At 49.3% G+C, this 57,671-nt stretch carries 56 protein-coding genes and 1 riboswitch (2 of these 57 cut by a window edge); of the genes, 14 read left to right on the top strand and 42 right to left on the bottom strand.

Annotated features, from left to right (window positions below; translation table 11 throughout):
- From L6J37_RS05865 to L6J37_RS05825, 9 genes are all read right to left on the bottom strand, one after another.
- Positions 1-90, bottom strand: the beginning of a protein-coding gene (locus L6J37_RS05865) for a flagellar motor protein MotB (protein ID WP_192016543.1). 876 nt of this gene lie to the left of the window's left edge; 90 of the gene's 966 nt are visible here — the first part of the coding sequence; the start codon lies at positions 88-90; its stop codon lies beyond the left edge, outside the window.
- On the bottom strand, positions 90-947 hold the full coding sequence (motA, locus tag L6J37_RS05860; RefSeq protein WP_027252369.1) for a flagellar motor stator protein MotA: 858 nt from the start codon (positions 945-947) through the stop codon (positions 90-92). The genes L6J37_RS05865 and motA overlap by 1 nt, the downstream gene beginning before the upstream one ends.
- A gap of 15 nt (positions 948-962) precedes the next feature.
- On the bottom strand, positions 963-1,691 hold the full coding sequence (locus L6J37_RS05855; protein ID WP_192016544.1) for a FliA/WhiG family RNA polymerase sigma factor: 729 nt from the start codon (positions 1,689-1,691) through the stop codon (positions 963-965).
- Between the two features lie 7 nt (positions 1,692-1,698).
- A complete protein-coding gene (locus L6J37_RS05850) occupies positions 1,699-2,172 on the bottom strand; it encodes a flagellar basal body-associated FliL family protein (RefSeq protein ID WP_192016545.1) in 474 nt (157 codons plus the stop codon).
- Positions 2,173-2,187: 15 nt separating this feature from the next.
- Positions 2,188-3,294: a flagellar hook-length control protein FliK gene (locus tag L6J37_RS05845; protein WP_237794477.1), complete on the bottom strand. Its 1,107-nt coding sequence runs from the start codon at positions 3,292-3,294 to the stop codon at positions 2,188-2,190.
- Positions 3,294-3,599 (bottom strand): hypothetical protein, encoded by a 306-nt coding sequence (locus L6J37_RS05840; RefSeq protein WP_237794474.1) that lies wholly within the window; start codon positions 3,597-3,599, stop codon positions 3,294-3,296. Before L6J37_RS05840 ends, L6J37_RS05845 begins: the two co-directional genes overlap by 1 nt.
- Positions 3,592-3,981: a flagellar export chaperone FliS gene (gene fliS / locus L6J37_RS05835; RefSeq protein WP_192016547.1), complete on the bottom strand. Its 390-nt coding sequence runs from the start codon at positions 3,979-3,981 to the stop codon at positions 3,592-3,594. The genes L6J37_RS05840 and fliS overlap by 8 nt, the downstream gene beginning before the upstream one ends.
- A gap of 12 nt (positions 3,982-3,993) precedes the next feature.
- On the bottom strand, positions 3,994-5,334 hold the full coding sequence (gene fliD, locus L6J37_RS05830) for a flagellar filament capping protein FliD (RefSeq protein ID WP_218384762.1): 1,341 nt from the start codon (positions 5,332-5,334) through the stop codon (positions 3,994-3,996).
- Positions 5,335-5,749: 415 nt separating this feature from the next.
- Positions 5,750-7,279, bottom strand: a complete 1,530-nt coding sequence (locus tag L6J37_RS05825; protein WP_192016549.1) for a M28 family metallopeptidase — start codon at positions 7,277-7,279, stop codon at positions 5,750-5,752.
- An 861-nt stretch (positions 7,280-8,140) separates the two neighbouring features.
- Between L6J37_RS05825 and L6J37_RS05820 the strand changes: the two genes are divergently transcribed.
- On the top strand, positions 8,141-9,211 hold the full coding sequence (locus L6J37_RS05820; RefSeq protein WP_237794473.1) for a hypothetical protein: 1,071 nt from the start codon (positions 8,141-8,143) through the stop codon (positions 9,209-9,211).
- A gap of 332 nt (positions 9,212-9,543) precedes the next feature.
- Here L6J37_RS05820 and L6J37_RS05815 read toward each other — a convergent pair whose 3' ends face one another.
- The 10 genes from L6J37_RS05815 to L6J37_RS05770 form a co-directional block, all read right to left on the bottom strand.
- The gene (locus L6J37_RS05815; RefSeq protein ID WP_237794471.1) at positions 9,544-10,500 is read right to left on the bottom strand and encodes a transposase; all 957 of its coding nucleotides are present in this window, start codon (positions 10,498-10,500) and stop codon (positions 9,544-9,546) included.
- A gap of 399 nt (positions 10,501-10,899) precedes the next feature.
- The gene (gene lafA / locus L6J37_RS05810; protein ID WP_192016552.1) at positions 10,900-11,781 is read right to left on the bottom strand and encodes a lateral flagellin LafA; all 882 of its coding nucleotides are present in this window, start codon (positions 11,779-11,781) and stop codon (positions 10,900-10,902) included.
- A gap of 545 nt (positions 11,782-12,326) precedes the next feature.
- Positions 12,327-13,133, bottom strand: a complete 807-nt coding sequence (locus tag L6J37_RS05805; RefSeq protein ID WP_237794468.1) for a hypothetical protein — start codon at positions 13,131-13,133, stop codon at positions 12,327-12,329.
- Positions 13,126-15,219, bottom strand: coding sequence for a flagellar biosynthesis protein FlhA (gene flhA, locus L6J37_RS05800; protein WP_218384754.1), 2,094 nt, complete (start codon positions 15,217-15,219; stop codon positions 13,126-13,128). Before flhA ends, L6J37_RS05805 begins: the two co-directional genes overlap by 8 nt.
- 21 nt (positions 15,220-15,240) lie before the next feature.
- The gene (gene flhB / locus L6J37_RS05795) at positions 15,241-16,368 is read right to left on the bottom strand and encodes a flagellar biosynthesis protein FlhB (RefSeq protein WP_027252356.1); all 1,128 of its coding nucleotides are present in this window, start codon (positions 16,366-16,368) and stop codon (positions 15,241-15,243) included.
- Entirely contained in the window at positions 16,365-17,144 is a 780-nt protein-coding gene (gene fliR / locus L6J37_RS05790) for a flagellar biosynthetic protein FliR (RefSeq protein ID WP_192016556.1), read from the bottom strand. The genes flhB and fliR overlap by 4 nt, the downstream gene beginning before the upstream one ends.
- Positions 17,144-17,413 carry a flagellar biosynthesis protein FliQ gene (gene fliQ, locus L6J37_RS05785; RefSeq protein WP_027252354.1) on the bottom strand — a complete coding sequence of 90 codons (270 nt, stop codon included), beginning with the start codon at positions 17,411-17,413 and terminating at the stop codon, positions 17,144-17,146. The genes fliR and fliQ overlap by 1 nt, the downstream gene beginning before the upstream one ends.
- A gap of 9 nt (positions 17,414-17,422) precedes the next feature.
- Complete coding sequence (gene fliP, locus L6J37_RS05780; protein WP_036759474.1) at positions 17,423-18,202, bottom strand: flagellar type III secretion system pore protein FliP; 780 nt, start codon at positions 18,200-18,202, stop codon at positions 17,423-17,425.
- A complete protein-coding gene (gene fliN, locus L6J37_RS05775; RefSeq protein ID WP_027252352.1) occupies positions 18,202-18,600 on the bottom strand; it encodes a flagellar motor switch protein FliN in 399 nt (132 codons plus the stop codon). The genes fliP and fliN overlap by 1 nt, the downstream gene beginning before the upstream one ends.
- Positions 18,601-18,629: 29 nt before the next feature.
- Positions 18,630-19,445 (bottom strand): FliM/FliN family flagellar motor switch protein, encoded by an 816-nt coding sequence (locus L6J37_RS05770; RefSeq protein ID WP_237794466.1) that lies wholly within the window; start codon positions 19,443-19,445, stop codon positions 18,630-18,632.
- 517 nt (positions 19,446-19,962) lie between these two features.
- Here L6J37_RS05770 and L6J37_RS05765 point away from each other — a divergent pair.
- From L6J37_RS05765 to fliJ, 8 genes are read left to right on the top strand one after another with little or no spacing between them, the layout of a single operon-like run.
- Positions 19,963-20,847, top strand: coding sequence for an OmpA family protein (locus L6J37_RS05765; protein ID WP_192016558.1), 885 nt, complete (start codon positions 19,963-19,965; stop codon positions 20,845-20,847).
- Positions 20,847-22,211: a sigma-54-dependent transcriptional regulator gene (locus L6J37_RS05760; protein ID WP_237794464.1), complete on the top strand. Its 1,365-nt coding sequence runs from the start codon at positions 20,847-20,849 to the stop codon at positions 22,209-22,211. The genes L6J37_RS05765 and L6J37_RS05760 overlap by 1 nt, the downstream gene beginning before the upstream one ends.
- An 18-nt stretch (positions 22,212-22,229) precedes the next feature.
- Positions 22,230-22,580, top strand: a complete 351-nt coding sequence (gene fliE, locus L6J37_RS05755) for a flagellar hook-basal body complex protein FliE (protein WP_192016560.1) — start codon at positions 22,230-22,232, stop codon at positions 22,578-22,580.
- Between the two features lie 3 nt (positions 22,581-22,583).
- On the top strand, positions 22,584-24,293 hold the full coding sequence (gene fliF, locus L6J37_RS05750) for a flagellar basal-body MS-ring/collar protein FliF (RefSeq protein ID WP_192016561.1): 1,710 nt from the start codon (positions 22,584-22,586) through the stop codon (positions 24,291-24,293).
- Entirely contained in the window at positions 24,271-25,299 is a 1,029-nt protein-coding gene (locus L6J37_RS05745; protein ID WP_192016562.1) for a flagellar motor switch protein FliG, read from the top strand. The genes fliF and L6J37_RS05745 overlap by 23 nt, the downstream gene beginning before the upstream one ends.
- Before the next feature lie 3 nt (positions 25,300-25,302).
- Complete coding sequence (gene fliH / locus L6J37_RS05740) at positions 25,303-26,100, top strand: flagellar assembly protein FliH (protein ID WP_237794462.1); 798 nt, start codon at positions 25,303-25,305, stop codon at positions 26,098-26,100.
- Positions 26,093-27,430, top strand: coding sequence for a flagellar protein export ATPase FliI (fliI, locus tag L6J37_RS05735; RefSeq protein WP_303460018.1), 1,338 nt, complete (start codon positions 26,093-26,095; stop codon positions 27,428-27,430). Before fliH ends, fliI begins: the two co-directional genes overlap by 8 nt.
- Positions 27,431-27,447: 17 nt before the next feature.
- On the top strand, positions 27,448-27,882 hold the full coding sequence (fliJ, locus tag L6J37_RS05730; RefSeq protein WP_218384747.1) for a flagellar export protein FliJ: 435 nt from the start codon (positions 27,448-27,450) through the stop codon (positions 27,880-27,882).
- Positions 27,883-27,963: 81 nt separating this feature from the next.
- Here the strand turns inward: fliJ and L6J37_RS05725 are convergent, their stop codons facing one another.
- The 6 genes from L6J37_RS05725 to punC all read right to left on the bottom strand — a co-directional run bounded on the left by L6J37_RS05725 (position 27,964) and on the right by punC (position 35,596).
- Positions 27,964-28,596: a LysE family translocator gene (locus L6J37_RS05725; protein ID WP_192016641.1), complete on the bottom strand. Its 633-nt coding sequence runs from the start codon at positions 28,594-28,596 to the stop codon at positions 27,964-27,966.
- Between the two features lie 729 nt (positions 28,597-29,325).
- Positions 29,326-30,558, bottom strand: a complete 1,233-nt coding sequence (locus L6J37_RS05720) for an L-lactate MFS transporter (RefSeq protein ID WP_237794460.1) — start codon at positions 30,556-30,558, stop codon at positions 29,326-29,328.
- 236 nt (positions 30,559-30,794) lie between these two features.
- Entirely contained in the window at positions 30,795-31,031 is a 237-nt protein-coding gene (locus L6J37_RS05715; RefSeq protein WP_192016565.1) for a YdcH family protein, read from the bottom strand.
- A gap of 256 nt (positions 31,032-31,287) precedes the next feature.
- Complete coding sequence (locus tag L6J37_RS05710; protein ID WP_027252341.1) at positions 31,288-31,632, bottom strand: hypothetical protein; 345 nt, start codon at positions 31,630-31,632, stop codon at positions 31,288-31,290.
- Between the two features lie 80 nt (positions 31,633-31,712).
- A complete protein-coding gene (locus tag L6J37_RS05705) occupies positions 31,713-34,178 on the bottom strand; it encodes a bifunctional diguanylate cyclase/phosphodiesterase (protein WP_237794458.1) in 2,466 nt (821 codons plus the stop codon).
- Positions 34,179-34,381: 203 nt separating this feature from the next.
- On the bottom strand, positions 34,382-35,596 hold the full coding sequence (gene punC / locus L6J37_RS05700) for a purine nucleoside transporter PunC (RefSeq protein WP_192016567.1): 1,215 nt from the start codon (positions 35,594-35,596) through the stop codon (positions 34,382-34,384).
- Between the two features lie 131 nt (positions 35,597-35,727).
- On the opposite strand from punC, the gene punR reads away from it, so the two are divergent.
- Positions 35,728-36,630, top strand: coding sequence for a DNA-binding transcriptional activator PunR (punR, locus tag L6J37_RS05695; RefSeq protein WP_218384744.1), 903 nt, complete (start codon positions 35,728-35,730; stop codon positions 36,628-36,630).
- Between the two features lie 212 nt (positions 36,631-36,842).
- Entirely contained in the window at positions 36,843-37,103 is a 261-nt protein-coding gene (locus tag L6J37_RS05690) for a hypothetical protein (protein WP_237794457.1), read from the top strand.
- A 77-nt stretch (positions 37,104-37,180) separates the two neighbouring features.
- Here the strand turns inward: L6J37_RS05690 and L6J37_RS05685 are convergent, their stop codons facing one another.
- From L6J37_RS05685 to L6J37_RS05630, 12 genes are all read right to left on the bottom strand, one after another.
- Complete coding sequence (locus L6J37_RS05685) at positions 37,181-37,798, bottom strand: CDP-alcohol phosphatidyltransferase family protein (protein ID WP_218384743.1); 618 nt, start codon at positions 37,796-37,798, stop codon at positions 37,181-37,183.
- Entirely contained in the window at positions 37,791-38,447 is a 657-nt protein-coding gene (locus L6J37_RS05680; protein WP_218384742.1) for an ATP-binding cassette domain-containing protein, read from the bottom strand. The genes L6J37_RS05685 and L6J37_RS05680 overlap by 8 nt, the downstream gene beginning before the upstream one ends.
- Positions 38,413-40,107, bottom strand: coding sequence for an ABC transporter permease (locus L6J37_RS05675; protein WP_237794456.1), 1,695 nt, complete (start codon positions 40,105-40,107; stop codon positions 38,413-38,415). The genes L6J37_RS05680 and L6J37_RS05675 overlap by 35 nt, the downstream gene beginning before the upstream one ends.
- Positions 40,108-40,164: 57 nt before the next feature.
- Positions 40,165-41,313, bottom strand: a complete 1,149-nt coding sequence (locus L6J37_RS05670) for an ABC transporter substrate-binding protein (RefSeq protein ID WP_237794565.1) — start codon at positions 41,311-41,313, stop codon at positions 40,165-40,167.
- Between the two features lie 41 nt (positions 41,314-41,354).
- The gene (lpdA, locus tag L6J37_RS05665; RefSeq protein ID WP_237794455.1) at positions 41,355-43,577 is read right to left on the bottom strand and encodes a dihydrolipoyl dehydrogenase; all 2,223 of its coding nucleotides are present in this window, start codon (positions 43,575-43,577) and stop codon (positions 41,355-41,357) included.
- A gap of 15 nt (positions 43,578-43,592) precedes the next feature.
- A complete protein-coding gene (locus L6J37_RS05660; RefSeq protein ID WP_218384739.1) occupies positions 43,593-44,204 on the bottom strand; it encodes a carboxymuconolactone decarboxylase family protein in 612 nt (203 codons plus the stop codon).
- Between the two features lie 90 nt (positions 44,205-44,294).
- Positions 44,295-44,687 (bottom strand): hypothetical protein, encoded by a 393-nt coding sequence (locus tag L6J37_RS05655; protein WP_237794454.1) that lies wholly within the window; start codon positions 44,685-44,687, stop codon positions 44,295-44,297.
- Positions 44,688-44,884: 197 nt separating this feature from the next.
- Positions 44,885-45,499 (bottom strand): TfoX/Sxy family DNA transformation protein, encoded by a 615-nt coding sequence (locus L6J37_RS05650; RefSeq protein WP_192016576.1) that lies wholly within the window; start codon positions 45,497-45,499, stop codon positions 44,885-44,887.
- 131 nt (positions 45,500-45,630) lie between these two features.
- A riboswitch (cyclic di-GMP riboswitch) is annotated at positions 45,631-45,730 on the bottom strand.
- Between the two features lie 213 nt (positions 45,731-45,943).
- A complete protein-coding gene (locus tag L6J37_RS05645; RefSeq protein WP_237794453.1) occupies positions 45,944-46,948 on the bottom strand; it encodes a substrate-binding domain-containing protein in 1,005 nt (334 codons plus the stop codon).
- A gap of 436 nt (positions 46,949-47,384) precedes the next feature.
- Positions 47,385-48,206, bottom strand: a complete 822-nt coding sequence (locus L6J37_RS05640) for a heme ABC transporter ATP-binding protein (RefSeq protein ID WP_192016578.1) — start codon at positions 48,204-48,206, stop codon at positions 47,385-47,387.
- Entirely contained in the window at positions 48,203-49,258 is a 1,056-nt protein-coding gene (locus tag L6J37_RS05635) for a FecCD family ABC transporter permease (RefSeq protein ID WP_419555448.1), read from the bottom strand. The genes L6J37_RS05640 and L6J37_RS05635 overlap by 4 nt, the downstream gene beginning before the upstream one ends.
- 34 nt (positions 49,259-49,292) lie before the next feature.
- Positions 49,293-50,129: a heme/hemin ABC transporter substrate-binding protein gene (locus L6J37_RS05630; protein ID WP_192016579.1), complete on the bottom strand. Its 837-nt coding sequence runs from the start codon at positions 50,127-50,129 to the stop codon at positions 49,293-49,295.
- A 388-nt stretch (positions 50,130-50,517) separates the two neighbouring features.
- Between L6J37_RS05630 and hutX the strand changes: the two genes are divergently transcribed.
- Both hutX and hutZ read left to right on the top strand, forming a co-directional pair.
- Positions 50,518-51,000, top strand: a complete 483-nt coding sequence (hutX, locus tag L6J37_RS05625) for a heme utilization cystosolic carrier protein HutX (protein ID WP_192016644.1) — start codon at positions 50,518-50,520, stop codon at positions 50,998-51,000.
- The gene (gene hutZ / locus L6J37_RS05620; RefSeq protein WP_192016580.1) at positions 51,000-51,545 is read left to right on the top strand and encodes a heme utilization protein HutZ; all 546 of its coding nucleotides are present in this window, start codon (positions 51,000-51,002) and stop codon (positions 51,543-51,545) included. Before hutX ends, hutZ begins: the two co-directional genes overlap by 1 nt.
- Positions 51,546-51,600: 55 nt before the next feature.
- On the opposite strand, the gene panP is transcribed toward hutZ, so the two are convergent.
- The 5 genes from panP to L6J37_RS05595 form a co-directional block, all read right to left on the bottom strand.
- Positions 51,601-53,262 carry a pyridoxal-dependent aspartate 1-decarboxylase PanP gene (panP, locus tag L6J37_RS05615; protein WP_192016581.1) on the bottom strand — a complete coding sequence of 554 codons (1,662 nt, stop codon included), beginning with the start codon at positions 53,260-53,262 and terminating at the stop codon, positions 51,601-51,603.
- Between the two features lie 125 nt (positions 53,263-53,387).
- Positions 53,388-53,900, bottom strand: coding sequence for a hypothetical protein (locus L6J37_RS05610; protein ID WP_192016582.1), 513 nt, complete (start codon positions 53,898-53,900; stop codon positions 53,388-53,390).
- A 239-nt stretch (positions 53,901-54,139) separates the two neighbouring features.
- On the bottom strand, positions 54,140-54,238 hold the full coding sequence (locus tag L6J37_RS05605; RefSeq protein WP_120510723.1) for a MetS family NSS transporter small subunit: 99 nt from the start codon (positions 54,236-54,238) through the stop codon (positions 54,140-54,142).
- A gap of 2 nt (positions 54,239-54,240) precedes the next feature.
- Positions 54,241-55,722, bottom strand: a complete 1,482-nt coding sequence (locus L6J37_RS05600; RefSeq protein ID WP_192016583.1) for a sodium-dependent transporter — start codon at positions 55,720-55,722, stop codon at positions 54,241-54,243.
- 386 nt (positions 55,723-56,108) lie between these two features.
- Positions 56,109-56,735 carry a hypothetical protein gene (locus tag L6J37_RS05595; RefSeq protein WP_192016584.1) on the bottom strand — a complete coding sequence of 209 codons (627 nt, stop codon included), beginning with the start codon at positions 56,733-56,735 and terminating at the stop codon, positions 56,109-56,111.
- A gap of 365 nt (positions 56,736-57,100) precedes the next feature.
- Here L6J37_RS05595 and L6J37_RS05590 point away from each other — a divergent pair, with 365 nt between their 5' ends.
- Positions 57,101-57,671, top strand: the 5' portion of a protein-coding gene (locus tag L6J37_RS05590) for a patatin-like phospholipase family protein (RefSeq protein WP_192016585.1). The gene runs 635 nt beyond the window's last position; 571 of the gene's 1,206 nt are visible here — the first part of the coding sequence; the start codon lies at positions 57,101-57,103; the stop codon falls past the right edge of the window.

Raw genomic sequence — 57,671 nt, 5'->3', positions numbered from 1 at the left:
GGCAAATGCGACTTTCCATGCCCCTCCATGCCCTGCTTCATGCGAATTGCGGCGTGCTCGTTTGATGATGATCTGATCGTGCCGTTGCATTATGCCTCCTGCTCAGACAGCCATTTTTCCATGTCATTGAAGCTTGGCTTCACATCAAGCTGAATGTGTTTACGACCAGCATCTATGGCCAGCAGAGTAGGCTTCTTGGCCACATAAGCGACCAGTGTGGCCCGGACACATTCAAAGGCGGTCATGTCACGTTTAACACGTTGCGACATGGCATTACTGGCCGGGTCAAGTACACAGTAACAACCGAAAATACCGAGGAATGTCCCCACCAGTGCGGCGGCAACTTTGTAGCCAATTTGCGCGATAGAGCCGTCGATGAACTGCATAGTGATAATGATGCCCATCACTGCCGCCAGAATCCCGAAGCCTGGCAGGGCCTCAGCTGTACGGTGCAGTGAACGAGAAGGCAGCAGAAGGTCATCTTCAATGGCCATGATTTCCTGCTCCAGCAGAGCTTCAAGCTCATGGGGTGACATCTGGCCCATGGCCATTAGTCGCAGGTTATCGGTAATGAAAGCCACCAGGTGGCTGTCGTCTTTGACCAGCGGATAACGTTCGAAAATCTCGCTGTTTTGAGAATCTTCTATGTGGCTGTCCAGTGATTTGAAACCACCGTTACGTATGGTTTCCAGCAACAGTTGCATCAGACCCATCAGCTGCATGTAGTATTCTTGTTCGTTTTTGCGGGGCTTCATTATCTGGCGAAACTGAATACGCATTTCACGAATAACATGTGGTGGGTTGCCTATGATGATAGAGCCCAGTGCAGCACCGGTAATAATAAGAATTTCAGCAGGCTGCCAGATGGCCATCAAAGTACCGCCGGCCCATAGGTAACCGCCGAAAACACACAACAGAATGACGATTGCGCCGGTAAATTTTTGCATGTCAATTTGCTCCTATCAGCAAAGATATTGATTCAGTTGTTTCAGTGCCTGCTTATGAAGCTGGCATACACGAGGCGGTGTCAGGTTCAGCACCAGTGCAATTTCGTGCAGGTTCATATCATGTTGATAGAACAGGGTCAGCAGAAGCTGTTCACGCGGTTTGAGCTTGCCAAGCGCCGCCGATAGCGTACGGCGAATATGTTCATGACGAACCGATTCACCGCCGTCATGGTTCATCGAAAAATCGGAACCGCTTTCAAGCAATTGATCCAGGCTTTGCATTTCGCTGGCCATAGAGGCATTCAGGCGCTGCAGATAATCTGCCTGGTCCGTGCCTAACGCTGCGATGATTTCGGCCTCCGATGGCTGGCGGCCGAGTTTTTTCATTAAGTCGCGGGTAACGTCATTCAGTTCATGCGCCTGCTGACGGGTTTGGCGCGAGCGCCAGTCAAGACGGCGCAGTTCGTCGAGAATGGAACCACGGATCCGGCATACGGCAAAAGACGGGAAATTGGGGTCTTCCACGTTACCGTAGCGACGACCTGCTTCCAGCAGTCCCATCAGACCGATTTGCTGCATATCTTCCAGACTGCAGTGGGTGCTGACATGACTGCGTAGCTGATTGACAACACGTTTGACTAAGATCAGGTGATCACGGATCAGCTTATCTTCGTTCACTACCGGGTTGTTACGCCCGGTGTCGTGTTTTTTCTCGTACTCTTCAGTCGGGTTGATATCTAGCATAGGCGCCTCACTGAATCACATATTTGGTCAGCAATACATTGTCGATGGCGCGGGCATAACGTGTCTGACTGAAAGCGTTCAGTAATGTACCTTTGACTTCATCCTGAAGCTCTTCAATCGTCCGTTGGTTCTGCAGTTGCTCATAGGTTTTATTGCTGAAGAGTTTGAGCAGGGCATTGCGTACAACCGGCATATAGTTATCGATACCTTCAATCGCTTCTGCGTTACGTGTTTCCAGCGCCAGTTCCATCATGATGAAGTGCGTTTGACGCTCGCCTTTCACCGACAGAACCAGCTTTTCCAGCGGATGGAAAATAGGATCGGTATTCTCTGGTTGGCTAAAGGGGAGACTGAAACTGGCACCGCCTTCGCCCTGATGACTTTTGACGTACCAAAGGGTACCGCCAACACTGGCAGCTGCGACCAGTACGCTGGTGATCAGCATGATGATAATGATCAAGACGAGATTACGCTGGGTCATGTAAATGGCTCCTCATCAGGCTCTGGTTGATAACCAATGGCCTGAATCTGTTGTTGTTATCTGGCTGTCATCAGCCTGATTGTTGGCAAAAATAACGGGTTGTGAGTCTTCTTGTGTATGTTCTTGCTGCTGACCCTGACGGCCATCACCGACATTGACATCAACATGAACAAAATTCTGTTCCTGTAACTCGGCTCTCAGCCGCTCAGACACCTGAACCAGCGCATCACGGACGGCCGACTGGCTGGCATGGATTTGAACACTGAGACGATCGCCATCCATACGAACAGTTAAATCCAGTTTGCCCAGGTCAGGCGGATCCAGACGAATGCGTGCTTCCTGCAAATTCTGGCTGGCCTGCAATTGCACTCTGTCCTGCAGTACCTGGATCATCTGCTCTCCCCATTTACCTTGCTGGCTCTGAGGGAGTTTGACACTGGCCCATTCTACGGGAGCCGCGGCGTTTTGAGCCTGTTGGGATGAACCGGATTGCAAGGCTGCAGAGTTAGCGGCACCGTCTGCAGACAGTCCTGCAATCAGGGTTTGCAGAGAAGGGGCTGTGCCGGCGCTGCGGGATTCAACTAATCCTGTTAACGCGAGATCCTGCTGAGCCGGTGACTGGCTGCGTTGCTGCAGCAGGGCAGTAAAGCGAGCGTTGTCGGCTGACTGTGTACTGACAGCCTGGCTGTCTGTCGGTGCTGCGGGTGTTGCGGTAGCGCCGGATTGCATCAAGTGCGTTTCTCGCATGCCGGTATTCGCGGACGCTGAAATGGCGTTTTCTGCAGTACTGACCGCCGCTCCGGGCGCCCCGGTATTGGTTGCCGAGCTTGCTCCCAGCTGCTTTTCGGCCTGCGCCAGCAGATTGGCAATGATGTCCGCTGCCGCGGCGGGAGACAGTACCGGATTGCTGTCCGGCTGCTGGTCTGACAGTTCGGCAGCATCGGCCGTGTAAGAGGTCTCAGTAATGGCTGCTTCCTGTTTGTCAGTGGCGGCATTGGATTGCAGCGTGTCACTGAAGTTAGAAGCAGTGCCATCATTGGACGGTTTGACTTTGCCGGAAAGCATGTCCGCCGACTCGTTGTCACTGTTAGCCAGTTTGGAATGTGAGACGATAGTGTTCATTAAAGCTCCATATTCATGGCCATTTGATATGCCAGAAGTCCTTCTTTTCCTTCACCGACGGCATTCATGTCTTGCTGTAACTTTTCTTTCGCTGCATTGACCGCAGCGATGGCTGCCTGATGACTGCTTTTCAAATGGGCAAGCGCCTGAAGATAATCTTCAGTCAGATGAGTCCCTTTCAGATTCCGCAGTACTTTTTGTAACGTCTGATCAAGCTGCTGAAGGCGAACCCAGTCGCTATCAGTCACGGTGCGGTCAAGATGCTGTCTGAGAGCCATGAGCTGGCTCACTGTGATGTTAGACATGCTGACCAAAACCTTCCCATCCCTCACGGACGTTAGTCATGACATTTTCCACCGTTGCCAGGTGTTCGACTTTGTTCTGGGAACTGGCCTTAAAGAGCTCGCTGATGCAAAACTCGTAAAGGTCGTGAAGATTGGCAGCCAGCTCGCCACCTGCTTCAACATCCAGCGCACTGTCGAGACCAATCAGGATGTTCATGCACTTACTGATGCCTTTCCCTTTGGCTTCCAGACGGTTGGATTCGATGTGACCTTTGACCCGGACGACTTCATCCAGCAGGCCGTCAATCAGCATGATCACCAGTTGGTGAGGGTTTGCTGATGCGGCCTGGGCATCCAGATCGACGCTTTGATACGAATCAAAGCCCGAGTTTTGCATTAGCATGGGTTAACTCCTTTAAATCGCGAATAATCCGCTTGTTTGCTGCATTTGTGTCATCAACTGGTTCATCTGAGTGAACTGGGCGAGATAACGGTCGTAAGACATCTGGTACTTGCGCTCCAGATTGGACATTTTGTCGTCAATACGGCTGATATTTTGCTGAAGGCTGTCTTTGCGGTTTTTGAAGACGCCATCAGAGAACGACAGGTAAGGTTTAATTGTTGCTTCCAGCGAGTCGAACAATTTATCGGTGCCGTTGAACATTTCGTTCAGTGCTGCCGGATCAGCGGCCTGGGCGGCTTCGAACTTGTCATTGTCGATTGCCAGTTTGCCGTTTCGGTCAATACTGACACCTACTGAATACAAGCTCTGGCCGTTGTAAGACTGACGGAAAATACTGCTGATCTGGTTTTCCAGAGAACGGATGGTGCCGTCGCCGGCCAATGGGCCACGTTTTTCATCTTTTGAACCGACCTTGGTGTATTTGTCGATTTCAGACATCAGCGCGTTATAGGCATCCACCATTTTGTTCAGTTGTTCTTTGGTGGCTTCTTTATCAGAACCCACAGTGATACCGATTGGCTGGTCACCACTGGTTTGCGCTTTAGAAACGGTCAGATCAACGCCGTCAATCACACCTTCAAAGGTATTGGAGCTGTTGGTCAGTTTCAGGCCAGTGCCTTCAGCACCCAGCCAGATCACCGCATCTTTAGGTGTGCTGATATCCGTGCTGTTGGCAAAAGCGTTTTCGAAGTTGGCATCACCTGTACCTGTCACGTTGACAGACACTGTATTGGCGACACCGGTTTCCTTGCCGGACAGCATGAAGTGGGTTTCGCCGTTGGCGCGAACCAGTGAGGCGTTCACACCCGGGTTGTTTTCATCAGTATTGATAGCGGCGACCAGTTCCTGAAGGGTGGCAGTGCCATCGCTGTCAGTGTCCACGGTCGCCAGATCAAGCGTCATGGTATTGCCATCCATGGAGATAACCATACTACCTGCAGCAGGAATGGCTGTGTCGGCTGTGGTACCTGCGCCCAAATCAACACCCATCTGATGAGAGGTCGCGATTTGCTCGACAAATACCTGATACTCACCCGCCAGCGCGCTGGCATTGACACTGGCACTGATGTTGCCTTCCTGCGAGAAAGTGGCACCATTTTTTACCACGCTGTCATTCAGGCCATTCATGTCTTCTACTGCAGTTCGGAATGTCCGTAACGCAGTTTCAACTTTGCCGTAAGCAGAAATCTGGCTTTGGTATTTATCAGCCTGAGTCTGAAAACGTTGCTGAAACGGCTGAATCTCATAGGTGGCCAGCTGTGTTGCCATACTGATCGGATCGATGGAACTCATGGAAAAACTCCTATATTTATGACTACTAAAGCAATTAGTGTGCCACTGCGTTAATTGGTTGAAATTATTGGAATTGTCATGGTTTTTCCACGTAAAGCGGAAGCTGGATTTCCGATTGGGTTTCCGCTTTGTCTTCCGTCTGGCAGTGATTGCTTCCAGATGGAAACTGCTCCGCTTCAGCAGGAAACAGACAGGTGAAGCCAACTCGCTTTGCAGGATCACCTTGTCGCCTATGCAACAATCCCTATGAAGTAGGGCGGCGAATTGGTTGGGGTCATTAAGAAGTGCAACGGGAAATCAGGGACAGGGGGGAGAGCTAACGATAAAGAACCGGAAACCCGGGGGTTTCCGGTAACCTTGGTGTGGAAAAATATCAGGGGGAAACATCCCCCTGTTGTTGGTGAGTCAGCGCAGACTACTGCGTTGACGCCTTAAGTGTCACCCCAGAAAACTGGCGATAGCCATCCAGCATGATGGAGTAAGTGCCCGGTGTGGCCCCGGCAAAGGTACAGACTTCGTTATTTCCGTTCCGGTATGGACGGCAATCCCAGTTTTGCTTGCTGGCCTCCGAGCCAAATGACACATAGAGATCAACATCCCCCGAACCACCGGATGTGCTGATCTGCAGTGTTTTCTGAGCGGGCAGCTCGAAGCTATACCGAATCTGACTGCCGGTTGCACCGGACAATCCGTTAACCGGTACGCCATCTTTGAGCTCGTTACCTGTCGGCGGCGGTGGGGTTCCGCCTGTAGCATTGGCCATTTCAATGGCGTAGGCGAGACCCAGCTTAGTGAACTTCACCGCATGTGAACCTGTGGGATCTGAGTTCTGCAGCGTGTCGTTCGGTGTGTGGATCATAGGGTTGTAGTCGTTGAATTTTGCTTCAAAGGGCATAGCTGCAGAATAACCGGCTTTATGCCATGAAGCGTGATCTGAACAGGCATAGCCGCAGGTGTCGAACCCGTAGGTTAAGCTTGGCAGATATTCATCAACCAATTGGCTCAGGAAAGTGGTCAGATTACTGTCTGTGTAATCAGTAATAAACACAATATCTTCAACCGAGCCTTTGTAGTTGGTCATGTCCAGCTGCAGAGCAGAGATAACCTTTTTGCCTTCCGCTTTATATTGGTTGGCCAGATCCTGTGAGCCACGTAATCCCACTTCTTCCGCAGCATAAGCCATAACGGCAATACTACGTTTAGGCTGGAAATTGTTTTCCGACAGCACGCGAATAATTTCCGTTACGCTGGCGATGCCGGATGCATCGTCATCGGCGCCGGGTGCAATACTCTGCTCATTGGTGTGCGAGCCGATCGTGGAGTCCAGGTGACCGCCCAGTACGATCCATTCATCCGGCTTTTCTGATCCTGTTATTGTGAATACGACAGATTTCTGGTTGTAACCAAAGTGCGAAACTTGCTTAACGCTGGCATTGGGCAACGAAGCACTCAGCGAACGCCATTCACTGGCCAGCCAGTCAGATGCTTGCGCACCTGAAGTGGTGGTATAAAAACGGTTGATGAAGCTGGTCAGTGAACTGATTGTGCCGGTAATGGCTTGTGAACTTACCTGAGGCAACCAGGCATTGACTGTGTCTTGCTGGCTGATGTCAGGAATCTGAAACACCGCGAGTGACTGCGGTATATTGCTGGCGGCAATGGCACTTTCTGCCGAGGAATGGACCATGTATCCGCCGCAGCGCTGATGGTCCTCATGCATGTGGTGCGATAACTCAGCCAACTGGCTGTAATCCACTTGTCCTACCCACACCGGCCCGCTGCTGGCCAATGACTCTGGCAATATAGCTTGCGCTTTGTGCTGCATGACAGATTTCACTGTCTGGCTGGCATCCGACCCGATGGATATCCAGACTTTGTCCTCAGCATATGCCTGACTGCAGACAGCTGAAATGAGTAAAGCCAATAACGTTGTTGTGTTTTTCATATTCTCCTCCCTGGAGATTTTTGTTAAACCAACAAAACTTAGGCCAGTTTGGATGGAAAGCGAAAGTATCCTTTTTCATCAATGCGTAACGCAGGGTTGTCACAAAACTATCAATAAAGTGTTTGGCGCCGGGGGAGAATGAATTATTCATGATGAACTGCTTAGTTACGGCGTTTCATTAACGTTATGCGCAGAAATTTCGGGTAGATATGGAGAAAAATATTGTTGAGATTGATTGATATTAGATTTCAATTTTGCGAGCTATGCGGAAAAGCACAATGCTGTTGAGTGCAACCTCCTCTCGGACAGTTGTGACTGAAAAGGGACTTAAATGGACTTAAATGGACTTAAAAGGACAGTCACCTTTAGAACCATATCAAGGTAATTTTTTGTTTTTAAACACCTATCAACATGTCTGAGGTGATGTAATAAATTTGAGTCCGATTGTTTTGAACTGTTAGTTTTTGCGGGAATGTAGGAGATGTCTGCACATTGCACCTGATGCAACCTGCACATGAACCGTCGTTCTGGTATCACTGAAATTGAACTGATGCCGAGTTGAGTTTACGCGTTTGCGGCGAAATGCGATCTGCCATAGAGTTTGTGAAGTAGATTGAATTGCAATTATACGCATACTGCGTTTAGGCTTTATTGTAATTTTTTGTTTGTCAGGCATACCAGGCATGCAAAAAAGCACTTGTTTTATTCCTCTATGGTATTCACTCGGAAGATTTAACCCTGCTATATAGCTTTCAACTCAAAGTACGTATCGCGGGTGTTCTTTGTCTTTCAGGTAAATGCTCAGGCATCGTTTCGGTGAAACGGAGGCTGGGCATGACAATCACGTTTAAGGAGAGTTACGTGGAGCAATACGCTTACTCAGTTCAATTTAATAAGATCGAATGTATTTCAAAGACCAACGAAGGTTCAGCACACGATGAAGTGTACTTTGAAGTACGGACCTATTCGAATCCGTCAAATCCTGATGAGTTCGAGCGAAAATACTATTACCACGACAGCCCACTGGAAATGAATCCATCCAATGAGGACGGTCATCGGAATGTTGATATTGTGGTTCCGGCCAGTGGCTTGCACAAGATTGAATTCCAGCTCTGGGAGCGGGATAAATCAGATATGAGCAAAGGAAAGGACGATGACCTCGGCACGATGACGATTACGCGTGACACAGCGAAAGTCACGACGTCCGACATTTGCAATGAAATTGATCAGCCCTCACATGATAAATACGGCAAGTACAATATCTATTGGCGGGTGATGAACAAACCTCTGCCAAGTCTGCGCGTGCTTGGGATTTACTGTGAAAAACAATCCTGTGGCTGTAATAAAGAAGTGATTGATACCGTTGCTGATTATACCTCTCAGGCGGAAGCTGCGGCAGCTGAAGTGTTAGGTGAAATCAAAACGCCAAAGGCACAGCTGATGTCTGATGCCTTTAATGCTGCATCTTACGTGATCAAGTTTGAGGCGGCGTTGATCGAATGGCTTGCGAAAATCATTGAAGGCGATGATGACGTGTATATCCAGCATCTTGACGATGCGCAAAGCGATCCAACGGGTGGTGCCTTCTGGCCGGAGTCGGGGTCGAATATCAAAATGACGGACGAAGACCAGTTCGCTTTTGTTGAAAGCGAATCCTATTACTATCGATTCCCGCTGGACCGTGGGCCAGTCACAATCAAAATCCGTGACAGAGACCCAATCAAGAAAGACATCGATCTGGGAGCACTGACGATCGACGAGAGTCAGTATAATACGTTGAAGGATTTGGGGGCTCAGGTGGTTGTCCTTTCCGGGATGGGAGATACGAAGGCAGGAGAGCAGGGCGCGATTTACTATCTTTGTTACAGTGTGGGTGAAGAAGATTACGCGAAAGCGCCGACACCTGAAGCACAGGGATACGCGACGGCCTAATTCCTCAATCACCCGAAAAGAAATGAAAAGAGCGCTTCAAGCGCTCTTTTTTTTCATGAAAATCGGGCGGGCTTAAAGGGGCTTAAAGGGACAGTCACTTTCGGGGTTACAAGGACAGTCACTATGGGCCTTTTGGGTCATCGGCCTGAAAAAGGTAGTGTGCTTTGTGTTGATATCACCGAATTGCTGTTAAAAGCATCTTAATAATATTGATTTACAGTTGTTGATATCAACAGCGGCTCTTTTGTCTCTGGTCTGATTTTCAGGAGAGTGTAGCGTACATATGACATTCAATGTGTTGTGTGCAGAGAGTTCAGTGTAGCGGGTCAGGATTATGGAATTTGTAAAGCGGTTCGCCGTTGCCTGTTAAACTTGGGTAATGCTGTTTGAATTGCAGCTGCAGAACCAATGAGTGTGCATTTTTTTATATTTGTACAAACATCCAGCCACGAATCAGCCTTGATGCCAAGTCGCTCAAGGATAGGAAGCTGAGCTGATTGTATATGTCCGGACTTATCTCCTCTGACTTGTTGTCCTGTCCAATCAACCAGTTCAAGATAATCTGCCAGGCTAAATGGCAGTCCTTCCGGCATATCGTTTCGCGGATTACCGGCGAAGGGAAAAAGAGATGGGGCCGTTATCTGATCTTTCCGATGCGATTCTATGCGTGCTTTCACTGAAGTGAAGCTGGAGGCTTCTGGTGTGTCTGCGATTCCGGCTCGTATGGGGTTTAGATCAACGTATGCCATAGCAGCAGCCAGGGCTTTTTCATCCAGTAATGCCTGGCTTTTGAAACGTCCTTCCCAAAAGTGGCCGGTGCAGTTATCTTCACGATTAGCTTCGCTTGCTATGTATTGATTCAGCAGGCGCATGAACCAGCTGATGGAACAGAGCCTTTCCCGCCAGGTCTGGATGATGGCTAAGCAAGCATTTTGCTCGATCTCAGATAAGTTTTCGCTTTTTAAGAACTGTTGAATCAGCATGGGAGCACGATGTAAGGTGAGCCAGCGATCAATGACTTCGTGATTTGATAAGCGATAGGCCTGATCTTTGTTGATATGCAGAACGACATGGTAATGATTGCTCATGATGGCGTAAGCACAAACATCAACACAGAATACACTGGCAATCCGTTTCAACCGTTTTTCAACCCAGCCCCGCCGGTGTTCATAGCTGGTTTGGGTAAGTTCGTCATATCCGCACAGAAATGAACGCCGAACACAGCGGGAAACACAATGGTAATAGGGCGTTGCTTCTACACTAACGAGTTGGCTACGTGCTGTTGTCATTGGTAATGATTGATTGATACTGGATGAATTTACAGTATATGTATTTGAGCGCAGACGAAAGGGATAAGTTCAGAATTTCGGGCCAGGTATGAAAATCATGAAATTGATGAAGTTGTATTTTTCTTAATGTGTCTGTCCTTGTAGGAATGATGTGTAGGAGAATGACTGATAGGCTGGCTGCGTGCTGCTGTTTCGTAATATGTCTGTCCTGATAAGAATGGAGTTACTGGTTAACATGCCTGTCCTGATAGGAGGCTCACGTGTCTGTCCATATAGGAGGGGAAAGCGTCAGCATCATTCAAGGTGGGACATTCAGGGGGGAGACGAAAAAAAGCCCCGAAAATCGGGGCTTTGAACATTGGAGTGACTTTGACTAGGTATCTGAGACTAATCAGTTGATTAGCGCAGCAGAGACATTGCCATGCCAGACAGCTGGTTAGTTTGAGACAGTACAGAAGTACCGGCTTGCATCAGCATCTGGTTCTTAGTCATGTTAGAGGTTTCAACAGCGAAATCAGCATCCATGATACGGCCTTTCGCAGCAGAGGTGTTCTCAACCATGTTGCCCAGGTTAGTGATGGTGTGTTCCAGGCGGTTGATGTTCGCACCCAGAGCAGCACGTGCGCCACCGATGGTGTCCAGAGAAGTCTGGATAGTGTCCATTGCAGTCTGTGCAGCAGTTTGGTTAGCCGCTACAGTTGCGCCTGTGTCACCGAAGGTACCCAGAGAAGCGATAGTACCACCTGCTTCCAGCATAGTTACTGCTGCGCCAACTTTACCATCGATAGAAGTAGCGAAGTCCAGAGTTTCAGCAGAAGAACCACCGATTTGCAGTACGATACCGCCGCCTTTCACGCCCGCTGCGTCAAACACAGTTTCGCCAGCGTACTTAGTGTTGGCCATTACGCTGCCCAGCTCGCTGGTCAGCTCAGTGAATTCTGCGTACAGAGCTTCCTGATCGTTGACTGAGTTAGTACCGTTCGCTGCCTGAGTAGCCAGGTCGTTCATGCGGTACAGGATGTTGCTTGCTTCGTCCAGTGCACCTTCAGTCGTTTGCATCATAGAGATGCCGTCCTGAGAGTTGCGCATTGCAACAGACATGCCGCGAGTTTGAGATTCCAGGCGGCTTGCGATTTGCAGACCAGCCGCATCGTCAGCAGCAGAGTTGATACGGTAGCCAGTCGCCAGACGCTCCATGGCCGTGTTCAGCATGTTGCCTGTGCCGTTCAGGGTGTTTTGCGTAACCAGAGATGCGTAGTTGGTGTGCATTGATAGAGCCATGAAAATTCTCCTAAGTATTGCTTCTTTATATTGGTTTATATCGGCACACAAATCAGTTTGTTGTTCTGTGTGGCCGTTATTCCTACTCGCTAATATGAGGCGGAAGAGGCTCTGAGAACATTAATCAGAAAAGTGAAAAAAAATGATTTCATCTTGATGTTTAGCGGTTTTTTACCTGGATTTTATGAGATAAATTGATTAAAAATCAGTAACTTGATTTTTATATGGAATGCTAAAATAAATTTTGAAAAATTTGCTAAATTCACAGTTTCCAGCTGTAAAAGCCATGGTATGAGGTTTCAATTTTATTAAACCGGGCAATGAAATAATCAGCCAAGGTGCTGGTTAGAGTAAATGGTCTATACCTGAATGAGTGAAGGATTAGGTAAAGACAGAAAAGAGCCAGGTAAATAGGTAACAAAGAGTTGTGATCGAGATTCAATATTTGGCGGGCAACAACAAAAAGCAAGACGCCAGCTGAAGTGCTGGCGTTGTAAATTCTGGCGTTATAAATACTAGCGTTATAAATAACAGTGTTGAGGGGGCTATTTAACGAGTTTAAATTTTCTCGGTGCGGAGAAGGAGGTGGGTATATCGCTGATGTACCCAAAATAATAACCCGCACCCAGACGGCGGAAGCGGATCAGATCGTATTGAGTGGCCACGCGTCCGGCGACAAACTCGACATGGCACTGTTTCAAAAAGCGGATGACCGGCAGTAAGCCTTGCTTGAAACTGGTGTCTTCATTGAATTGGGCAATCTTGATGGCTGCGGGTGGATGCGTTTCCAGCAGAGGGAGATAGGCGGTTGGCAGCCTGATATCCACCCAAAACGCCGGGCAGGTGTCATGTAACCAACCCAGCAGTTTACCTAACTGCCCGGTATCTGAATTGGACTGAAAAAGCTGGAGGCAGGGCACGACATCCTGCATCGCCTGGCTATGGTGTTCAAACAGGGAAGATAAAAAATGCTGGCCGGGTTCCCATTTCAGCAAGGTTTCCACCTGCAGGGGCACAACTAACGGATTAATCAGGCTGGCATGAATGGTTTCTTGCTGAAATTTAATGTGCCTGACAGCCAGCAGCAGCCCGAACAAATCCAGCGCATAACGCATCTCTTCAGACAGGTCGAAACGGTAGACACTCTGCTCGTTATTGCTGCCGAACCGTAAAGTGAGGTGCTGGAATGTGACCTCGTTGGTTTCTGTGTGTCTTATCGGCTGACAGACATGACGTATATCATTGTGCTGCATGGCCTCAAGCAGAATGTGATCATCCGGAGTCTGGGCTGCCTGAATCAGCAGCCCGCGTGCATGCTCGCCTAACGCGGCATCGGTAAACAACTTAGCCAAGGTTTCCTACCACATTGATTTGCTTGTGTTCTGGAATCTCATTATATGACAAGACAGCCAGACCTTGTGCAAAAGTACGCGCATAACGTGACAGAAGTGGCCGAAGTTGTGGCATCACCAGCAGAACCGGAGGCAGGTTTTGCTGCTTAAGCTGCTGTTTGACTAATGGCAGGTTTTGCTGGAATTGCTGAAGGATATTGGGCTCAACCGGAAAACTGTCCAGCATGGCCTGGCCGTTTGACTGTGCCTGCTGCAAAGATGTCAGCAAAATTTGCTCCAGATCATCAGACAAGGTGTACACGTTCAGATCTTTGCGGTCACCGTTGATCAGGTTGACTAAAGTGCGGCGTAAACTACAACGCACATCGGCGGCCAGCAAAATAGGATCTTTGGTATTTTCTGCACTGTCGAGCATGGTGTTGGCTATGGTGCGTATGTCTTTGACCGGCACCTGATCCTGCAGTAAGTGACGGAACACCTTGAGTTGCTGAGCCGGTGTCATGACATTGCCCAGTGCCTCGGCCAGTTTCGGTGCCTGCAGCGACAAGCGGTGGATCATGTTGTCGACATCATCATGGGTGAACAAATCGGCCAGGTTGTTTTTCATTACCTTACTCAGGTGCGTAGCGATGACGGTAGCGTCATCAATGACCTGATAACCCATATTCAGTGCTTTGGCTTTGTCGCCGGGCTCAATCCAGACGGCCGGTAACTGATAGGCCGGGTCAGTACCCAGTATGCCGTCAATGTCACCGTAAGTTTCACCCACCGCAATGGCCATCAGGCGATCTGGTTCAATTTCACCTTGTTCAACTATCTCACCCTGTACGGCGATGGTGTATTGGTTTGGCCGCAGGCTGAGGTTGTCCTGAATACTGACTTCAGGCAGCAGATAACCCACTTGCTCGGACAGTGTTTTACGAATCCCCCGGATCCGCTGCGACAGCGGCGCGCCCTGATCTTTATTGACCAGATGGACCAGGCGGAAACCCAGGTGCAGCGAGAGGCTCTGAACATGCGGAATATCATCCCAGGCCAGCACTTGATCGCTTTCACGGCGCATGGCGTAGCCAAGTTGTTCAACCTGTTCCAGTTGATCGTCATGGGTGGGTGATTTGAGTTGTCGCCAGCCCGAATAGGCCAGTACGGCAGCGAATGCGTAAAATGCCAGATGCGGCATACCCGGCACACTGCCGACAATCGCCATAATCGCGGCGGCAGTGAACAAAGTGGTTGGGGAAGCGAGCAGCTGATTGCGCATCGACTCAGCCATGTCGTCATCGCTGTCATTGATACGCGTTACGATAATCGCCGCTGAGGTGGCCAGCAGCAGGGACGGGATCTGTGCAACCAGACCGTCACCGATAGTCAGTAAGGCAAAGGTTTTGAACGCTTCTGCGCCGGTCATATCGTATTCGAACACGCCAATGCTGATACCACCAATAATATTGATGAACAGAATCAGCAGGCCGGCGATGGCATCACCACGGACGAATTTTGACGCACCGTCCATCGAGCCGTAGAAATCGGCTTCATTGGCGACTTCTTTCCGGCGCAGCTTGGCACGTTCCTGATCGATCAAACCGGCATTCAAATCGGCATCAATGGCCATTTGTTTACCCGGCAAGGCGTCGAGGGTAAATCGGGCAGCGACTTCTGAAATCCGCTCGCCACCTTTGGTGATGACCACGAAGTTGATGATCATCAGAATGACAAAGACCACCATACCGACGACATAGTTACCGCCGATCACCACTTCACCAAATGCCTGGATCACTTTACCGGCCGCATCGCCGCCATTGTGACCTTCAAGTAACACTACCCGTGTGGACGCTACGTTCAGCGTCAGACGCAGCAGCGTAGCCACCAGCAAGATGGTTGGGAAGATAGAAAAATCCAGTGGTCGTTTTGCCGTGGTACTGACCAGCAGTACCATGATTGCCAGCACTATGTTGAAGGTGAACATGGCGTCCAGCAGCATAGGGGGCAGGGGCAGCATGACCATGGCCAGTATCATGAGCAGAGCAGCAGGAATACTGATATAGCTGCGCTTTAAATGGTTAAATTTAGGTAGCCTGTTTAACATGGGTTTGATCTCTCTCCTGCCTTAATACTGTAAGTGGCGTGGAATCGCAAAAGTCGGTAATGCCTGTGGTTTGCCGCCTTTCCCGGTACGAAAAGCTTTGAGCTGCATGACATAAGTCAGAATGTGCGCCACGGCGATATACAGCTGGTTCGGCACGGCCTGTTCCAACTGAGTGGTATGATAAATAGCACGCGTAAGTGGCGGGGAATTCAGTATTTCCACATTGTTTTCGCGGGCGATACGCTGAATATGCAGGGCCATTTCATCCACCCCTTTGGCAACCACGAAAGGGGCGTCGTACATAGTCGGATCGTATTTGATGGCGACCGCATAGTGGGTTGGGTTAGTGATCACTACATCTGCCTGAGGCACGGTTTTTTCCACTTTACGCCGCGCAAACTGTTGCTGAATCTGGCGGATACGCTGTTTCACTTCCGGCCGGCCTTCGTTGTTTTTGTATTCTTCCTTGGTTTCCTGCTTGGTCATTTTCAGCTGCTTTAAGTGCTCCCAGCGCTGGTAGGGGACATCAAGCAAGCCAAATATGATCAGCGCAACGCCCATCAGCAGCACACCGTGGAAAAGGATACTCATGACGGCGACAACGCCCTGGCGCAAGGGCAGGTTCTGCATCGCCATCAGCTCAGCCAAATGAGAATCCAGATAGGTATATAGCAGCAAGAAGATAACGGTCACTTTGAGGGTCGATTTCAGCAGCTCAACCAGTGAGCGTATCGAGAACATACGTTTAATGCCGGCAATCGGGCTGATCTTCGACAGTTTTGGCAGCACACCGGCAGGGTAGAACAGCCAGCCGCCCAGCATCAGACTTCCCGCGATAGCCGCTAACAGTATGACCGCAAACAGTGGCAGCAGCAGTTCTATCAAAATAGCCAGGCTTTGCCCCATATGCTCAATGCCTTGCCAGGGTGACTGCAGATCTTCGCGGGTCAGTTGCATGTTGAACCGGAACACACCGCTGAGCGCATCCCAGATGGCCTCAAGCTGGACCGAGAAGAAATACACCACAACGATAAAAATCACTGCGGCGGTGAGATCTTTGGCCCGTGGGATTTGCCCCTGCTCTCTGGCTTTACGGATTTTCTGGGGCGTAGCTTTTTCTGTTTTGTCCTGCGTACTCTGGTCACTCATAGGCCGTTTCCTGCGACATAATAGGTCAGCTCCTGCAAGGTGGTATGCACGAACTGGGTATAGCGGCTGGGTACACCGCTGATAGCAATGAGAATACTGAACAGGCCTAAAAGCATGGTCATTGGAAAGCCTAATGCGTACACGTTCAGGCTGGGCGCGGCCCGGTTCATGACACCGAAGCTGATGTTGGCGAGCAGCATGGAAACGATGGCGGGTAAGGCCAGCGCCAGTGCTGAGGCGAACATCCAGCCAACCATGGACAGAATCTGGTGCAGCGTTGCTTCACTGATACCAGCGCCGACTGGCCAGATATGGAAGCTCTGGACCAGAATATCAATCACGATCAGATGGCCGTCCAGTGCCAGAAAAAGCAAGGTGCTGAACATCAGGAACAGGCGGCCGAGCAGGGCGACAGACATGCCGTTCACCGGGTCATTCATGATCGCCATACTCAGGCCCATCTGCATAGAGACAATCTGCCCGAGCATGGTCATGGTGTTGAATAAAAGGTGAATGATAAATCCGAAGAACACTCCCCAGATCGCTTGCTCGAAGGCGAGCACCAGTGCTTTAAGGGAAAGGGGATCCACAGCTGGCATCGCTGGCATCAGTGGCGCAATCAGAATGCTGATCGACAAGGCGAAAAGCAGCCTTATCCAAATCGGAATGGCGCCGTCGCCAAAAAAGGGCATAGCCACGAGCGCCGCCCCGAGGCGGAAAAAGGGCCACCAGACTTGCCCCAGCCAGGCTGTGATTTGCGCAAAGGTCAGATCCATCAGCCAATCATTCCCGGAATGTTATGGAACAGATAGGTGAACAGGTCGACGAGCTTTCGGATCATCCAGTGGCCGGCGAAAATCACCATCAGCAGGGTTACCAATAAGCGCGGAAGAAAGCTCAGGGTCTGTTCATTAATCTGCGTTGCCGCCTGAAACACGGCAATAAGCAGCCCGACAAGCAGCCCAGGAATGACCAGTACCGTCACAATGGTAATGATCATCCACACGGCATCTGAAAACAGGGTAACAGCGAGTTCCGGTGTCATGTTGTTCTCCTACCCGAAACTGGCTGCGAGTGTGCCAACCGTCATTGCCCAACCATCCGCCAGCACGAATATAACCAGCTTGAACGGCAAAGAAATGATCAGAGGTGACAGCATCATCATACCCATCGCCATCAAGACGCTGGCAACCACCAGGTCGATAATCAGGAAGGGAATAAACAACATGAAACCAATCTGGAATGCCGTTTTCAGTTCACTGATCACGAAAGCGGGTAACACGACGGCAAACGACAGATCTTCAGCGTTCTGATTGATGGGCTCGTTGGCAATGTGCAGCATTTGTTCCAGAGAACTTTGCTGGGTTTGCTTGAGCATGAAATCTTTGACGGGTTTTTCTGCCACTGCAAAGGCATCCATCAAGGTCATCTGGCCTGCGTCATACGGCTTGAAAGCGTGCTCGTAGACGTCTGTCCACACAGGGCGCATGATGAGCAAGGTTAACGCCAGCGCTATGCCGACCAGAACCCGGTTAGGCGGACTCTGCTGCAGGCCGAGCGCCTGACGCAAAATGGCCAGCACTATGATAATCCGGGTAAAGCTGGTGGCCATCAGCAGGAAGGCGGGCAAAAAGCTCAGCGCCGTCATTAAGAGCAGCACCTGCAGCTTAACGCTGTATTCCTGATTGGCGGCACCATCAGACACTGTCATCAGTGTCAGGCCGCCACTTTCAGCCGCAAATACCGGGTGTGAAGACAGAAGAAATACGAGAAAACCGGTGATACATAGCCCGCCTGTGCGGGCTATTCGGTGACAGGTACTGCGGAGCATCATCAGGATTCCACGGAGTTAAGCGGCGAATCCACGATGTCGATCAGGCGCAGACCATATTTATCATTGACCACAACAACCTCGGCATGGCCCATCAGCGATCCATTGACTTTGACATCCAGTGGTTCGCCGTTGAGCTTATCCAGCTCAATCACGCTGCCTTCACCGGCTTTCATCAGTTCACCCAGCGAGACTTCGGTACTGGACACTTCCAGCGTGACAGTGACGGGGATTTTTTTGAAGAAATTGATATCGCGTGAAGGCACGTCGTCATAGGGAATAAAGGGCGAAGCAGCTGAATCCTGCTCGGTTTCAATATCATCATCCAGCTGGTCCAAATTCAGATCGTCAAAGTTCAGATCGTCTTCGCTGAATGCGTTTACGTCTGTCATCTCATTCAAATCAGTCATGTTTCAATCCTGTAATAGTATTATTTATCTTTAAGAATCAGGACGAGCTGGCCGTCTTTGTCGGCCACGCATCCGTTAAATAAATGTTCCTGTCCGATACGCACCGGCACATTGGTGAGGAGATCAATGTTCAGTACATCGTCAGGACGCAGCTTGAGCACATCATCCAGCGGCATTTTTTTCTGGCAAAGCGTGGCATGAAGCTGAACCGGCGTATTCTCCAGCGCGAGCCTGAAATCATCGCTCAGGTGATGGTTGGTCTGGAACGCCATATCATCCATCAGCACCTGAAGCATGTTTTCATCGAAGTACAGGCGGAACGCCGCCACTTTTTTACGGTAGCTCACAGTGAAAGTGGCGAGTAAGCCGACACCGTAAGTCATGCCATCATCGGTCAGTTGCCACGCCTTCTCATCGGCAACCAGTGAACAAATACGCTGCAGTAATCGCTGTTGAAGACGCAGGTCACTGGCTGTCAGCGTCGAATTCGCGTAACCGGCATCGCTGCGATCGATATCGGCGTTGTAAAATTTATCCGACAGCGCCAGTAACAACTGGGTATCCAGTTGCGCTTCAATCAGCCCTCCGGCTTGATGCCGAATGATAGAGGCATTGTTGCTTTGATCCGTGGCATCCCGGTTGGAGAGTTGAATGTCAGCCAGCTTAATGGTCAGATTTTTGTCTTTCACCCAGCGTTGTAAATCCTGGGTAATTGACGAATCTGCCTGCGAAAAGATTTTCTGCAACTCTTCCCGGATGACATGGATTGGGCGCCCTAAATGTTCAACGTTCAGTGTGGGGAAATGTTGAGCATTGTTTAACTCAATTTTTTTCATATTGGCATATCCGTCAGAACTCATATGCAACTTATTAACTGTTGCGGATTTAATTTACTTCTATTTTGGTAAAACCACTATTAGTTTCGCTAAGTCTAGCCTGAGCTATTTCCTGTGTTTTAGTTATTGATTTTGAATTTGTGATGTTAGTCCACATGTTGATTATATCTTCATTTATAGGGTTTTCTTATATATGAATTGATGAGACTTTTATGGCCGCCTTTGAAATACCCTGTGTTTTGTTAGGTTTTGCTTGCCACAAGTAGCTGTTTTTGAAGCCATATCAAAAAAATCATTCTGACGGATAGAATGTCGGTACGGTGTCAAATTAGTGTCAGAGTGGCGTCAAATATAAATTGAATCAAGATCACCTTTATTTTATTAAAGTGATTTTGAGCAAGAAACAAATATATAGAAACAACAAACCAATTTGGCTGTTTAATATTTTGTGGCTAAGTTGGATATTATGATTAAAAAATGAATTTTGGTTTTTTTCCAAAATCTGAGAAGGGTAAAAATGTTAATTTCATTTCTCAAGAAATACACATTCTTATTTATTGCTCTTGCGGCAGGTTCGGTTGAAGCAAAGCTTGTTTCAACACCGATGGATCTTGTCGAGTGGAAATACCAAGGCGACAAATTTCACTGTTCATTAAATCAGCAGGTGGATAATTTCGGTCAGGTGAGCTTTATCGCGAATGCCGGGGAAAATCTGACGCTGAAAGTGAAGCCTATGCGACCTGTGGTTCAGTTTCAATCTGCAGGTCTGTATCTGCAGGATGGTCCTTGGGTGGCGACACCTAAGCAGACATCTCTGAGCCCGGGTAAGCAAGTCAGTCCGACTGAAGTGTCGTTCACTCATGCAGTTGATGCATTGCTTGACGGTATGACAGCTGGCCAGTGGGCGCGGGTTGGGATGCTCTATCAGAACAACAATACCCCGGTCGATTTGCTGCTATCGAGCGTTAATATGGCACCGGCACTGGCTGATTTTACTCTCTGTCGTTCCCGCCTGCCGGCCATGTCGTACAAACAGGCTCGTGACCTGGTGTTTCAGTTTGATTTGGGACAACGCACAGTTTCCACTGAGCAAAAAGCAACGCTGTCAAATCTGGCTGAATACATTCGTCTTGATACGTCAGTCAATCAGGTGTTGATTGATGGTCACTCAGATAATGTGGGCTCAAGGCTGGGCAATGTGCAGGTGTCTAAAGTCCGTGCCGATGATGTGGCCAGTTTTCTCCGGGAAGCCGGCGTAAAAGACAGCTTGATTCAAATCAGGGCACATGGTTCCCGCTATCCGATCGCCCATAACGAAACGGCGAAAGGGAAAGCGTTAAATCGTCGGGTAACAGTGCGTGTTATGCGTGCTGGCAACAATGATGAAAGCAGGGTTCAGTAATGATTACGAAGACAATTCAGTTCATTGAACCGGACAGGCAGCAGGCTCAGCAAGTGATTCAGGTGCTGGAGCAGGCGGGCTATCAGGTGGATTATCTGACATCCGGCAAAGCCGGCTTGCAGTCACGCCAGGCGGCGATCACTCTGGTCAGCTCCTCGCTGCCGGATATGTCACTGACCGAATGGGTTCGCTACAGCCAGACAGTGGCGGACACACAGCAGCGCCGGATTGCCATTGCGATTGTCGATCAGCACGAAGGCTTGCTGGCGGCGGAAGCGATGAAAGCCGGTGCGACGGATTATTTGTTAAAACCGTTCGAACCCAGCCAGCTGTTAAGCCTGATTGCCCGGGTTGAAGCGCTGCAAAAGCCCATGTCTGACATAGTGGCGCAATCCTGGCGCAGTAAGCAGATTTTGCAATTGGCCCACCGTGCGGCCTGTACGCATGCCAGTGTGCTGATCACCGGCGAATCAGGAACAGGCAAAGAAGTGCTGGCGCGCTATGTTCATCAGCAGTCACCACGCAGCAAGATGCCGTTTGTCGCGGTGAACTGTGCTGCTATCCCGGAATCCATGCTTGAAGCTGTCTTATTCGGCCATGTAAAAGGGGCCTTTACCGGGGCAACCGGCAGCCAGAGCGGCAAGTTCGAAGAAGCAAACGGCGGCACCATTTTGCTGGATGAAATTGCCGAAATGTCGCCGGCGCTGCAAGCCAAGTTATTACGTGTGCTGCAAGAGCGCGAAGTCGAGCGTGTGGGCAGCCATAAAACCATCAAGCTCGATATCCGGGTGATAGCCGCCACCAATAAAGATCTTCGTGTCGCGGTACAGGAAGGGGTGTTCCGGGAAGATCTTTATTACCGCCTGGATGTGTTACCTCTGCACTGGCCACCGCTTCGCGAGCGTCCTGAGGATATTCTTCCGCTGGCCGATTATTTCATCGGTAAGTATCAGCAAGGCAGTGCCTGCCAGCTATCCGCGGATGCCCAGCAGATGATGATGCAGTACCACTGGCCGGGCAACATCCGCGAGCTGGAAAACATTATCCAGCGCGCATTGGTAATGAGGCACGGCGATTTCGTGACCTCCCAGGATCTCATGCTGCCGGTAGACAGCAGCAAAATTCAGGCGATTAAACCTGAATATATGCCTGCAGCGACGGGCAGCGCAGGAACAGAACAGGGCTATATTGGTGCGAAGAAACAGGCCGAATATCAGTATGTGCTGGACGTGCTTAAACAGCATGAGGGTAACAGAACACTCACGGCAAAAGCACTGGGTGTGACGACAAGAGCTTTACGTTACAAATTGGCGGCAATGCGTGAGCAAGGCATTGATATTTCACAAATTGGCTCAGCAGCCTAACGATCAGGAGACACAAGTATGCTTGCGACGAATTTGACGCAGACGACCACCGCCCAGCAATTAATGCTGGATAAAATGCAGCTCATGCAAGCTCAGGCTGAGCAGAACATTGCTGTGAAAGCCAATCCATTAGACCAACAGGTTAAACCACTTGCTTTTTCTTCTGCCATGACACAAGTGCTTGACCTGGTAAACGGCCATCAGGCCGCTGCAAGTGCGAAGATGACGGCGGTTGAAACCGGGAAAAGTGATGATCTGGTTGGCGCGATGATTGCCAGCCAGAAGGCCAGTTTGTCTTTTTCTGCCTTGATGCAGGTAAGAAACAAAGTGGTCGGTGCGTTTGAAGATGTAATGAAGATGCCGGTGTAAATTATGACCATGATTACTCAAGCAGCGGCAGCGGAACTGACTGCTGCCAACCGTTCTGATCATTCTCTGCTGGATCGGGCTAAACGCGCCTGGTACAGCAGCCAGCGTAATCTTGTTTTGTCTGCTGCGCTGGCGGCTGTGGTTGCCGCTATCATAGTGGTTGCACTCTGGACGTCGACACAAAGCTATCGCCCGCTTTACAGCCAGCAGGAGCGCTTTGATACCAGCGAGATTATCTCTGTACTGGAAGCGGAAGGCATTCCATACCGCTTACAGGAAACCAATGGTCAGGTGCTGGTAGAAGATGGCCGAGTTGCTGAGGTCCGTATGTTACTGGCCGCCAAAGGGGTGAAAGCCAAACTGCCGACCGGTCTGGAAACACTTCAGACTGATTCTGCTTTGGGTACCAGCCAGTTTATGGAAACGGCACGTTACCGTCATGGTCTGGAAGGGGAACTGGCCCGTACCATTATTTCACTTAATGTCGTCAATAACGCCCGTGTGCACCTGGCGATTCCACGCCAGACTCTGTTTGTGCGCCAGAACACGGAGAAGACCACGGCCTCTGTCATGGTGGAGCTTAAGCCGGGTGAAGATCTCAAACCTGAACAGGTGGAAGCGATTGTGAATCTGGTGTCGGGCAGTGTCACCGGCATGACGGCTGAACACGTTTCAGTGGTGGATCAGTTCGGTCGTTTACTGAGCGCCGATATCGGCTCGGAAACGTCCGGCCGAATGAATACCAAATATCTGGAGTATCAAAAGAATCTGGAGAAGCAGGTCATTCAGCGTGCTTCTGACATGCTGACTCCGGTTCTCGGCCCGAGCAACTTCCGGGTGCAGGTGGCGGCCGATCTGGATTTCAGCCGCATTGAAGAAACCCGTGAAATGGTGGATGACAATCCGGTTGTCCGTTCAGAACACAGCATTGAGAACAACTCAACCGATAAAATTGCCTTAGGGGTGCCGGGTTCACTGAGCAATCAGCCACCAACGGTTGAAGAAGAAGGTGAAGGTGAGGCACCGAAGAACACCAGTGAGCGCTCTGAAGTGAATCGTCAGTTTGCATTAGGCAGCAGTGTCAGGCATACCCAGTACCAGCAGGGGCAAATTAAGAAACTGAATGTGTCTGTATTGCTGAACAATGCTGTTGCGCCGGACGGTGCCGTCTGGGATGAGGCACAGAAAGCCGAAATCAGCCAGATGATCTCTGAAGCGGTCGGCCTGAATGCCGAGCGTGGCGACAGCCTGAGCCTGATGAGCTTCAACTTTACCCCGGTCAACATTGAACCTGTTGCCCCTATGCCGTGGTGGCAGGATACAGCATTGCAGCAGCCGTTGCGTTACATCATTGGCGGCTTGCTGGGACTGGCGATGATCTTCTTTGTTCTGCGTCCTCTGATTCGTCACCTGACCGGTGTGGACAAAGCACGCCAGGAAATGGACATTGCCACTTTGCCAGACAACATTCTGAGCAAAGAGCTCGATGAGCAGGCGCAGGAGAATGAACTCAATCGACGTCTGTCCGACAGAGGCCTGAGCAATACCACCAACGGACTGGATGCAGATGCTGAGATGATGTTGCCGCCTTCAGGTTCGCCTTTGCACATCCAACTGAAACATCTGACATTAATTGCCAGCGAAGAACCGCAGCGCGTTGCTGAAGTCCTCAAACAATGGGTAAATGGAAATGAGCACAACCGAGACAACTAATCCGGCAGACATGCAAACCTTAAGCAGCGTGGATAAAACAGCGCTGGTTTTGCTGGGCATGGGAGAGGATGCAGCCGCTCAGGTTCTGCGTTATTTCTCCCGCGATGAAGTACAACGCGTCACCCGATCCATGGCGAAACTCACTGGCATCAAAAGTGAGAACGCCAAGGTCGTGATTCAGCGGTTTTTCGATGATTTTCGCGACCACAGTGGTATTCGCGGCGCGTCGAAAGATTATCTGTCGAACACACTGTCGAAAGCCCTGGGCAATGATCTTGCCAAAGGTGTACTGAACAGTATTTATGGCGATGAGCTGCGAAATAACATGCAGCGACTGCAGTGGGTTGATACTGACGTTATTGCAAAATTTATCAGTCAGGAACACCCGCAGATGCAGGCGATTTTCCTGGCTTATCTGCCGCCGGAAACCTCGTCTCAGGTGCTGGCGAAACTGCCGTCAGAGCAGCATGATGAACTGATTTACCGCGTCGCCCGTCTGAGTGAAATCGACCACGAGATCGCCAAAGATCTGCATCTGTTGATCGATCGCTGTATCCAGCAGGTTTCGGGCGGTCAGGGCGCATCGGTGCTGGGTGCCAAGCAGGCTGCCGACATTATTAACCGCTTTGAGGGTGATCGTGCTCAGCTGATGGAAATGCTGAAACTGCATGACGAAAAAGTGGTCAGCGAAATCGAAGAAAATATGTTCGACTTCGTTATCCTTTCCCGTCAGCGTGAAGCAACGATGGATCGCCTGATCCAGGAAATTCCGCTCGACTTGTGGGCAACCGCGCTGAAAGGGGCAGAGCTCAAGCTGCAAGTGGCAATCAAACAGTCCATGCCACAGCGTATGGCCAACTCGCTGGATGATGAAATGGCCATGCGTGGTGCGATGCCATTATCCCGGGTTGAGAAAGCCCGCCAGGATATTATGCAAGTGGTTCGTGAACTGGCCGATGCCGGTGAGATCGAACTGAGCCTGTATCAGGAACAAACAGTGGAGTAAGTGATGCGTTCAGTAAAAGTGATGCAGCTGAATCCTGGTGAATACCGCTCACACCGCTTTCCGCCTATGGTGAAGCCTGTTGTACAACACGAAAGTGGTGCACAGGATGCAGACAATTATGTCGCCCAGGCGGAGTTCAATACCAAGGAACACCAGGCAGCTTTGCAAAAACAGCTGGAAGAAGGATTTCAGCAAGGCTTGCAGCGGGGCCATGAAGAAGGCCTGCGTCAGGGTGTTGAGCAGGGTCGCCAGCAAGGCTTTACCTTAGGTCAGCAAGACGGTTTTCAGCAGGGATACAGCAAAGGCGAAAGCCAGGGCCGCGAAAAATATGAATCTGCCATTGCGCCGATACAAGCACTGCAGGCGCATATTCAGCAATGGCAGGATGAGCGGGAACATGCTCAGCGCGAGCAGATTTGTTCCCTGGTGCAGAAAGTTGCCCAGCAGGTTATTCGTGCAGAGCTGACACTGATGCCGCAGCAAATTCTGGCGCTGGTGGAAGAAACCTTAGACAGCATGCCGGGTAACAGCGACAAGGTGGTGATCAATCTTAATCCGCAGGATCTTGAGCGTATTACCAATCTCAGTCCAACCCTGCACCCGAGCTGGAAACTGGTCGCGAACAAAGAAATGCCTGTCGGCGGTGTTCAGCTGGTAACGGATCAAGCAGAAGCCGATGCCAGCAGTGATGCCAGACTGGAAGCCTGTATGGAAACGCTGCGCGAGCACTTACTGGAGAATCCAGCGGCTGAAGCCAGTCATATCGCAGCAGCAGAAACGGCGGAGAGTATCAGTGAGTGACGGTGCATTTCATGATCGTTTGAATGATGCTATCGCCTCCATGTCATCCATTCCGATTGCCCGGGTTACCGGGCGGTTGGTCAAAGTCAACGGCCTGATGCTTCAGGCCGTTGGCTGTAAGTTCAGACTGGAACAGCGCTGTCTGGTTGAAACGGATGATGGTGAAGCCATTGAAGCCCAGGTGGTGGGCTTTGACCGCGACGTGGCGTATTTGATGCCCGTGAGGCAGTTAGGCGGGCTGTACGCCGGAGCGAGAGTCGTCCCGCTGGACGGCGACAGTACAGTCGCGCTCGGTGATCACTGGCTTGGCAGGGTCGTTAACGGTCTTGGCGAGCCATTTGACGATCTTGGCCCGCTAAAAGGCGGAGAGAAAGTGTCGCTGAACCCTTCACCGATCAATCCGTTAAAGCGCCGCCTGGTTGATACACCGCTGGATGTGGGTATACGTGCAATCAACGGATTACTGACCCTGGGCAAAGGCCAGCGTATCGGACTCATGGCAGGTAGTGGTGTGGGTAAAAGTGTCCTGATGGGCATGATCACCAAAAACACCAAAGCCGATATTGTTGTCGTGGGTCTGATTGGTGAGCGTGGCCGGGAGGTCAGGGAATTCATACAGCGCAATCTCGGCGCAGAGGGTATGAAGCGGGCTGTGGTGATAGCAGCGCCGGCCGATGAATCTCCTTTAATGCGTCTGCGTGCCACTAAACTGTGTCACCGCGTAGCGGAATATTATCGCGATAAAGGCAAAGATGTCCTGCTGCTGATGGACTCTTTAACACGTTACGCCATGGCGCAGCGTGAAATTGCCTTGTCCCTGGGTGAGCCGCCTGCTTCTCGTGGTTATCCGCCTTCAGTGTTCAGCCAGTTGCCTCAGTTGCTTGAGCGTGCCGGTAACGGTGAGCACCCGGATGGCAGCCTGACGGCAATTTACACCGTACTGGCGGATGGCGATGATCAGCAGGATCCTGTGGTGGACTCTGCCCGTGCCATTCTTGATGGTCATGTGGTGTTATCCCGTACGCTGGCAGAGCAGGGGCATTATCCGGCGATAGATATTAATGCCTCTATCAGCCGCTGTATGAGCAGCTGTACCGAAAACTCTCATGTCACAGTGGCAAACCGTTTCAGGCAGCTCAATGCCAACTACTTGCAAGTCAAAGAGCTGTTGCCTTTAGGCGGGTATCAGCCCGGACAAGATGCCGAACTGGATCTGTCTGTCCAGGTGTTTCCGCAACTCAAAGATTTTCTGGTTCAGCAGGTTGATGAAGTGACTGACTACCAACAGTCGCTGGTTCGGCTTGCTGAGTTATTTACACAAACGCAGTAAGGTTAGGAGACGGTGTGATGAAGGGCAGACTGAAAGCTGTGAGTCAGCTTCAGCAGATTGCTGAGCAGCAGCGTGATCGTCACGGACAGCACTTTGCACGTCAGCAAGATCAGGTCGGCTTTTTTGCCCAGCAACTACAGGCGCTGGCCGGGCTGAAATCGGGCTGTCAGCAAGAAGGAAGCGCCGGGTTGAACGCATTGGCGCTGCAGAACACCACTCAGGTCAATACTATGCTCAGCCGCCTGATTTCCCATCAGCAGCACGAAATGGCGCTGATGCACGCAGAAAGTCAGCGCACGAAAAAGGCGCTGGAGCAAAGTCAGGTAAAGGTAAAAGGCTTGGAAACCGTGATGGAGCGCTGGCAAGCTAAACAACGTTATGAGCAGGCCAGAAAAGATCAAAAGCTCATTGAAGATTTGATCAATGCCAGATACAAACGTCCATCCATATAACAAGCGCCCGCGGGCGCTTTTCTTTGTCACCCCTAAACCACCGCCTATGGCGTTGGTGATTGTTTTTGAAGTGAAAAACTCTCAGGCCGCTTCTTTATAGAATGCTAACCCCGACGCCATCGCGACCAGCACGGTAGCACAGGTCTTGTTGAGCGATTTCAGGCGACTGACCGATAAATACTTTGCTGCCTGAAAACCTGCCGTTGCGTAAACCAGCATCACAGCGACATCAATCACGATGGTAGCCACCGCGAAGAGCACGTATTGCATGAAAACCGGCGCTGTTAAATCCAGAAACTGAGGCAGAAAGGCGCCGAAGAACAGGAGCCCTTTCGGATTAGACAGGGCTGCGAACAGGCTGCGCCGGAACGCTGCTGCTGGGCTGTGCACTTGTGTGCTTTTGAGTTTGTCTGCTGTTAATGCGCCGGCTGAAGGTGTACTGCGCCACAACTGGTATGCCAGCCACAGCAGGTAAGCCACGCCACAATATTTGACGGTCAGAAAGAGGGTTTCAGAAGCCGCCATTAATGCCCCCAGTCCCAGCCCGGCAGCACTGATCAAAATTGCGTCAGAGATAGCAGCCCCTAAAATGCCATAAAGTACAATTTTCTTATTTTTACTCACACCGTTCGATAGAGATAACAGCATGGTCGGCCCCGGAATGACGGTCACGGTAAATGAAGCGATGCAATATAGAAGTAATGTACTGACCATGGTGGAAGAATACTCCAAGTGAATTTGAATCATTTGATGCATTGTCAGGCGTCATATTGATTCAATACCTAATAATTCAAATGCATAGTGTATAGATGCATAATAGCTTAACGCGACAACGATGATATCCCTACTATGAACGCAAATCAAACTAGCCAACTAGTTCGTTAGTTTTCAGTTAGATGAGTCTCACAACTTTGATTCTGTTTTCACACCTGTTGGCAGGCGTGAGCCTATGCTGCGGAACGTGAAAAACCAGTGCTGTTTTCCAATATAAACAGATTGAATTCAGTGCAGAAAAGCGCCCGAGTTGACGATTCTGGAATCCAGCGGTGGCGTATGCCAGCATGATGGCGAGATCAATGAGGATGGTACAGATTGTAAAGAGGAAATATTTGAATTTGGTTGTCTCAATCGATTCATCACTCGAATACGCGACTTCAGTGATTTGATTGAAAAAATGCTTAATCAAACCAAAAATTGGACGCCTTAACTATTTGCTACCTGAGTACCCGTGAAGAATGTTGTTAAGCCAATCGCACAGTCTTCCATAGCGGTACGCTAATAGCGCATATCCTGTTCCCATCAGGAACATTTTCACCACTATTTGTTTGCCCGGTCCCTTTGGAACCGGGTTTTTTTTGTCTGTCCCGTTTCTCTTTCTGAAAAAGTGACAATAAAAAAGCACAGCCGGCTGGCTGTGCTTTTCAGTAAGAGTCAGGCGTACCGTTATGCGGCTGTCGCTAGCTTCTCTTTAGCTACTTGTGCGGTGACAGGCTTGGTGATGAATGACAACAAAACCGCGACTGCCAGCATGCCAGAACACACAGAATAGGCCAGCGTGTAGGTGCCGGTCATATCGACTGCTACGGCGGCTACCACTGGGCCAATGAAGCCACTGACACCCCACGCAGTGTATAGAACACCATAGTTAGCACCGTAATTCTTCAGGCCATAAAAATCGGCTGTGATCGATGGGAAAACGGCAAGCAGAGTACCGTAGCCAACCCCGGCAACGGCAGCACCGACAATCAGGCTGAACTCGTTGTCGAAGGTGGCGAACATCACCATGTTGATGGCTTGCATGATAAAGGCAATCATCAGCGTTTTAACGCCGCCGATTTTGTCTGACAGCATACCGGCAGCGATACGGCCACCTGAGTTGAACACAGCCAGAATCACCACCAGAAACGCCGCGTCAGAGAGATCGGCCTGAGTCGCTGCAATAGAAGTAATATTGCCGATAATCATCAAGCCTGCCGCGGAGGCAAAGGCGTACATCACCCACAAGGAGTAAAACTGGGGTGTTTTCACCATGCTGCGCCAGGTCATGTTAACAGCTGGTGCCGGATTGGCAGAGGCCGCGACGGCAGATGGCGCCTCCGGCTGGTAGCCTTCCGGTGGGTTGTTGACAGTGCATGCCAGAGGGACAGCGACCAGCAGTACAGCGATGCCGAGGATCAGAAAGCTCTGATTAATACCGTAATCGGCAATCAGGGATGATGTCAGCGGCGCCAGATACACAGCAGCCAGGCCAAAACCGGCCGCGATCAGTCCGTTTACCATGCCTTTCTTCGAAGGGTGGAACCATTTCATTGCTGAAGGGCTTAAACAGGCATAGCCAAAGCCAATACCGCAACCTGTCAATACCCCGAAAGTCAGCACCAGCAGCAGTGGTGTGGTGGCAAAGCTGGATACAATCATACCCAGGCCAACCATGGTCGTGCCGAGCAGCAAGACCTTACGCGGACCGATTTTGTCCTGAAGAATACCGGCTAGTAACAATGAGAGAGAAAAGGTAATGATAGCAACGGTATAGGGCAGGGACGCATCGGCGTTTGACCAGCCAAGATCTACCACTAAGGCTTTCTTAAATACACTCCAGGCATACAAAATGCCCATACACAAGTTAATACAGAACCCTGCCAGCAGGATTTGCTTGGCGCGATCAAATGTTTTCATAGGTCTCTCTAAATGCCGGAACGGCAACTGCTTTACTAAACTTTTCTTGGTAGCAATCAAAAAAAGATGTATTTGTTGTTGAGGGCGCGGATTCTATCAATAAATGTTATTAAAATACCGGACAGCAATGTTTTGTTACAAATAGCTTGCTTGAGGCAGGTGATGATGGTGTTTGGCGGGGAAGGTTCTCCACCCCCTGGATAGCAGAGGGTGGAGCCAGGGAAAAGCTGACAACCTCAGTTCATGAGTATGTTGTAAATTTTGTCTTTAAGCTGCAAACGCTCCATTTTCAGTTGGGTGAAGTGGTGATCTTCGGTGGGAATGTTGCTGCATTCCAATCCCCGTATTCTATGGTCAAGCTGGTGATATCGGTCTGACATGGCCTTAAAGCTTTCGTCGCAGGTCTTCAACTCTGTGATTTTGTCCTGCATTTCGGGGAACTCAATGAAGAGTGCGTGATTTTCACCTAACATGTCTGTCACTCCATAAATTTTAGTGAATGAAAGCCCTGCTTTTTCGTCATTGTTTTTATAAACGTTCAACTATTTGCTTATTGGTCAGAGATTACTGCTGGTCAGCGCATCCCTTGCAGTTAAAAATGTTTACTCGTTTAAGCATAGTCGAATGAGGTTATTTTCAACCCCACTGAGGCTGAAAATCAGATGAAAGGCACAAAAGCTATAGTGACGTTGTCACATCTTGGCGGGAAGCAGGCGGGCAGTCGGGTGATTATTGATACTTTTTGGCACGTAGTGTTTTTTTGAGCGATTCAATATAGGCAATTCTGTCGGCATTAGCAGGCGCTGCCTGAGTTTGCAATTTTGCTTTAGCCTGTGCTTCTTCCTGTGACATGTAGCGGCCATTAATTCTGACATGAGGGGCTTTGGTTTCCTGTTCGGCTCGAACAGAGGCATCCTCCTGGGCTTTGGCTATTGCATCACGTGCCGTACTTTGGCTGGTTTTGTCTTCCATACGCTGTTGCAGCCAGACAGGTTGCTGCTTATTTTGGACCGGTTTATTGGCCTGTTGCTGACGTTGCTTAAGCACCGTTTCCAGATAATCGCTAAAATCCATGTTTCTATCCTCGCCCATACTGAGCGTATTGTAATTGGCTCTTGGCAGAAGTGAAAGTTTACAAACTGAGGTAATCTGACTCAGTAGGTAGAATGTTCTTTCGTATTCTGAACTGGCAGCAAAAACCTTGTTTCAAAATCTGATAGCGGCAGTGGCTTACAGTACAGAAATCCCTGAAATTCTTCTACACCTATGCTTGCCAGGAAATCTGCCTGTCCTTTGGTTTCTACACCTTCTGCCACCACGCTGATATTTAGATTATGGGCCAACTCAACGATAGCGTTAGTGATGGTGACAGATTCTTTATTGAGGGGTAAATCACGGACAAACTCGCGATCGACTTTGAGTATCTGAATCGGAAACCGACTGAGGTAGGCCAGGGAGGAATAGCCGGTACCAAAATCATCAATGGCAATTCTGACTCCCAGCGCGTTGATCTGACGTAACTTATTCAATGCCAGCTTAACGTCAGACATGACGACACTCTCTGTGATTTCCAGCTCTAAAAAACTAGGGTCGCACTGGCTATTCTGTATCGCTTTGCTGACAGTACTGACAATATCGGAATTCAGCAACTGCCGGGCTGAAATATTCAGGGCAAAATGCAGCCAGTGGCCTTGTAACTGCCATTGGCGTAATTGTTTGCAAGCCTGTTGAATCAAATGCTCACCAACCTCGATAATCAAACCTGTGGTTTCCAGAATAGGGATGAACTCAGTGGGTGACTGGATGCGGTTGTCATCATCGACCCAGCGTAGCAGCGCTTCCGCTCCGCAAAGCTGACGGGTCCGTGAGTCAAACCGGCCCTGATAGTAATACTGATAGCGATCAGTGCCGCAGCTTTGCCTCAGTTGAGCTTCCATTTCCAAACGTTTGACACTGTTGGCACCCATTTGCCGGTTATAAACCCGGTATTGTTGCTGTTGTTTGTTGTCTTTGGCTTTATACAGCGCAATGTCTGCCTGCCTGAGCAGGGTTTCGCTGGTCGAATGGATGCTGTCACTGTAGGTGATACCAATACTGGCACCGACCACCACTTCTTTACTGCCCAGTGTCATCGGCTCGCTGAGATGACGAAGGATACGCTCGGCCAGGTGTTCAAGAGCGGGCAGCCGGTTATCTGATGCTACCAGGATGGCAAATTCATCACTGCCTAATCTCGCCAGCATGTCATTTTCACGCAAAATAGTCTGCAGACGTTCGCTGACGGCTAGCAGCACCTGATCGCCGGTGTCGTGACCCAGAGAATCGTTGATTTGCTTAAAGCGATCCAGGTTGAGGGTGAGCAGGCCAATGACAGGGCAGGGCGATTGCTGGAGCAGGTGATCGATCTGCTGCTGCAGCATCAATCGGTTTGGCAGTTGGGTGAGTATGTCAAAGTGCGCTAATTGTTTGAGTTTGCTTTCAAACAGCACTCTGTCGGTAATATCTTTCCCTGTTGTGATGTAATGGCTGATTTTCCCTAGGTTATTGCGAATAGGAGAAATGCGTTTTTCCATATACACCAGACTGTTATCTTTCTTGCGGTGCGAGATGATGCGGTTGATTGTCTGGCCTTTGACCAGCTGTTGCTGCAATTTTGCCAGCTCTGCCGGATTTTGCAGAGCGGTAAGAATCAGGTGCGCGGCATCACTGCCGATCAGCTCGTTGGCATCGAGCTCGTTATATTTTTCAAAGCTGTGGTTTACATACTCGATGATCCCTTTTTCGTTGGTGATGATGATAGAGTCGTCACTTTGCTCCAGGGCGCGGGACAAGCTTTTCAGTTTTTCTTCACGATCAACCCATACAGTGACATCCCTGATATTTAACAAAATCTCATTACCGTCATTGTAAGCGGTTTCGCTCGCAATGATTTCAAGGTGTTGTACAGACGTAGTGTTGATGGTGATCTGTTGACTGACGGGCTGGTTATCACCCTGATTCATCTTGCCGTGTACCTGACTGAGTAATCCAGCCAGCTTGTTACTGGCTTCGGGATCGTTAACCAAAGCGGTAATCTCTTGGTGTGAAGCCTGTTGTTCTGAGGTGTTCAAAATCTGGCAAGCGGACTGATTGATATTGAGTACAGTGTTGTCCTGCTTGAGCAGAACCATGCCGTCCGGAGCATGTTTCAGTACATGGCTGAACTTTTTGACCATGTCGTGTAACTCGCCTTTCAGGCGTTTTTCATGGCGAAGCATTTTATGCAGGTGCCAGGCCAGTACCAGACAGCCGAGAAGAAAGCCGAAAGAGATCAGTGAAAACAGCGTGAATTTTTCAAGTTTCTCCCGTGAATACAGATTGTTAAAGATAAACTGACTCACACTGAGCTGGTTCAGTATTGAGTGAAGTGTGCTGGCGTTTTCCCATTCTTCTGCCAGAAATTGATACCCGTCAGACAATAATGTGTGGTTATCAAGCCGTGAAGAGGCGTGTGTAATAGGATGTCCCCGTCTCTCTGGGTTAGCGCTAGGACTGCCATTAAGAAAAAAAAGACACAGCAAAAAGATAAAAAGCAGCAAAAAGAACAGCAGCATTTTCGAATGAATCACATTTCTCTTCATATATCATCCATCATCCATGATAGAGCAGAGTCCCTAAGAGAACAGTATAGTGACGGTTTTCTGGGCATGCATAACACGCATTTCATGCGTATTAGGAATTTTTTGGCTTATCGATGAACAATAGACAATATTTTTGAATATGAAAAATGCAGGCAGCATCAGGGGCTGCCTGCAATTGAAGAACCGTGATAGAAAGAAAATGATCAGTTTGGAGTGGATTGTGCCTCAATCAGTTGCTGGCGCTGGCTGCTGACAACAAAAGCGAACCCGATCAGAACGAAGACACAGGTGCCGGCAATGCTAAAGGCAACAATGCTCAATCCTTTATCGGCAAAAGCCGCAACCAGTGAACTGGCCGCAAAACAACCTAATGTTTGCAGGAAATTCATCACCCCGGCCGCGGTTGCGCTGCAGTGCTTGAAGTCTTCCAGGGCTTTACTGATCACAATGGGGTATATCGCACCGTTAGCAACTGCAATAAAACAGAAAGGCAGTAAAACGGGCCAAATGGTGTCTGGTTTATGCTGCACAGTGATCAACAGTATGACCAGCGCACTGCCGATGAACAGTTTCAGCAGCCAAGGCAGCAGCTTTTTACCTTCCATGCGGTTTAGCAGTGCCCGGCAGCCATAGCCGCCAATCAAAAAGGCAATAGTCTGCGGCACATAACTTAAGCCGATATCTTCGCTTGAGTAGCCCATAGCAGACATGATAAACGGTGACCCTGTCAGGTAGGCGAAAAAAGCAGCAGAGCAGGCTGCAAAAATGAGCATGTTACCCATGAATTTTTTTGACTTGAGCAGGCTTGTATAGTTAATTGCCAGTTCTGACAAGACGTTGCCCTGCTTTTTTTCACCCTTGGCACTTTCAGGCTGCATGGTCGTCATCAGTGCTAACACGGCACCTAAGGCAATCAGGCTCAGGAAGATAGCACGCCAGCCAAAATGTGACTGAATCGCTGCGCCAACTAAAGGCGCAAGGGCCGGTGAAAGGGCGACCAAAGGCATGATAGTTGCGAACACTTTTTCGGCAAGCTTTCCTTCATACCTGTCAATGACAATAGCCTGCCAGAGCACGGTGGCACTGCACGCACCCAGCGCCTGAAGAAAACGGAATGCCAGCAGGGTTTCCACATTCGGTGCCATTGCACAACCCAGGGTGGCGAGGCTGAACAACAACATGGCACCCAGCAATACTTTTTTTCTGCCTAAGCGGTCAGAGAGAGGGCCATAGATAAGCTGACCAATGGCCATGCCTAACAGAAAAAGGCCGAGTGTCATGCCAATCAGGCTGGATGAGGTATTCAGATCGGCCTGCATGGCGGTGAAAGCAGGCAGATACATGTCGGTGGCCAGAAAGCCGAGCATGCTCAGTAATGCAAACCAGGCAAGCGTAACGGTAGTTGGTTTTGTCGTCATTTTATTGAAACCAGAAGTTTTTTCAGTGATCAGATTGTAAGCGTGGTGATTTGTGCTGTGAAACGCTAAAATTTCAACATTGCTTTCAAAAAATTTGATTCAACATCACGCGTTATTAAGTAGCAGGATATATGTTTTCTTTCAATGATTTGCAAGTAATTGATGTTGTTGCGAGGCGGGGCAGCTTTTCCTCAGCAGCAGAAGAGTTGCACAAAGTGCCCAGCGCAATCAGCTACACGGTCAGGATAATCGAGGATAAATTGTCTGTAACCTTGTTTGAGCGTCATCACCGGCAGGTCAGCCTGACTCCTGCAGGCCAGTACTTTGTTGAAGAAGCCAGACAGCTGCTCAAGCAAATGGAGCACATTAAGTTGCAGACACAACGTGTTGCCAATGGCTGGGCTGAAAATGTGTCGGTGGCACTGGACACTGTGGTCAGACAAAGCCGTGTCAGCACAATGGTACGAGATTTTTATCAGGCGTTCCCGGATGTTGAGCTGCATCTGACGATGGAGGTCTATAACGGGGTGTGGGACGCCCTGGCAGACGGCCGGGCAGATCTGGTGATTGGGGCGACGGCTGCCATTCCGGTCAGCGGGGATTTCGATTACACCGATATGGGAAACCTGCACTGGGTGTTTGTGATGGCGCCGGATCATCCGTTGACGGAAAGTCCGCTGCCTCTGCCAGACTCAGAACTGGCTAAGTATCCCGCTATCTGTCTTGAAGATACCTCACGTACATTACCTAAGCGCACAACCTGGCTGATGAATAATCAGCGCCGCATTATGGTGCCGGACTGGTCCAGCGCGTTTCAGTGTCTTGAAGCCGGGCTGGGCATAGGCGTTGTGCCGGAACATATGGCCGCCCCCAAGTTGAAAAGAGGCAAGCTGGTGGCCCGCACGCTCCCTCATGCCCCGCCGGTCAGTCCCTGCTGTCTGGCATGGAACAAAGCCAGCCTTAACCCCGCCCTGAGCTGGCTGCTGGAGTACCTGGGAGATAGCGAACAATTGCACCGAGAGTGGATGCGATAGCAGAAAAAAACACAGTATTCAAAGCGCTCAGTCGATGTTGTTCGTTTAAAACAACAGATTGAATACGTGAATATTGGTATGAAAAACAAGCGAGAGGATAAAAAAATCCTAAAAACAGCGCCAAGTCATAATTCTTTCATTCAGACCGCTTAGGATGCCCTTCGTCAAATCCATTACTTCCGATGAAGATGAATAAAAATACTGTGTTGACGATGAACAGAACGACAGAAAAGAATAGCGAGCTGTTGGCAATCGCTATTGATTATATCTACCAGGCCTTTCCGAACCTGAGCTATCGCCCCAGACCTGATGACGTCAAGCTGCTGGCGGCTTTTCTGCAAAGTCAGAATCCTGATTCTCCGGCATGTCTGGGCGAGTTGATGAACAGCAGCTATAACGCTATTGATATCGAAATTAATAAATTTCACAGCCGGCAGGGAAAACACAATCAGAGCATACCGGCCTTCAGCTAGAGGACTGGTGACTGAAAACGGCGGCTGGGCAGGCCTGGGTCGCCGTTTTCTGTTGCTGACACGTGTTTCTGCCGGTGCTATCCGGCCGGTGTTTTCAGGGTCTGATAGCCAGCCCAGATCCGTGTTGCGGTTGTCACCCAGCACAGTGATCCGAAAATCCAAGCGATGGGCGCAAAATGTGCCGGGAACAGGCAAAAGAGAACAAAACACGCGATAGTTTCTGTGCCCTCAGTCAAACCTCCCAAGTAAAACAAAGATTTGTGTTGATAAACCGGATTATCAATATCGCGCTTACCCGCCATGATGGCAAAAGCCAGAAAGCTGGAACCTGTGCCGACAAAGGCGAAGATCAAAAACGCACCAGCAACTGCATTCTGTGTAGGGTCTGCCAGAATGAAGCCAAAGGGCACAAGAGAATAAAACAGAAAATCCAGTGTGATATCCAGAAAACCACCACAGTCTGTGATGCCCCTGCGCCGGGCCAGAGCGCCATCCAAACCGTCAAAAATGCGGTTGATAATGATAAAACACAGTGCCAGCCAATATTGCTGGTAGAGGAGTGCAGGCAATGTCAGCAGCCCAATACCAAACCCGGCTACTGTAATTTGATTGGCGGTGAAAGGCGTTTTCGCCAGCAGTAAGCCTACACAGTTAACCGGCGCTTTGATGAGTTTGATGGCGTAGCGATCAAGCATGGGGCTGTTCCTCCTTCAGCGCGGCGGGCCAGTGCAATACCTGACCGTCAGGTGGCACGTCATCCTGATCATGGGTGACCATCAGCGCTGGGATATTCAGCTGCCGGATCTCCTTAAACACCAGGTCGCGAAACTGGATACGCAGATCTTTGTCCAGTTTACTGAAAGGCTCATCCAGTAAGATGGCGTCCGGCTCTGCCAGCAGACAACGCATCAGACTGATCCTGGCGCGCTGTCCGCCAGAAATCTGGCTCGGGCAATGAGAGGCCAGTTCTATCAGGCCTAACGCAGCTAAGGTGTCATAAGCTCTGGTTTTACGTTCAGGCTTTTTCACACTGGACGGTAAACCAAATGCCAGGTTCTGCCACACATTCAGGTGCGGGAATAGCAGATCATCCTGAAACAGCAGGCCAATGCGCCGTTTATCCGGAGCCAGTTCATTGAGCAATCTGTTATTGAGGTTGATCTCGCCCTGATAGAGACAGTCGGGCGGAATATGGCCGGCAATCACACCCAACAGGGTCGACTTCCCACAGCCGCTGGGTCCCATAATCGTTAGTACCTGTCCCTGCTCAACCGACAGCGTCAGCGAACTGAGCAACCGCTGATGTCCATTATTTATAGTGAGGTTTTTGACTGACAAGCACATTGGCTTTTGCATTCCTTGTGTATGTTCCGGAGGTCATTCTCGATTGATAGTAACGGCTTGCGAAAGTGGCAAGCGCGAAGAGCATGAAGGGCACCAGTCCCTGCAGCAGTCCGTAAATCGCACTGACTCTTCTGTCCTGTCCGCTGGCGAGCGCAACGGCTTCTGTGGTCAGGGTGCTGACCCGGCCTGCACCAAGGCTGAGTGTCGGCAGGTACTGAGCCAGGCTGACACTACAGCCTACGGCCAGTGCCAGACAAATTGCCGGCATCAGCATAGGACGCTTGACCCGCCACCAGGCCTGGAACTCCGATAAGCCAAGGCTACTGGCTGTTTGCGTATACCGGCGATCAAAACTGCGCCATGGGCCATCCAGCGCAAGGTACAGGTAGGGAAACACAAAGAGCACATGGCTCCATATCACCCATAGCAGGTGATGCTGGCCGGGGATCATATAAGTGGTGACCTGAATACCGAACAGTAAAGAAACCTGTGGCAACACCATGGGCATGGCTATCAGCCAGCCTGGGATACCGGTTCCTGTTTTGTCCCTGTATTCCAGACAACCAATGGCCAGACAAAGCGCAATCGCTGTACTGATACCGGCCAGCATCAGGCTGGTAGACGCCAGATCGGTAAACACGGCGGTTTCCTGTTGCCAGAATTGCACACTGAACCGGCTTGGTAACAGATCAGGAAACCGCCAGCGCAGCGCCACGGACCAGAGCATGAGAACAGGAATGACAAGCAGCGGCACCGCTATTAACGGCCAGTGAAAGTAACGCCCTGGCAATCGTTGCTCGCGATGGCCGGCATATTGCCAGCCTTGAAAGCCACGCAGAATCAGCCATTCCAGCACGCGAAACACAGCAAGCAGGCAAAGGCCCAGCATGAGCAGCATTAATGCGCCGACAGCGGCTCTGGGCAGCAAAGCGACATCCGGCTCATTGAACCACTGCCAGACCAGAACGGCAAAAGTGGGAGGACGGGTCGGGCCCAGAATCATGGCCATGTCTACCACAGAGATGCCATAAGCCAGCACGGCATAGATCGGCAGTCGCATCCTGGGGAGCCATTGCGGCAGTATAATAGTGATCCATGTTGATGCCCGGTTATAGCCCAGGCCATTGCCTGCAGCCAGCAAGCGGCCGACATTCAGTTGCTGCAGGACAGAGATACTCATTAATAACAGGAATGGAGTCTCTTTGATCGCCAGAGCCAGAGTGAGCCCTATGCCGTAAGAGTCCTGCAGCAGAGAAAACTGACCGGGATCGCCGCCCAATGCTGAGACGAAACGGGTGATGATCCCCGTGGATGAAAAGGTGAAAGCAAAGCCAATCGCGAAGGCCACATGCGGAATCGCCAGCATCGGAGAGAGCCAGGATTCTATACTCTGCCAGCGGCGGGAGCCCCAATATCTCTGCAGGATCAAGAAGGTAAAAGCTAATGCCAATAAAGTACTGATGACGCCAGTGGAAAGCGTCAGCAGAACAGAAGCAGACAAACCGGGCCAGGCCAATGCCTGATAGAAAGCCTGTGGCCCGGGCTGAGTCAGGCCAGCAAAGGGTAACCAGGACAGGGCTGGCAGCAAAATGCCGAACAGGCCCGGTAATAACGGCAAACAGCAGATCAACAGCGTGGCAATAAACATCAAGTACAACATATTGCAACGTTCGCCTAATGGGTGTCAGGGATAAACTTACAGGGTGTCAGGAAACGCTCAGTGTCCATATTTTTGCTGCCAGGCGGCCTCCAGCGCAGTTTGCCAGCTAGGGTGTGGCTCAGGGATTGCACGATACAGTTCTAAACTTTGTGCTTGGTCGACTCCCATAGCCTCCGGTGTCAGCACGGCAGGATCACCCCAGATCTGAATATTTGCTTTTCGTTGTTGCGCTTCAGGGCTCATGAGAAAGTTAATCACAACCCGGGCACCTGCTTTCGCGCTGGCATTCCAGGGGATGGCCAGAAAATGAATGTTAGAGAGGGCGCCTTGCTCAAAGGCAAATGCCTTGGCTGATTCAGGCAGATCGCCGCGCTCGATTGCGGCTTTGGCTTCATTCGGATTAAACGTAATGGCGACCAGAAGCTGCCTGTCATCTAACAGTTGCATCATTTCCGTTGAACTGGCCGGAAAGCGTTTTCCCTGCTGCCAGGCAACGGCATGGAGCTGATTGAGGTACTTCCAGAGCGGCGCTGTGAGGCGAGCGAATTTCTTTTCATCCGTTGCCGGGTCAATGGGCTCATAGAGCGCCGGCGCCGCGTTGGTCAGCTCAATCAATGCGGCTTTTAAAAAACTGGTGCCATGAAATGCAGGCGGCTGCGGGTAGGTCACTTTGCCCGGAAAAGCGACGGCCAGACTTAACAGTTCAGCAAAACTATTGGGTGGGTTGCTTAATGTCTGGCTGTCATGGATGAAGACCAGTTGTCCTACCCCCCAGGGGGCTTCGAGACCTTCTGTGCTTTCGGTAAAATCTTCATAGACGGGCAGTTGTTTATCGACCAGCTCCCAGTTGGGTAACTGGGCGACAAACGGGCCATCCAATAAGTGATTGGCTTTCATGGTGCGGAAGTTTTCGCCATTGATCCAAACCATATCGACGCTGCCGCCGGTTTGTTTGCCGGCCGCTTTTTCCGCTAACAGTCGCTGTGAGGTTTCAGCGATGTCGGCCACTTTGACATGGTTGAGCGTAATGTCGTAACGACTCTTTACTTCGCGGGCAACCCATCTTAAATAGCTGTTGATGGGCTGGCTGCCTCCCCAGGCATTGAAGAAAACAGTCTGTCCGCGCGCTTCTTGTTCAATCGCATCCCAGCTCATCTCGGCGATGGGCGAGGTTTCAGTTTGTGCTTCATTTGCCAGAGCAGGCATAGCCGCTGCGATTGCCAACCCAAGTGCTATCCATGTCATTTTCATTGCTGATCCTTACTTTCCTGCAGATGAGCTTTCAGATTGTCGCTCTGTGATTTTTGTTGATGGCCGTTGTCGCCACCTCGCCGCCAGCGATGAAATCTCTCCAGCAATGCCAAAACCCGTTCCGGTTTATTGGCATTTTTCCATACACCTGCTGTGTATTTATTGGCTTCACTCATAGTGGGGTAAGGGTGAACCGTACCCAGAATTTTGTTCAATCCAAGCCCGTGTTTCATTGCCAGGGTAAACTCCGCGAGAAGTTCTCCGGCCTGGTTACCCACAATGGTGGCACCGAGGATGGTATCTTTCCCTTTTGGGGTCAATACTTTAATAAAACCATAGTCTTCACCGTCAGCAATTGCGCGATCTAAATCATTCAATTCATACTGAGTGGTTTCCGCGTCTATGCCCTGAGCTTGTGCTTCTTTCTCATTAATGCCCACACGAGCGACTTCGGGAGCCGTATAAGTCACGGCAGGCAGGACACGGTAATCCACTTTGAATGACTTAAACTGTCCGAACAGGCTGTTTACAGCCGCATACCAAGCCTGGTGTGCGGCGGCATGCGTTAACTGGAACGGGCCGGCAACATCTCCGACGGCGAAAATATTGGGATAGCGGGTTTGCAGGTATTCGTTAACGTCTATGGTTTTGCGTTCGTTCAGCGTGATGCCAAGTTCTTCCAGGCCAAAACCTGTAACATTGGCCACACGGCCTAACGCCAGGATGACCGCATCAAATTCAACCTGATGCTGCTGTCCGTGATTATCCTCAAGGATGACATACTGAAGGGCTTCGCCGGAATCCGACGTTGCAGTGTCAAATTTTACTGCTTTGTGTTGCAGTTTAATGTCTACGCCGTCTTTCATCAGGCTGTCCTGAACCCGCTTTGCCACATCTGCATCTTCCCGGACCAAGAGCTGATCTGTCATTTCAACCTGAGTGACCTGGCTGCCCAGGCGCTGAAAACTCTGTGCCAGCTCACAGCCAATCGGGCCGCCACCCAGTACAAGCAGCTTTTTGGGTTGCTCTGTGATGGACCACAAGGTGTCTGAGGTCAGATAGCGTACTTTTTCAATACCCTCGATGGGCGGTACAACAGGTCGGGCACCGGTGGCTATAACTATGTTGCGTGTCGTGATGCGTGTGCCGTTGACTTCCACTTCCCAGGGAGAAAGGATACGCGCTTCGCCCTGAATGCAGTTTACCCCAAGCTCAGAGTAACGTTCGACGGAATCATGCGGTTCTATCCCTTTGATAACACGGTGAATACGTTGCATGACAGCAGGAAAATCCACCTGGGCTGGCTGGCTGCGAATCCCGAACTCCGGTGCCCGGGTGATAGTATGCAGAGTATGTGCGGCCCGGATCAGCGCCTTAGACGGTACGCAGCCGGTATTCAGGCAGTCACCGCCCATTTGGTGTTTTTCAATCAGAGTGACTTTGGCTTTGACGGCTGCGGCAATATAGGCGCTGACCAGCCCGCCGGCACCGGCACCGATCACAACCATGTTCTGATCAAAACGCTCAGGTTTTTGCCAGCCTTGATAGACCCTCCGCTGTTGGACGAAGGCCATGACTGCTTTGGCGATAAAGGGAAAAATACCCAGCAAAACCAAGGACAGCAGAACAGGCAAAGAAATCAGCCCGGACAGCGACTGAATCTCACCCAGCTGTGTCCCGGCATTTAGATAGACAGCGGTACCAGGCAGCATACCTAACTGGCTTACCCAATAAAACTGACGCGGGCGCATAGGTGTCAGGCCCATCAGCAGGTTTACCAGAAAAAAGGGAACGACGGGAATTAAACGCAGCGTAAAGAGGTAAAAAGCGCCGTCTTTTTCTATGCCACGATTAATCGCGGCCAGACGCAGGCCAAATTTGCGTTGCACCCAGTCTCGCAATAAGAACCGACTGGCCAGAAATGCCAGTGTCGCTCCGATGGAGCTGGCAAAAGAGACGATAAGCAGGCTCCACCAGAAACCGAACAGTGCAGCGCCAAGCAGCGTCATAATGGCAGCCCCAGGGAAAGACAAAGCCGTCATGACAACATAAATGAGGAAGAAAAGTCCGCTGGAGAGCAGAGGGTTTGCGGTAATGGTTGCCTGTAACGAATGCTGGTAAACCTTAGCCTGTTCCAGAGTGAAATAATCGCCGAGATCGAAAGCGAACCAGGCCACGATGGCGCTGACGATGAATGTCAGCAATAAGGGTTTTTTCATATTTTTCATCATTAATTATCTGCGTTGCTGTTGGTTTGCATTGCCATTCGACGGCTCTTGTTTTTGCTCAGTGTGTTTATGATCCTTTGTTAAAGGAATAGTGCAAAACGCCTGAGAAGGGACATCTAACGCAGTATTAAATTTCGCAGACAGGTTTTGAAAGCTGACTAATGCGGTTAACTCAACGATAGCATCTTCGTCATACCACTGTTTGAGGTCATCAATCATTGCTGATGTGACTTTCATGCCTGTTACAGTCATGGCTTCTGTATATGCAAGGACAGCTTTTTCTTGTGTATCGAACAGCGGGCTTTGCTGCCAATCAGGCAGAGATTGTACTTTTTCTACAGACTTGCACCGCTGCGCCAGTCGCATACCGTTGGCATCTATGCAGAATGCGCAGTCATTTAACTGTGAAACACGTACACAAACCAAGGAACGTATCACATCGGATACAGGGGATCGCTTTCGGTCGAGATAGCCAAAAAAACTGGCAACCAGATAAAAGAGGAAGGGGCGGCGTCCCCAAAGCAAAGCCGGGTTCAGGGGTTTGCCAAAGTGCCGTGTCTGCAGCCAGAGCAGTGGACGGATTAAGATCGAATAATGCTGTTTTGTGGTGATGCGCACCTGAAGCTCTCCGGATAAAGCGATTTAATAACATGACCGCGGATACCCGGACAAATTTCAGAAAACAGTCAAATTTGTGTGTTCTTGTTGTTAATTGACTGAAAGTTGAACACTGCGAGGGGCAAGGTGGTTCGCCGCTGTTTTAGGTTCGTGCTGTTCCAGCAACAAATAACTGCTTGCTATTACAGGTAGAAGTGCAATGAGCATGGTTTTGCCGATATGATAATTTCGGTACCAGTGTTTACGTGCTTTGACTTTCAATATGATGCCCCAGAAAAAAAGCAGCATATTGAGCGCAGAAGCAATAATGCTGGGGATCAGCACCTCGTTAACGTTAACTGCGTCAGTGTGCACAAGTGCGACAAGAAAGGCCGGAGGTAACAAACTGATGAAGACCAGGTAACGCATCAGTCTTGGCCATTTACAGAATTTGTCTCTGAAGATGTTGTCAGTCTGACCCGGAAACGGCGATGACGAACGCATGAAACCTCCCTTGGGTGGTGGCAAAACATACATTCTAAAGGTGACAGAGCTGAAGGGAAGCTAACTGATAATCTTGTAACTTGCGTTTGTGAGTTGAGTCTTCATTTTACACAGCCCTGACGGAGCGTCAGGGCTGGAAAGCAGGTTATAAACCGTCAGTGTTCATCACAGGTAATGAAACACTGACAGGGGAAACCTTAATGATGAGCACTTGAAGCTGATGTTTCCAGCTTTGACAATAGCTCATTTCGGCGTTGTGGGGTAATAACAGACCAGTGTTTACCACTGACTGCACCTTCCAATGCCCAGAGCAGATCCAGACTCAATGACTCGTGATGAGATTCCTGCAACGCTTGGAAAGCACCAATAGCACCGACCTCGAAGAGTTGATCAACAGAACTGATACCGGCTTTTTTGAGCATACGCTCATTGGCCAGACGCAGGTTAGGCAGATCTTTAATGCGATTAGGGCTAGCCTGCAGTTTTTTCTCTTTATCCGCCTGGGCAGCATTCAGAGAACGTTCTGCATGTTCCAGGATAACATCAGGGGTTTCCCACCAGTTATCCGGAATGGCATAGTGCTTCGTAACAACAGGAAAACCGCGTTTCTGGTAGACGTACGGTTTGAGGTCTGCTTGTTTGAAGGCTTCTTCATTTCTCGCATTAGCGCGCAGATGCAGCTTGTTGTTAACAACTAGAGCGAACATCGTTTCACCTGCGAAAATGCCAAACCCGCCAAACATAGAGCGAGATTTTATTTGACCAAATTTCTCAAATAAACGAATTGAATCTTTCAGTAATGGTTTGTCCATGCTTCTTTTCTCGGCAATTATTTTCAACAAAAGAAGTCACTTAACAAAGGAGCGAGGATTCAATTATGCACAAGATTATGAATGCTTTGTCATAGCTATGACAAAAACAGTCTATAATCTTCACTTCATCCATCGGCAACCCCGCTACCATGAGTAAAAGCTAATCAAGCAGTTACTTTTAGGCCGGAAGCTTTGCGTCCCATTCTTTCAAATGGTTTGCCTTGTTCGTGACTGTTTAATCATATATCAATAAGACTAATTTGATATGGATCGCACAAAAAAATTGTGAGGCTAATCGCAATAAAAATCGTATAAATTTTACAGAATGCGATGCATTGTCTCATTAATTCCCCCATGGCGTAGTAATATTCCATATGCAAATAGCCGATAGTCAAATTAATATCGGCTGCACGCTACATCACATGGAGGAAAATCGTTTATTTTTTACGTGATTCGTTTTACAGAATGGCGGACAACTAATTCCGGATTGATTTCAAATGTCTGGAAATCGTGACTTTTGCTTTTCACTCTTTCCATCAGGATTCCCACTGCCGTTTTGCCCAAACGCCGCTTCGGCTGGTGGATAGTGGTCAAGGGTGGGGAGAAGTAAGGGGCCAGATCTATATTGTCATAACCGATAATAGAAACATCTTCAGGCACTCTCACGCCGGCTTGCTCAAACGTGCTGATTAATGCCATGGCCATAATGTCATTGAAACAAAAAATGGCTGTTGGACGATCTTTCATAGCAATAAATTCATTGGCTGCAACAACTGCAGATTCACATTCGAAATCACCTTCAAGAATCCAGCCTTCATTGACAGTCAGACCCGCTTCGCGCATCGCTTTATTAAAACCTTTCAACCTTTCACGGCAGGTGGATTTATCTTTCTGACCAGACAAGCAGCCGATTTTAGTGTGTCCATTGTCAATAAAATGGCGGGTTGCCAGGTAACCGCCCAGCTCAGCGTTATCTTGTATATTGTCTGTTTTGGGGCGGGCCGGACCCCAGTCCATGATCACCATAGGCAGATCAGGCTGTCGTTCTAATTGTTCCAGCAACTGATCATCCAGATCAGAGCACATGACCAGTAGCCCGTCGACGCGTTTTTCAGACAGCATGCGCAGATAATCTTTTTGCTTGTGGAGATTACCTTCAGTGTTACAAAGGATCAGCGTATATCCTGCCTTATAGCAGTATTCCTCGACACCATGCACCAACTCTGCAAAAAATGGATTGGTCGATTTGGTCACCAACATGCCGATTGTACTGGTCGTGTTGCATTTCAGGCTGCGTGCGACAGCACTAGGCGCATAATTCAGCTCCTCAACTGCAGTCAGGACTTTCTTCTGTGTCGCCTCCGCTACGAAGCGGGTTTTGTTGATCACGTGTGAAACTGTGGTTGTCGATACACCAGCCATACGTGCAACATCTTTAATGGTTGCCATAGTTGTTCTTCTAGTCTTCAGGCCCTTTGGGCCTCTTTGAGTCTTAATGTTGGCCAGACGTTAAAAAGCCGCTTTATGCATAAGAAAGCGGCAAGAAATGAATGACTCAGGCCTGGTCGTTAATCATGTTCTATCGGTGTTGTGCCATCTGACAATGTCTTGAAAAGATACCCACAACGCACTGTAAAAGAGAACCCGAAGGCTATCGCCCAAGGGAGCGTAAACCGGATAAAAGTTTGACCGCCATTACGCTTCGTTTCATCGGTTAATCGCTTGCGATCACATTTTACTGAGACTCACGCACAGTGCAACGTTTCTCTTGTTGAGTGGAATGATTCTTGATAGAGGTCAATAATAGGATGCAACAATTGTACGCAATTTTAGTGGTGTAAAATCAGCAGAAGGCACAGTTGAATGTGCCTCATGGTTTGTGGCGTTATGCCGACAGGACGACAGGGAAATGCCCGCGCGGGTGAGTCTCTATGATAACAGGGGCACCATACACGGATTGGATATGTTCCGCTGTTAATGTGTGCCAGGCATCGCCATCTGCTTGTATTTTACCGTGGTTGAGTAAGATCAAACGATCGGCATACTCAGCAGCGAGATTCAGGTCGTGAATAACAAGAATGACCGCGGCGCCATTGTCTGCCATTTTTTTTGCCAGACTTAAGCAAGTTTGCTGATGGGCAAGATCTAAAGCAGAGGTGGGTTCATCCAGCATTAATAGACATTGATCACCGGCAGCGCTGAGTTGCGTCAGTACCCTTGCAAAGTGGACACGTTGTTTCTCTCCACCGGAAAGTGAAGGATAAAGCCGCTGGCTGAGATGACTGATACCCACATCGGCCATTTTTTGACGCGTTATGTGCTGGCTTTCTTTAAGACTGAGCTTTAAGGGCATAGTGCCCAATTCTGCAACTTCCTGAGCGGTAAAACCAAAAGACAGCGTACTGTGCTGAGGGAGCACGCCCATATGATGCGCCAGACGGTGGGCATCCCAGTTTTTACGATGCTCACCAAAGATGTAGATATTGCCTTTGGCATGCATTTCCCCCGATAACACTTTCAGCAAAGTACTCTTACCGGCACCATTAGGTCCGAGTAAAGCGGTCAGCTCACCACTGCGAAAACTAATGCTCAGATTATCGAGCAACACTTTACCGCCCAGTGCCAGCGACAGTTTCTCGGCCGATATTGCCACTGGCAGGTTTCTGGCAGCTTGCTTTTTGGGTTGACATATTATGTGGTGGATCATTGCAAACGACCTCGCTGTTTTGTAAGCAGGACGATAAAAAATGGCGCGCCCAGAAGGGCTGTGATAATACCTACCGGCAGCTCGGCGGGCGCGGCGACAACGCGGGCTAGCATGTCGGCAATCAACAGGATCAGTGCGCCCAGCAGTGCGGAAAGGGGCAACAGTGTTTTATGGTTAGGGCCAGTTAACATGCGGCCAAGGTGCGGCACAATCAGTCCAATGAAGCCAATCACACCGGAGAGCGAGACGGCCACGCCAACACCGGCTGCACACAATAGAACCAGTAAACGTTTCAATGCTTGTACATTGACACCTAAATGCTGAGCCTCAGATTCGCCCAATAAGAGGGCATTTAATGCATTTGCCTGGCGAGTGAACAGGCAGAACAGGGTGGCTAGAGTAACAAAAGACAGGGCAATACCTGGCCAGGTCGCCCCCGCCAAAGAACCCATAGTCCACAGTGAGAGATCACGCAGTGCCTGATCATCGGCATAGAAATTCAGCAGCCCGAGCGCTGCACCGGATAAAGCGCCAATCGCCACGCCAGCAAGCAACATCACTGTGACAGAGGTGCCGGTTTTATCTGTACCGAGAAAGTACACAACCCAGGTTGTGATAGCGCCACCGGCAAAGGCAAAAACCGGTACGGTTCCAAGGGTCAGCAGCAGCGGGAATGACGCTGCCAGTGAGCCGAACAAGACTATGGCTAATGCAGCGCCTAAACTTGCTCCGCCGGCAACGCCTATAATGCCGGGATCAGCCAGCGGGTTTCGGAACAGTCCCTGCATGACCGCGCCACAAAGCGCCAGCACAGCGCCGATGGCAATACACAGCAGTGTGCGTGGTAAACGAACTTGCTGAATAATCAACTCAATATGGGGAGCCACTTTCTGCTGCCCCGGCAGAATAACCTGCCAGATGTCGGAGAACGAGATAGCCATTGGTCCGACAATGATGGAACAACATGCCGCAATGGCCAGTAACAGACATGTCGAGGGCATGATGGCTGACGTTGGCACTCGCAGTAATGACAACAGACGGATGCGTTGCATCCTTGAATGAGACATGCTTGGGTCAGACATGGTTTTACTGGCCATACAGAACCTGATTCAATCGCTCGGCTTCTTCAAGACTCTTCAGGTTCAAGCCGCCAATCAGGGCAGTACCGTCAATGGTATATAACGCATTGTTCTGACCAGCAGGTGTCGCTGCCAGTAAGGGTAAGCTTTTTAACAGACCGTTGAGTCCGCCTATCGACTGGCTGGCATGAGTACTTAGCAGGATGATATCAGGTTGCATCTCCACCATAGCTTCCGCAGATAAGGGTTTGTAAGATTCAATGGCTGTAGCCGCTGGATTCATGCCGCCTGCGAGCCTGATAACCGTATCCGCAGTGGTGTGGCGTCCCCCAACCATAGGTGCTCGCCCGGCATGAATGGTCAGAAAGAGAATACGTTTAGGTGTGTGTTTGTCTGCCAGACGCGATTCAATTCGCTTCACTTGCTGTTGAATCTGGCTGTTTAGCTGTGTTGCCTGGGCCTGTTTCCCCGTGAGTTGACCTACTTGCTCGACACGCTTGAGCAGATCATTAATGGTATCGCCCGAATTAAGGATGTCGACTGAGATACCCGCCTGGCGAAGCAGAGAGAGTGTAGTTTCAGGCCCCATTTCTTTAGAACCCACGACCCGGTCGGGCGTCAGCGCGATGATGCTTTCCGCGGAAAGCTGTCTGTGATAACCAAGGGTTGGAATGCCATTACCGGTATAAGCTTTACTGGTGATATCGACACCAACAAGCTGACTCTCTGCGCCCATTGCCACTATGAGTTCGGTAATGCCGGAACCTGCACTGATTATTCGTTCTTCTGCCCATGCAGATGTGGCAGCGAAGAAAAGAGCAACAGACAGTACGGCGCGTTTCATGAAAATCCCTCAATGTGATTGCAGATAGTCTTGATAAATCAAAGCAATATCAATTGCTTATGGAGTTCTGACAAAATATCTCAAATGAAATACAGATGAAAATCAATATCACACAAATGATATTGTTATCACAAGTGATAATTATTATTAATCGCGTCATTATCCATGAATGCTAAACAATATCAATTATCATTTGCAAAAGGACATAGAGCACCTTATCATTTTTACAAATACAATTAATTATCATTATTTTTTGTGTGTTGCTGTGCTTCTGCATGCCGATAAGGCTGACAGGCTATGAGGGCCGACTTTGCAAGCAGCATGATGAAGGAGAGCGTGAGTGTTTGAGAAATTCAGTTTGGCAACGCTGAAAACAGAAGTTGGTGCGATGCTGGAAGAAAACCCGAATTTGCACGCAGTGCTGATAGCGGAAAAGCTGGGTGTGACTGAGGGCGAAATCATCCTGGCCTTACCGGATGAACTTGTTACCCATATTGCAGGGGAGCATGCTCAGGCTATTTTAGAGGTGCTGCCGGAGTGGGGAATGATGACAACCATTGTTCACTCTATGGGATCAATCTTTGAAGTAAAGGCGCCATTTCCGAAAGGTAAAGAAGCGCGTGGATACTACAATCTGATTGGGAAAGCGGGTGAAATGCATGGCCACCTGAAGCTTGATCGCGTGTCGGATGTGGTTTTAGTCAGTAAACCTATGCAAGGAAATGAAAGTTATTTCATTGGTTTTCTGGCAGACAATGGTGAGTGTATTTTTAAAATTTACCTTGGCAGGGATGAAAAGCGACAGCTTATCCCTGAGCAAGTTGAGAAATTTAATTCGTTGAAACAGGCTTTTGTTGGAGAAGAAGTGTAATGAGCGAAGTGAAACAAGAACGTCTGCAAAACCGTCTGGAGCCACAAATTCAGGCGTTCAGAGATGCTTGTCAGACACTGCAGTTGGCAACAGTAGACTCAGAAGGAAAGCCGAATGTGAGCTATGCGCCATTTGCTTTGTTGGATGACGGATACTATGTGCTCATTTCGAAAATCGCCCGACATGCCCGAAATCTGCTGGAAAATCCGCAGGTATCTCTGATGATGATCGAAGATGAAGCAACCTCTAAAACGATTTATGCACGTACCCGTTTAACATTCGAAGCCAATGTTGTACTGGTAGAACGTGACACTGAGCGCTGGCAATTGGGTGTTACAGCGTTAAAAGCGCGTTTCGGTGAGATTGTTGACGGGCTGAGTGGCCTGGAGGATTTCAAACTATTCCGTCTAGAGCCGACTCACGGCCTGTTTGTTAAAGGTTTCGGTCAGGCATTTCAAGTGACTGGTGATGATCTGATCGATTTTGTCCACCTGACGGAAGGGCATAAGCGCATTGATGATAGCGATGATGTAAAGTCAGCCTGATAGCTATTTATACAAAAAAACGGACAGTTTACTGTCCGTTTTTTTATGGTGCGTTTTAATGACTGAGATTGGCTTGAGAAAGAATGCGCGCTGTTATTGCGTTAATCTTTGGCAAGCTTTGCTGGCTGGTTAATGCCAGTTGCTTCTGCTCTTTGAGCACATCACTCAGAATGTCTGGTGTTGTCAGAGGGTTAGCCAGTACCACACGAAAGACTGTAGTGATCCGGCGATCCCATTGTTCTGGCATCAAACGTGTTCGCGAGACAAAAGACTTACCCGATTCACGCTGACGTTTCTGGATGTACTGAGTCAGATCGTTCAGGGCTTCGTGAATGGCCTGTTTGTCTTCATCGTTAGCAATAGCCAGCGCCTTTTGTGTATCTTCAGGCACGTAACGATAAGTCAGCAAACACAGCTCTGGTGCTGATATCAGTTCAAACTCGGGGTCAGATTTGATCAGCTCAGCAAAGTAGCGGGCTTTCTCGATACTGTTGTTGATCAGTAATTCATATCCCTGGCGGCTGATAATATTCAGGCTGGCAAACACCAGCATCGCCATACCATTTCTGGATCCTTCAAGCGTATGGCTGCCAAGATCTTTGGAGCCTTTACGGAGTATGTATTCTGCATGATGTTCAATTGCAGCCATAGAGGCGGGATTTTTAAAAATCACCATACCCGCACCCATAGGGATATACAGCTGTTTATGGGCATCAATGGTTACTGAATCTGCTCGCTCGATGCCTTTCAGTAATGGACGGTATTTATTGGACATCAAGGTCGCACCACCCCAGGCCGCATCAACATGGAAATGGCAATTGTGCGCGAGAGCGATATCGGCTAATTCATCCAACGGATCGATGTTGCCTGTTTCTGTCGTTCCGGCAACGCCAACAATCGCAAAGGGTTTGATATTTCTGGCTTTGAGACTTTCGATGGTGTTCTGCAGATCTTCGGTACAGATCTTATTATTTTCGTCGGTTTTGATCGCAATCAGGCAGTCTCTGCCAATGCCGAGCACATCGGCGGCTTTTTTCAGTGAATAATGCCCGCGTTCCGACACCAGTACAGCCAGATCATCATAGCCGTAATGTTTCATCGCCCGAAAAAGGCCTTCCTGCGCGACCCCTTTAAAATCACCTTCTGGCTTTAGCAGGTTGTTACGGGCAACCCATAGTGCGGTGATATTCGCTATTGTTCCGCCCGAACAAAATGCGCCTAAAGAATGTTCAGCACTGTGCATCCAGCGTTGATAAAACGCATCTCTTTCACCGTAGATCAGATTGTGGAGAATCCCCAGTACCTGCCGCTCAAGTGGCGTGAAGGCCTTTGAGGTCTCGATTTTCACCAGGTTCTGGTTGAGGCCAATCATGATCTTTGACAGCGGCATCAAAAAGTAGGGCAGAGCCGATGTCATATGACCAATGAAAGTGGGTGCGGATGTGTGAACAGACTGAGCAACCAATTTTTCCAGTAAGAAATGTGTATGTTCAGAGACAAAACTGGGTTGCTCTGGCACAGAAGCACAAGAGAAATCTTTTTCAATTTCAGTCAGCGGCTTTTCCTGGGCGGCAATGTGAGTCTGTAAAAAGGCGTTGAGGTTTTCGGAGATCTCTTTCTCGATCCGACCAAGCGTGGAGTCGGGGGCTTCCGGCACGGTAAAGATACGGTGCAGGGTATCAAGAGATGCTTCAGCTTGTCTGTTTTCCACTGCCATAATGAGTTGTTACTTTTAGTTAACGTCGGCAAATCCGGCTAATTTACTGGAAATGAGGATAATTGTCTTGAAATTTTTATCAGAATGCACCGAACGTGTCACGTCCGGTGCCAGTCGGGTGAGCGTTATTCGCACTGAGTGGCAGCAATAGCGCTCATTTGTCGGTTGTATTCTTTGAGTGGCTTATCAATGTCATCCGGGTGGGTTAACAGGTCGGCAAAAGCGCTGCGAAGCTCATAATTTTTCGGGTGTGGCGTGCTTTGACGATCCTCAAAGACTTTCTTCGCGTAATCGCCGAGGCTACCTTGCTGGGCAGATAGTGTTTTAATGTCTTGCTGAGTCAGCTTAAGCCAGGATTCGACAGATTGTGACAGGTCTAAATGGCTTTTATCGTTTGCCAGGTACCAGTCAACGGCTTCACGTTTCAATTCAAAATGGTGGGTTCTTCCTTCCATGAACCAGTCGCCGACTTCCTGTAAATCGGGATCTTTTTGCACAGTCAGCTGGACCAGGTTCTGGTACCACTCAAGAGAAGCATCAATGTACTGATGGTATTTATTGCTTTCGCAAGTTTGTGTGGAAGCGAAAGCAGTAGTAGGTAGCAGGGCGAACGAGAGAACAAGAGCTGGAAACTTCATGGTCTTTCCTTGAACTGTTTGATAGAAGCTATTAACGCCATGTCATCATGGTGTTCAAGCTTTCGGAGTATTTTGGCAAATTGTAGCGGTAGAAGCGTCTGAAAGGAAAGAGATCTTGGTATCATTCGTTCACATCGTTCAACGAATATGAATCAAAGCGCACTTTTGAGTGTGAATCAACTGTAATATGTCTGAGGAGAATACAACAAGAGGCCCGCAGGCCTCTTGTTAGCAAAGGGTTACCCCTTGTTTTTCATCGCTACTGAGATGCAGTAAGCTGCGCCTCCCCAGGTAATACCCAGGCCGAATAGCATCATGATGATAGCACCAGCAGTCATACTTATACCTCTTTATTCTCTAGTGGTTTAGATGCAACATTGATAATCACTGCAATCACAAACATCGCTGCTACCAGGCCCCAACCCAGCATTAGCAAATCAGACGTTTCGTAACCACCGTAGCCGTTATTAAAGGTGTTGGTCAGGTTCGTACCCAGGATGATTGCCAGCATGATTGGGCTGATAAAGCGGATACAAATTTCAAACCATTTACCGATAGAGAACTCAGAAATGCTGTTCACATAGCTGCGAATGTCAGAGACTTTCAGCAGCCAGCCAATAACCAGCAATTCAATCAGGCAGCTTGCCAGCAGGGCAACGTTGTTGATGAAGTAATCAACCAGATCCAGCAGCAACAGGCCACCATTGGTTGCAAACGCCATCGAGACGATAAAGCCAACCCCACAAACTACGGAAGCTGCTTTTTTACGCGACCATTTCAGTTTATCCATTACCGCCGAGGTCACAGCTTCAATGATTGAAATGTGTGAGCTCAAACCCGCAACAACCAGAGCCAGGAAGAACACCGGGCCAAGAATATACGGAGCCGGTAACAGGTTTATTGCCGCAGGAATGGTGACGAAGGCCAGACCCACACCGGCAGAAACGACTTCAGTAAGCGGTTTAGCCTGTTCCTGAGCCATATAGCCAAGCACAGAGAAAATCAGAATACCCGCTACCATAGAGAAGCCACAGTTGATCAATACCGTCATAAAGGCATTGTTACTGATGTCGGATTTCTCAGGCAGGTAGCTGGAGTAGGCGATCATGATGGCAAAACCGACACTCAGGGTGAAGAAGATTTGCCCATAGGCAGCAGACCACACTTTTGCATCCAGGATTTTGCTGAAATCAGGCTGGAACAGGTAGTTCAGACCGTTCAGTGCACCATCCAGGAAAATAACTCGGGCAATTAGTGCCAGCACCATCAGGAACAACAAAGGCATCATGATTTTGCTCGCGCGCTCAATACCACCTTTAACACCGGTGAAAATAGCCGCGAATGTGATACCCCAAGCGATGATCATCGGAATGGCGATGTGCAGTTGCAGTCCACCCAGATTACTTGGCGAGTTATCCCCGAGTTTCAGATATTCACTAAAGAAGAAAGCGTTAGTATCACTTCCCCAGCTTTGAGTGAATGCAAAGCCCAGGTATGAGATGGCCCAACCGATAACAGCGACGTAATAAACGGCGATGACAGAAGCAATGAATACCTGGAACCAGCCCAGCCATTCCAGTTTCACACCTAGCTTGGAAAACGCTCTTGGTGCTGCACCACGCAGCTTATGTCCCAGGCTGAATTCCATAATCATGAATGGAATACCGGCCGTTATCATGGCGAAAAGGTATGGAATAAAAAATGCGCCGCCGCCGTTTTCGTAAGCCATATAGGGGAAACGCCAGATATTCCCTAATCCTATAGCAGAACCCACGGCTGCCAGAATAAATCCGGCTCGGGTTCCCCATTGTTCGCGTTTCATAAGTATCTCCTTGTGTACTGTTTTTCTCTATGAAACAGTATCTATTAAGTTTTTTATTCTAAGTATTTACTTCCTGTATCGTGGAATTTGGTTTGAAACCCCACGCAGTTAAAACGAGATTAACCACTGATACTTACCAGCGCAATAGACAGTAAGTTTTGGACTATTGGTTATAAATAGGCATTACTATTGACTTATTCCTCCGTACTGTGGAAATAACAAGTTGTTAACGAAATGTTTAGACGATCACACCGTAATGCTGTGATTATTGAGTGAATTGTTTTATTTTAATTTTTTAGCGTCGATGACTAATAAATAGTCAAAAATTAGACTTTTGCAACATTTTGAAGACTAATTGTACTAAGTAAGTAGTTTACTATTTTCTTTCAGAACACAAAGCTGACACCAAGATTGGTTTGATACACACTCAGCCAGTCACTATCGATATTCACGTCACAGGCTTGTATTCCTGCCGTACCTTGGCAATCAGCAGTGGTGTTTCCGTCAACACGGCTGGCTAACCATCTGGCTTCTAACCGAATTCTGGTGTTGTTATTGATGAAAAAGTCAGAACCAAAAAAGGCGCCGCCCGACAATAAAATATTCTGTTTTGACCAACTGACATCCATGAGTGTCCCACCCAGACTTAAGCCGATAAAGCTGGTAAGCATAGGGGCTACGCGATAATGGCTGCTGCTTTGAAAATGAAAAAACGTTGCACTGCCGTCGTCATCAAAGCCTTTGGTTTGCATTTTCATGTGCTGTGCAGTAAATCCAATCCGGCCATTGAATAATGATTGTTTTCCGTAATTACCTTCAATGGTGACCCCGAAAAGACCCACGTTATCCGGGGATATTGTCATCCCGCCCTCAGACTCAATACTATCCGGAAAGGAGTAACCCCAATACGGCGTCACATAGATTGGTTTTTGCGAACTCGCTTGTGTTTCAGGTGTGATTGCCAGAGCAGAGACAATGCACATTATGAATAAATGATTGTTATTTAATGCCATTTTTCCTTCCTTGCGCCAGTATCAAATAATTGTGATAGTCGCCCTAAAACCATGTTTATTGTATGGTCAAGGTGCACGCTCAGCCCTACAATCTGCTAGTGTTAGTACCAGTGAATGGTGCTGGTAGCCCGCACTCACAGTGATAGTAAATATGGAGCGTATATGAATCATTTAACCCCTGAATTTAAAATGGCGTTAACCGTTGCCGTTATCATTATGATAGTCCTTTTCGGATTTGGGTTGACGGCAATAACGCATTAATCGTTATATATCACCCTGTTATTATTTTTCTCCTGTTGTTGAGCATTCGCCTTACAATGAAATGAGGGGAAGGTTTTTGTTTTTTAACAGAGTGAGTTAGGTGTATGAATCACTTGCCTTTTAGTCTCGGGGATCTGGATGACAGTCTTGTCGACACATTTTCTGCAAAATTGTCGGAATCAAAAAAGCAAAAAATTGCACTGGTGGTTCAAGGGGGCGGGCAGCGCGGCATTTTCACTGCCGGTGTTTTTGATGCCTTTCTGGAAGCCGGATTTGACCCGTTTGAACTCTACATCGGTACATCTGCCGGCGCGCTGAACCTTTCCTCTTTCATCAGCCGCCAACCCAAGTTTGGCCATGACTTCATCGTTAACCTGACTACCCAACAAGAGTTTTTTAATCTCTACCATTATCTGAGTCAGCAAAAGCCGATGAATCTGGACTGGGCCTTTGATCAGATTGGCCTCAATGGCAAAACGCCTTTAGATGTCTCGACGGCCCGTCGCGTATTGACGTATCGTCAGGCACTTGCCTGTGCCACGCGCAAAGATACCTTGCAGGATATCTACCTGCCTATGTACGAAGACAACTGGCGTGATGTACTGCGCGCGTCCTGTGCCATTCCACTGCTTTATAATCTACCCGTTAGTCTCAATGAACTTGAATGGGTCGATG

This window comes from Photobacterium sp. WH77, assembly GCF_022014395.1.
Taxonomy (GTDB): Bacteria; Pseudomonadota; Gammaproteobacteria; order Enterobacterales; family Vibrionaceae; genus Photobacterium; species Photobacterium arenosum.
Note: the sequence above shows the minus strand (reverse complement) of the source record. Positions and strands in the feature narration are given on the sequence as shown.

What these genes read in the sequence shown, in the direction of transcription:
- motA (WP_027252369.1), bottom strand. Translation starts at nt 947, where the DNA reads ATGCAAAAATTTACCGGCGCAATCGTCATTCTGTTGTGTGTTTTCGGC.
- L6J37_RS05855 (WP_192016544.1), bottom strand. Translation starts at nt 1,691, where the DNA reads ATGCTAGATATCAACCCGACTGAAGAGTACGAGAAAAAACACGACACC.
- L6J37_RS05850 (WP_192016545.1), bottom strand. Translation starts at nt 2,172, where the DNA reads ATGACCCAGCGTAATCTCGTCTTGATCATTATCATCATGCTGATCACC.
- L6J37_RS05845 (WP_237794477.1), bottom strand. Translation starts at nt 3,294, where the DNA reads ATGAACACTATCGTCTCACATTCCAAACTGGCTAACAGTGACAACGAG.
- L6J37_RS05840 (WP_237794474.1), bottom strand. Translation starts at nt 3,599, where the DNA reads ATGTCTAACATCACAGTGAGCCAGCTCATGGCTCTCAGACAGCATCTT.
- fliS (WP_192016547.1), bottom strand. Translation starts at nt 3,981, where the DNA reads ATGCTAATGCAAAACTCGGGCTTTGATTCGTATCAAAGCGTCGATCTG.
- fliD (WP_218384762.1), bottom strand. Translation starts at nt 5,334, where the DNA reads ATGAGTTCCATCGATCCGATCAGTATGGCAACACAGCTGGCCACCTAT.
- L6J37_RS05825 (WP_192016549.1), bottom strand. Translation starts at nt 7,279, where the DNA reads ATGAAAAACACAACAACGTTATTGGCTTTACTCATTTCAGCTGTCTGC.
- L6J37_RS05815 (WP_237794471.1), bottom strand. Translation starts at nt 10,500, where the DNA reads ATGACAACAGCACGTAGCCAACTCGTTAGTGTAGAAGCAACGCCCTAT.
- lafA (WP_192016552.1), bottom strand. Translation starts at nt 11,781, where the DNA reads ATGGCTCTATCAATGCACACCAACTACGCATCTCTGGTTACGCAAAAC.
- flhA (WP_218384754.1), bottom strand. Translation starts at nt 15,219, where the DNA reads ATGTTAAACAGGCTACCTAAATTTAACCATTTAAAGCGCAGCTATATC.
- flhB (WP_027252356.1), bottom strand. Translation starts at nt 16,368, where the DNA reads ATGAGTGACCAGAGTACGCAGGACAAAACAGAAAAAGCTACGCCCCAG.
- fliR (WP_192016556.1), bottom strand. Translation starts at nt 17,144, where the DNA reads ATGGATCTGACCTTTGCGCAAATCACAGCCTGGCTGGGGCAAGTCTGG.
- fliQ (WP_027252354.1), bottom strand. Translation starts at nt 17,413, where the DNA reads ATGACACCGGAACTCGCTGTTACCCTGTTTTCAGATGCCGTGTGGATG.
- fliP (WP_036759474.1), bottom strand. Translation starts at nt 18,202, where the DNA reads ATGATGCTCCGCAGTACCTGTCACCGAATAGCCCGCACAGGCGGGCTA.
- L6J37_RS05770 (WP_237794466.1), bottom strand. Translation starts at nt 19,445, where the DNA reads ATGAAAAAAATTGAGTTAAACAATGCTCAACATTTCCCCACACTGAAC.
- L6J37_RS05765 (WP_192016558.1), top strand. Translation starts at nt 19,963, where the DNA reads ATGTTAATTTCATTTCTCAAGAAATACACATTCTTATTTATTGCTCTT.
- L6J37_RS05760 (WP_237794464.1), top strand. Translation starts at nt 20,847, where the DNA reads ATGATTACGAAGACAATTCAGTTCATTGAACCGGACAGGCAGCAGGCT.
- fliE (WP_192016560.1), top strand. Translation starts at nt 22,230, where the DNA reads ATGCTTGCGACGAATTTGACGCAGACGACCACCGCCCAGCAATTAATG.
- fliF (WP_192016561.1), top strand. Translation starts at nt 22,584, where the DNA reads ATGACCATGATTACTCAAGCAGCGGCAGCGGAACTGACTGCTGCCAAC.
- L6J37_RS05745 (WP_192016562.1), top strand. Translation starts at nt 24,271, where the DNA reads ATGAGCACAACCGAGACAACTAATCCGGCAGACATGCAAACCTTAAGC.
- fliH (WP_237794462.1), top strand. Translation starts at nt 25,303, where the DNA reads ATGCGTTCAGTAAAAGTGATGCAGCTGAATCCTGGTGAATACCGCTCA.
- fliJ (WP_218384747.1), top strand. Translation starts at nt 27,448, where the DNA reads ATGAAGGGCAGACTGAAAGCTGTGAGTCAGCTTCAGCAGATTGCTGAG.
- L6J37_RS05725 (WP_192016641.1), bottom strand. Translation starts at nt 28,596, where the DNA reads ATGGTCAGTACATTACTTCTATATTGCATCGCTTCATTTACCGTGACC.
- L6J37_RS05720 (WP_237794460.1), bottom strand. Translation starts at nt 30,558, where the DNA reads ATGAAAACATTTGATCGCGCCAAGCAAATCCTGCTGGCAGGGTTCTGT.
- L6J37_RS05715 (WP_192016565.1), bottom strand. Translation starts at nt 31,031, where the DNA reads ATGTTAGGTGAAAATCACGCACTCTTCATTGAGTTCCCCGAAATGCAG.
- L6J37_RS05710 (WP_027252341.1), bottom strand. Translation starts at nt 31,632, where the DNA reads ATGGATTTTAGCGATTATCTGGAAACGGTGCTTAAGCAACGTCAGCAA.
- L6J37_RS05705 (WP_237794458.1), bottom strand. Translation starts at nt 34,178, where the DNA reads ATGAAGAGAAATGTGATTCATTCGAAAATGCTGCTGTTCTTTTTGCTG.
- punC (WP_192016567.1), bottom strand. Translation starts at nt 35,596, where the DNA reads ATGACGACAAAACCAACTACCGTTACGCTTGCCTGGTTTGCATTACTG.
- punR (WP_218384744.1), top strand. Translation starts at nt 35,728, where the DNA reads ATGTTTTCTTTCAATGATTTGCAAGTAATTGATGTTGTTGCGAGGCGG.
- L6J37_RS05690 (WP_237794457.1), top strand. Translation starts at nt 36,843, where the DNA reads ATGAACAGAACGACAGAAAAGAATAGCGAGCTGTTGGCAATCGCTATT.
- L6J37_RS05685 (WP_218384743.1), bottom strand. Translation starts at nt 37,798, where the DNA reads ATGCTTGATCGCTACGCCATCAAACTCATCAAAGCGCCGGTTAACTGT.
- L6J37_RS05680 (WP_218384742.1), bottom strand. Translation starts at nt 38,447, where the DNA reads ATGTGCTTGTCAGTCAAAAACCTCACTATAAATAATGGACATCAGCGG.
- L6J37_RS05675 (WP_237794456.1), bottom strand. Translation starts at nt 40,107, where the DNA reads ATGTTGTACTTGATGTTTATTGCCACGCTGTTGATCTGCTGTTTGCCG.
- L6J37_RS05670 (WP_237794565.1), bottom strand. Translation starts at nt 41,313, where the DNA reads ATGCCTGCTCTGGCAAATGAAGCACAAACTGAAACCTCGCCCATCGCC.
- lpdA (WP_237794455.1), bottom strand. Translation starts at nt 43,577, where the DNA reads ATGAAAAAACCCTTATTGCTGACATTCATCGTCAGCGCCATCGTGGCC.
- L6J37_RS05655 (WP_237794454.1), bottom strand. Translation starts at nt 44,687, where the DNA reads ATGCGTTCGTCATCGCCGTTTCCGGGTCAGACTGACAACATCTTCAGA.
- L6J37_RS05650 (WP_192016576.1), bottom strand. Translation starts at nt 45,499, where the DNA reads ATGGACAAACCATTACTGAAAGATTCAATTCGTTTATTTGAGAAATTT.
- L6J37_RS05645 (WP_237794453.1), bottom strand. Translation starts at nt 46,948, where the DNA reads ATGGCAACCATTAAAGATGTTGCACGTATGGCTGGTGTATCGACAACC.
- L6J37_RS05640 (WP_192016578.1), bottom strand. Translation starts at nt 48,206, where the DNA reads ATGATCCACCACATAATATGTCAACCCAAAAAGCAAGCTGCCAGAAAC.
- L6J37_RS05635 (WP_419555448.1), bottom strand. Translation starts at nt 49,258, where the DNA reads ATGCAACGCATCCGTCTGTTGTCATTACTGCGAGTGCCAACGTCAGCC.
- L6J37_RS05630 (WP_192016579.1), bottom strand. Translation starts at nt 50,129, where the DNA reads ATGAAACGCGCCGTACTGTCTGTTGCTCTTTTCTTCGCTGCCACATCT.
- hutX (WP_192016644.1), top strand. Translation starts at nt 50,518, where the DNA reads ATGCTGGAAGAAAACCCGAATTTGCACGCAGTGCTGATAGCGGAAAAG.
- hutZ (WP_192016580.1), top strand. Translation starts at nt 51,000, where the DNA reads ATGAGCGAAGTGAAACAAGAACGTCTGCAAAACCGTCTGGAGCCACAA.
- panP (WP_192016581.1), bottom strand. Translation starts at nt 53,262, where the DNA reads ATGGCAGTGGAAAACAGACAAGCTGAAGCATCTCTTGATACCCTGCAC.
- L6J37_RS05610 (WP_192016582.1), bottom strand. Translation starts at nt 53,900, where the DNA reads ATGAAGTTTCCAGCTCTTGTTCTCTCGTTCGCCCTGCTACCTACTACT.
- L6J37_RS05605 (WP_120510723.1), bottom strand. Translation starts at nt 54,238, where the DNA reads ATGACTGCTGGTGCTATCATCATGATGCTATTCGGCCTGGGTATTACC.
- L6J37_RS05600 (WP_192016583.1), bottom strand. Translation starts at nt 55,722, where the DNA reads ATGAAACGCGAACAATGGGGAACCCGAGCCGGATTTATTCTGGCAGCC.
- L6J37_RS05595 (WP_192016584.1), bottom strand. Translation starts at nt 56,735, where the DNA reads ATGGCATTAAATAACAATCATTTATTCATAATGTGCATTGTCTCTGCT.